This window comes from Pseudomonas sp. OV226 (assembly GCF_003148705.1).
Taxonomy (GTDB): domain Bacteria; phylum Pseudomonadota; class Gammaproteobacteria; order Pseudomonadales; family Pseudomonadaceae; genus Aquipseudomonas.
The window spans coordinates 55,623-111,291 of the sequence record NZ_QGGS01000017.1; the positions used below are offsets into that span (position 1 = coordinate 55,623).

Here is a 55,669-nt window from a genome sequence, read left to right on the forward strand (position 1 = left end):
GACAACCCGGCAACCGAGGCGCCCGCGCTGGAGCAACGACTCGCACTGCTCAAGCCCTTTAGCCAGTCGCTCAAAAGCAATCCCAACCTGGCCTCGCTGTACCTGGGATACAGCAATGGCGACTTTTTCATGGTACGCCCCCTGCGAACCCCGGCCCTGAGAACACTCACTAATGCCCCGGACTCGGCGGCCTATCAAGTCTGGAGCATTGAGCGTCCGGCTAGCGGTGAGAAAGCGCGGTCCCTGTCACTGTTTTTTGATCAGAAGCTGGCCCTCATCAACCGCCAGGATAACCCCGACGAAACCTACGATCCGCGCACTCGCGCCTGGTTTACCAGCGCGCGCCGCGATGAAGGCCAGATCACGACCGAACCTTATGTGTTTTTCTCCACCCACAATGTCGGCACCACCCTCGCCCTGCGCAGTGGCGAGAACGCGGTAATGGGCGCCGACCTTACCCTCGCCGAACTCTCCGCGACGCTGGCCAAGCATGTGGTGACGCCGCATACCGAGATCGTCCTCTTCGATAGCAAGGGCAATGCCGTTGCCTACCCCGATAGCAGCAGGCTGATCGTCGACGACCAGACTGCACGCTTGATCAAGGCGACCGATTTGAACCCGGCACTCGCTGCCTTGCTCACCCATCCACCCGAAGGTAATCGCCTGGATGCGGCCGGTCGCCAATGGATCGTGGCCCGCAGCAGCATGCAGGAAGGCGGGCCTGAAGGATTGCAGCTGGCGCTGTTGGTGCCGGAAGATGAATTGCTCGTCGATGCCTACCGCATGCGCTGGCAAGGGGCGCTGGTGACGTTGGCCACGTTGCTGTTGTGCCTGCCGCTGGGTTGGCTTACCTCGAGGATTCTGGTCAAGCCCCTGCGCGCACTGGTGCAGGAAGCCGATGCGATCCGCAGTTTCGATTTCAACTTTCCCGTCAGCCGGCGCTCGCCAGTACTTGAAGTTGACCAATTGAGCGTGTCGATGGCGCGCATGAAGGACACCCTGGCGAGCTTTTTCCAGATCACTGACAGCTTGAGCGCCGAGACCCGTTTCGCCCCACTGCTGCAACGAGTGTTGTTCGAAACCGTGAAAATCGGGCAGGCCCAGGCGGGTCTGATCTACCTGCGCGAACAGGATGGCGATCGCATGGAGCCTCATGGTCTGGTGATCAACGATACCTCCCAGGCGTTGCAGGCGTTCGGCATTGAAGGCCACAAACTTCATGACCCACAGAGCCCTCAGTGGATGCAGCAGTTGTCGAGCGCCGACAACGTCGTCACTAGCCTGGGCTACGAAAATGCCGCCGACCTGCAAAAAGTGATGCTCGTACTGGAATGCCCACGGGTTCATCTGATCGGCATCCGGTTGCACAATCGGCATAACGAAACCGTAGGCCTGCTGATCTTCCTGTTGGCCGACAGCGGCACACAAAGCGACCTGGAAAAGCTTCGTCCTGACCGCATCGCGTTTCTCCAGGCAGTGTCCGGCGCAGCGGCGGTGAGTATTGAAAGCCAGCGCCTGCAGGCCAGACAAAAACAGCTGCTGGACTCCTTTATTCAACTGCTGGCTGGCGCCATCGATGCCAAGAGTCCTTACACCGGTGGGCATTGTCAGCGGGTGCCCGCGTTGACGCTGATGCTCGCTCAGGCTGCCGCCGCCAGTCAGGAGCCGGCCTTCAGTGGCTATCAGCCCACGGAAGATGAATGGGAAGCCCTGCACATTGCCGCCTGGCTACACGATTGCGGCAAGGTCACGACCCCTGAGTACGTGGTCGACAAAGCCACCAAACTTGAAACCCTGAACGACCGCATCCACGAAATCCGCACGCGTTTCGAAGTGCTCAAGCGCGATGCCTGGGTCAACTACTGGCAGGCCATCGCCCAGGGCGGCGACGAACGCCAGCTTAGCGAATTGCGCGATACTCGCCTGGCAGAACTGGATGATGATTTTGCCTTCATCGCCCACTGCAATCTGGGCGGCGAGGCCATGGCTGAATCCGACCTGCAACGTTTGCGCAGCATTGCTGAACGCACCTGGACCCGAACCCTGGATGATCGGCTCGGGGTTTCATGGGAGGAGAATCGCCGCCAGTCACGTACTCCGGCGCCGACGCTACCGGTCAGCGAGCCATTGCTGGCGGACAAACCCGAGCACGTGTTCGAACGCGCCGAAAGCGAGCTGATCCCGGCTGATAACCCATGGGGTTTCAAACTCGATGTACCGCACTACAAGTACAACCGCGGCGAACTCTACAACCTGAGCATTACCCGAGGCACGCTGACGCGCGAGGAGCGTTACATCATCAATCATCACATGGTGCAAACGATCCTGATGCTCAGCCACCTGCCCTTCCCCGCGCACCTCAACAACGTCGCGGAAATCGCCGGCGGCCATCACGAGAAAATGGACGGCACCGGTTATCCAAAACAATTGAAACGAGAAGAAATGAGCCTGCCGGCGCGGATGATGGCGATTGCCGATATTTTCGAAGCGCTGACCGCTGCCGACCGCCCCTACAAGAAGGCCAAAACCCTGAGCGAAGCGCTGGGCATCATGGCCTTCATGTGCCGTGACGCCCACATTGACCCAGAGCTGTTCGGGCTATTCATCAACTCACAAATCTATTTGCAGTACGCGAAACGATTTCTCGATCCGGCGCAGATTGACGCCGTCGACTCGTCAAGCCTGCTGGCCAAGGCAGGCCTGCCAGCGTGATCAGCAATCGGTCAGGCGCAGGAATATCGCTGCCAACCGTTCGATACCGGCCTGATCTTCAGCGGTAAAACGCGCAAGCTTCGGGCTGTCGAGGTCCAGCACACCGATCAATCGACCGTCCTTGACCAAGGGCACCACCAACTCGCTGTTCGACGCACTGTCACAAGCGATGTGACCGGGAAATGCGTGCACATCTTCAACAAGCTGGGTCTGCAATGTTGCCGCTGCTGTGCCGCACACCCCCCTGCCGAATGGAATGCGTACACAAGCGATCTGGCCCTGGAACGGACCGAGCACCAGTTCTTCATTGCGATTGAGGTAGAAACCGGCCCAGTTCAAGTCATCGAGCTGGTTGAACAGGAATGCCGAGAACTGTGCCGCATTGGCAATGAAATCACGCTCATCGGCCAGCAATGATTCCAGCTGCGCCCACAACATGCCGTAACCATCCAGCCCTTGGCCGCTCTTCTGTAAATCAATCATGCTTTGTGCTCCAACAGCTTGAGCCCGACCCAATAGCGGGCAAATTGATAAGCGCAACGTCCATTGCGATTGCCTCGGCCGCCGGCCCAACGCACCGCGAGGATGTCCAGTGCTTCGTCACGCTGCCACTCAAGGCCGGCCTTGCCGGCCAGTTGACCGATCCAGTGTTCAACGACGTTGAGGAAATGTTCCTGAGTAAATGGATAAAACGACAACCACAAGCCGAAGCGGTCCGACAACGCGATCTTGTCTTCCACTGCCTCGCTGGGGTGCAGTTCGCCGTCGACGCGCTTCCAGTTTTCGTTATCACTTTCCTTCTCCGGTACCAAATGGCGACGGTTGGAAGTGGCGTACAGCAAAACGTTGTCCGGCGCTTGCTCGAGGGAACCGTCGAGTACACTCTTGAGCACGCGATAGTCGCCCTCACCCGACTCAAACGACAGGTCATCGCAGAACAGCACAAAGCGCTGCGGCAACTTGGCGATCTGCTCGACCACTCGCGGCAAGTCGGCCAAGTGATCGCGCTCGATCTCGATCAGGCGCAGGCCGGCGTTGGCGTGCTCGGCCAGCAAGGCACGCACCAGCGACGATTTACCGGTGCCGCGCGAGCCCCAGAGCAAGGCGTGGTTGGCCGGCATGCCGTCGAGGAACTGTTGGGTATTTCGACCCAACTGCTCCAATTGACGATCCACGCCGATCAGGTCGGACAGGCGCATGTCGAGGCTGACGTGCAGCGGCAACAGAAAACCGCTGCGCCCCTCTCGTTGCCAGCGCGCCGCCAGGCACTGATTCCAGTCGATGGCTTGCCGGTGGGCCGGCAACAGCGGTTCGATACGGGCCAGGACGGCATCGGCGCGTTCAAGAAAAGCATTCAATCGGGCGTCCACGTCTTCTCCTCGGGCACGTTCACAGTAATGATGGCGATACAGCGACGACTACACAGCGTTCGGTGCCCGGTTCATCCCAGGCTCAGGGGTTCGCGAGAACATCGGAATCCATGCATGATCGACTATGCTTGAGCAGCGAAAGGAAACGGAAGTGGTTCAACACCCCATGGATATCAAATTCACCCACCGGCTGTCATACAAGCAAGCCCGGCTGACTGTGCTGGTCGGTTTCATTCTGGGCACGCTGCTCAGCCTGCTGCAAATAGGCATCGATTATGCCAGCGAAGACGCCTCCATCAACCGCGAAATATTGTCTTTGCTGGAAATCAGCCACAACCCAGCCTCACGCATCGCCTACAACATCGACGCCGAACTCGCCCAGGAACTAGCCATGGGCCTGATGCGCTCGCCGGCAATCATCGGCGCGAAACTGACCGACAACAACAATGTCGTGCTCGCCAGCGTCAAGCGCCCGGGTCTGCAAAGCGGTTATCGAGTGATCAGCGACTTCCTGTTTGGGGCCAACCGGCAGTTCGAAGACCGCCTCTTTCTCGATCATCTGCCTGACGAATCCCTTGGGACCTTGCAACTTGAAGTCGATACCTATGCCTTCGGCAGCCGCTTCCTGCGTCGGGCCGAGGTGACGCTACTCAACGGTTTTGCGCGAAGCCTGATCCTGACAGGCATTCTTCTGGCGCTGTTCTACGTGATGCTGACCAAGCCCTTGGTGCGGGTCATTCGCGAACTCAGTGGCCGCGATCCGCGTAGCGCGCAGCCGACCTGGCTGGAATACCCGGCGGGGCATGAACACGACGAAATCGGTGTGTTGGTCAAAGTCGCCAACCAACAATTCGAAAACATCGCCACCGAAATCCAGCAACGACGCAACGCCGAAAACCGCCTGACCGACTACCTCAGTCAACTCGAAAACATCGTCTCGGCACGCACAGCGGAACTCAAGGCGATCAATGCCCGGCTCAGCCAATCCAATCAGGAACTGGAAACCGCTCGCACCACCGCCATCGAGATGGCAGAAGCACGCTCGGTATTTCTGGCCAACATGAGCCATGAAATTCGCACCCCCCTTAACGGCCTGTTGGGGATGATCGCGTTGTCGCTGGACGGTCCACTTACGGCCGAGCAACAGCAACAACTGTCGATTGCCCATGACTCGGGCAAAGTGCTGGTGGAACTGCTCAACGATATTCTCGACCTGTCCAAGTTCGATGCCGGTCAGCTGGAACTCGAACACATTCCGTTCGACCTTGGCGCGCTGGTCGAAGACACCGCCAACCTGCTGTCTCAAAATGCGGCGCCCAGTGTAGAGCTGACATGCCTGATCGAGCCGCAATTTCCGGCGCTGGTATTGGGGGACCCGACTCGCGTGCGGCAGATCGTCAGCAATCTGTTGTCCAACGCGCTCAAGTTCACCCGCTTCGGTCGGGTCGATTTACGCCTGTCCACGTTCGAAGACGGCGTCAGAATCGAAGTCTGCGACACCGGTATCGGGATCGCCCACGATGCCCAGGTCAAGATCTTCCAGCCGTTTACCCAGGCAGGCGCAGGTATTACCCGACAGTTCGGCGGTACGGGACTGGGCCTGGCCCTCACCTATAACCTCTGCGAAGCCATGCAGGGACGTCTGACCATCAGCTCGGAAGCCGGTTTCGGTAGCCAGTTCTGCGCCGACCTGCCGCTGCCCGTCCACACCCGCGCCGTATCTCCGGCACCGCTGCCCGGGAAGGTCATTGCGATCACCGCCGCCAGCAGCGGTCTGGCTGAACTGCTGAAAGCCCTGTTACCCGCCTGGGGGCTCGACTATCAACAGCGCTCCATTGATGACTCGTTACTAGGGCTTGAGCCTGATGTACTGATCACCGACTGCCCCGAATGCCTGTTTGGCCTGCGCCCTACCCTTGCCGCGCCGATTCTGCTGGTGACCGCTTATGGCAACTTCATGCCCAGCGAACAGGTGAGCGCCCTCGCGCCGCTGCAGCAACAGGCACGTCCGCTGGCGCGCAATGCGCTATACCAGGCCTTGCAACGGGTTTTGTTTGCGCAAACCACGACAATCAACGGAGCGCGCACCGAAGCCCTTCCCCATCAGCGGCGCGGGCGCGTGTTGCTGGTCGAGGACAACCCGGTCAATCAATTAGTGGCCAAGGGCATGCTCGGAAAACTCGGCTGCGAGGTCATCGTCGCCGCTCACGGCGCCGAAGCGCTGGATCAGCTTGAATACAGCGATTTCGATCTGGTGTTGATGGACTGCAACATGCCGGTGATGGATGGCTACGAAGCCAGCCGGCAAATTCGCCACAGCGGACGCTGGCCACAATTGCCCATCGTCGCGCTGACCGCCAACGCCATGTCCGAAGAACGCGAACGCTGCCGTGCGGCGGGCATGAGCGACTACCTGGCCAAACCCTTCCGCCGCGAAGAGCTGGCCGCCCTGCTCGATTTGTGGATTCCCACTACGACAGCGCTTTGATCTGCCCCAGCAAATGGTCAAGCCCCTCGCGCAGATCATTCAGGCGGTCCAGATCCACTCCGCTGTCACACAGCAGGCTCGCCTTGAGTGGGCCGACTTGATCACGCAATGCCTTGCCAGAAGGCGACAGACTCAGGTGCACCTCTCGCTCATCGCGGGCCGAACGTTGACGCTGCACCAGTTGCAGTTGCTCAAGACGTTTGAGTAACGGCGTCAAGGTGCCGGAATCCAGCGCCAGACGCTCGCCCAGCGCCTTGACCGTCGGTTGCTCGGGGGCGGCCTCCTGCCATTCCCACAACACCAGCATGGCCAGGTATTGCGGGTAAGTCAGGCCGAGCTGATCGAGCATCGGCTTGTAGGCCCGGATCACCGCCCGGGACGCGGCGTACAGCTTGAAGCAGAGCTGGCTGTCCAGCTTCAACGAATCAACTGACACGCTGTTCATTTGAGCAGAGCTTCAATCTCGCGGCTCAAGTCCTGCGGTTTGGTCGCCGGAGCAAAGCGCTTGACCAACTGACCGTCCTTGCCGATCAGGAACTTGGTGAAGTTCCACTTGATGCCCTGCGAACCCAGCACCCCCGGAGCACGTTTTTTCAGTTGAACGAACAACGGATGGGCGCCTGCACCGTTGACTTCAATCTTCTTGAACAGCGGGAAGCTGACACCAAAGTTCAACTCACAAAATTCGGAAATCGCCTCTTCGTTGCCTGGCTCCTGTTTACGGAACTGGTTGCACGGAAAACCAAGGACGACCAGCCCCTGGTCCTTGTAGGTTTGCCATAACTCTTCCAGCCCTTTGTATTGCGGAGTGAAGCCGCACTTGCTCGCCGTATTGACCACCAGCACTGCTTTACCGGCGAAATCAGCCAGGGTCTTTTGTTCACCCTTGATGGTGGTGCAAGGGATGTTCAGCAGGTTGTCGCTCATGGTTTCTGACTCTGTATGGGATAGATTGAGACAAACATAGCGAGCAATTGAATTGTGTGCAATTTAATAAATCAATGGGAGCACGAAAACCCTGTAGGAGCACGGCTTGCCGGCGATGGCGTCCTTGAGATTGCCATCGCCGGCAAGCCGTGCTCCTACAGGGCTCACATTATTCGCGCGGCACCAGGTCCAGGCACACCGAGTTGATGCAATAACGCAGGCCGGTCGGCGGCGGGCCATCCGGGAATACGTGCCCCAAGTGCGCATCGCATTTGGCGCAGACCACCTCGGTGCGGATCATGCCGTGGCTGACATCGCGGATTTCGGTCATCGCGCTGTCGCCAATCGGCGCGTAGAAGCTCGGCCAGCCGCAGCCAGAGTCAAACTTGGTCCTGGAGTCGAACAGCGGCTCGTTACAGCAGATGCAGTGGTAGACACCGTCAGTTTTGGTTGCGTTGTATTTGCCCGAGAACGGTCGCTCGGTGCCTTTGAGACGGCACACGTTGTACTGCTCTGGATCGAGCATTGCTCTCCATTCTTCCAGGGTTTTTTCCAACTTTTCCATCATCACACCTCAGCAGCTGAAAAAGCCCGATCTGTACCTTTTCCACGGATCGGGCGGCACGTATGATTGCGCCTCGTCAAACGCCAGTCTGGCAGCCAGACCACGCGCATTCAAACGGATTTATGAGTGCCGCCACTGAAGGCGTCAGGCCTGTGTGAATACGCAGGATTCCCAGCACGGTTGTTCATACGCCGCCTGGATCGTTCATTTTCGGGAACACATCGCCATGCAGGTCAGCAAATCGAACAAGCTCGCCAACGTCTGCTACGACATTCGCGGCCCAGTGCTCAAGCACGCCAAACGCCTGGAGGAGGAAGGTCATCGCATCCTCAAGCTGAACATCGGCAACCCGGCACCGTTTGGTTTCGAAGCGCCGGATGAAATCCTTCAGGACGTAATCCGCAATCTGCCGACGGCCCAGGGCTACAGCGACTCCAAGGGCCTGTTCAGTGCGCGCAAGGCCGTGATGCAGTACTACCAGCAAAAGCAGGTGGAAGGCGTCGGCATCGAAGACATCTACCTGGGCAACGGCGTTTCCGAACTGATCGTGATGTCGATGCAGGCCCTGCTCAACAATGGCGACGAAGTACTGGTGCCGGCCCCGGACTATCCGCTGTGGACGGCCGCGGTCAGCCTGTCGGGTGGCAACCCGGTGCATTACCTGTGCGACGAGCAAGCCAACTGGTGGCCGGACCTGGCCGACATCAAGGCCAAGATCACGCCGAACACCAAGGCCCTGGTGATCATCAACCCGAACAACCCGACCGGCGCCGTCTATTCCAAGGAAGTCCTGCTGGGCATGCTGGAACTGGCCCGCCAGCACAACCTGGTGGTGTTCTCCGACGAAATCTACGACAAGATCCTGTACGACGATGCCGTGCACATTTGCACCGCCTCCCTGGCTCCGGACCTGCTGTGCCTGACGTTCAATGGTCTGTCCAAGTCCTATCGCGTGGCGGGCTTCCGTTCCGGCTGGATCGCCATCTCCGGCCCGAAACACCACGCCCAAAGCTACATCGAAGGCATCGACATGCTGGCGAACATGCGCCTGTGTGCCAACGTGCCGAGCCAGCACGCGATCCAGACCGCATTGGGCGGCTACCAGAGCATCAATGATCTGGTACTGCCACAGGGCCGCTTGCTGGAACAGCGAAATCGCACCTGGGAACTGCTCAACGACATTCCGGGCGTGAGCTGCGTCAAGCCGATGGGCGCGCTGTATGCGTTCCCGCGGATCGACCCGAAAGTCTGCCCGATCCACAACGATGAGAAGTTCGTCCTCGACCTGCTGCTCTCCGAGAAGCTGTTGATTGTTCAGGGCACGGCCTTCAATTGGCCTTGGCCGGACCACTTCCGTGTGGTGACCCTGCCGCGAGTGGATGAGCTGGAGATGGCCATCGGACGTATCGGCGGCTTCCTCAAGACCTATCGCCAGTAAGCGGCGGGTCTACGTGCGACTTTGGGTTAAAGTCGCACGTTGATTGATTCAGCAACATATCTGCTGTCCCGGCCGGCTTTCACCACTCGAACCGACGGCTGATGACACACCTCCCGCTCTCGCCTAACAATGGCGGGGGTAGCGACTGCATTAGGCCTACAAAAATCTCCTGCAAAAAAGTCGGAAAAGCCCTGCAACTGACTAAAGTGTTGATGTAGGACACAGTTTGAAATAGTCACCCGGTTGAATAGCCCGGTGCATCACCTTATATACCCCGCAGTACGCTACATCTTTAGCACGAGGAGACTTCTACAACCATGATGCGCATCCTGCTGTTTTTGGCCACTAACCTGGCGGTCGTGCTGATTGCCAGCATCACCCTGAGCCTTTTTGGCTTCAACGGGTTCATGGCGGCCAACGGGGTTGATCTGAACCTCAATCAGCTGCTGATTTTCTGTGCGGTCTTTGGTTTTGCCGGTTCGCTGTTCTCGCTGTTCATCTCCAAGTGGATGGCGAAGATGAGCACCAGCACCCAGATCATCACCCAGCCGCGCACCCGTCACGAGCAATGGCTGCTGCAAACCGTCGAGCAATTGTCCCGGGAAGCCGGGATCAAGATGCCTGAAGTCGGGATTTTCCCGGCCTATGAGGCGAACGCTTTCGCCACGGGCTGGAACAAGAACGACGCACTGGTCGCGGTCAGCCAGGGGTTACTGGAGCGTTTCTCGCCCGATGAAGTGAAAGCCGTTCTGGCCCACGAAATTGGCCACGTGGCCAACGGCGACATGGTCACCCTGGCGTTGATTCAGGGCGTGGTGAACACCTTCGTAATGTTCTTCGCACGGATCATCGGCAACTTTGTCGACAAGGTGATCTTCAAGAACGAAGAAGGCCAAGGCATTGCCTACTACGTGGCAACCATCTTCGCCGAACTGGTCCTGGGCATTCTGGCCAGCTCCATCGTCATGTGGTTCTCGCGCAAGCGTGAATTCCGTGCAGACGAAGCCGGTGCACGCCTGGCCGGTACTGCCGCGATGATCGGCGCCCTGCAACGCCTGCGCGCCGAACAGGGTCTGCCGGTGCACATGCCGGACACCCTGAACGCCTTCGGCATCAACGGTGGCATCAAACAAGGGTTCGCCCGGATGTTCATGAGCCACCCACCGCTGGAAGAACGTATCAACGCCCTGCATCGTCTTCAGCGCTGATCGTTCAGCAATAAAACAAGGCCCGTAGAAATGCGGGCCTTTTTTTGTCTATTTTATTCCTCGACTGGACACTCGATACACCCGCTCTTCAAGTCGAGTGACGCCTGCGTCGAGAAACTTCCCGCTCTCACTCAACACGTCCTGATCTTCCAGAATCTTCAGTTTCCACGATCCGCCCAATAAGCGCTGCACTTCGTCATCCAGCACAGCAAACGGGGGGCCGTCCATTTGCGCCTGGTCGTAATCCAGGGTGATCAACAACCCCTGAGACTCCTTCGGCAAAATCCGGTTCAGGTGAGCGGCATACTGCTCGCGCATTGCCGGCGGCAGTGCAATCAACGCGGCACGATCATACAACGCGCTGCAGTCAGCAACGTCGCCGGCGGTCAATGCGAAGAAATCACCGCACCAGACCTCGATCGAACCAGCCCGATAGACAGTGAAGGGGCCTTGATCGCTGACGTCCGGATCTAATTGATGCTCGCGAAAAAAGTCTTCCACCGCCTTTTCGGACAACTCAATGCCCAACACCTCGTGACCGCATCCTCCCAGCCACAACAGATCCAGACTTTTCCCACACAGTGGCACCAATACGCGCACGCCCTCTTCCAGGCCCAATTGCGGCCAGTGCCGCTGCAGATAAGGATTCACTTCCGGCAGATGAAAGCCGATCTGATTCGTCGTCCACCGCTTGTGCCAAAACTCCGGCTGCATAATTAATCCCAAAAATTCGATCAAAAGACGCTAAAACTTATATTAGATTTAGATCAATGATCTGACTGAAGATGGAGCCATCTTACTCTCAGGAGCTGATTCATGTTCCCCAGCCTGTACATTTCCCACGGCTCCCCCATGCTGGCCCTGAAACCCGGCGCCAGCGGGCCAGCCCTTGCGCGCCTGGCCGCAGAATTGCCGAAACCCAAGGCTATCGTTATTGTTTCCGCGCACTGGGAAAGCCACGAACTGCTGGTGAGCGGCCATCCACAACCGGAAACCTGGCACGACTTCGGTGGCTTCCCACAAGCGCTGTTCGACGTTCAATACCCGGCCCCCGGAAATCCTCAATTGGCAGCGGACGTCGTCGAATTGCTGAAGGCCGCCGACCTGCCGGCGCGCATCGATACCAAGCGCCCCTTCGACCACGGAGCGTGGGTGCCTTTGACCTTGATGTACCCGCAAGCCGATATCCCGGTGGTGCAAGTCTCATTGCCCACCCGTGGCGGCCCTGCCCTGCAAACCCGTGTTGGCCACGCGCTGGCCAGCCTGCGTGAACACGGCGTGCTGCTGATCGGCTCCGGAAGCATCACCCATAACCTGCGCGAACTGGATTGGCAGGCCGGCCCGGAAAGCGTCGAGCCCTGGGCCAAGGCATTTCGCGACTGGATCGTAGAGAAACTGGCCGCCAACGACGAAACGGCCCTGCACGATTATCGCCAGCAAGCGCCAAACGCAGTGCGCAACCACCCTAGCGACGAGCATTTACTGCCACTGTATTTCGCCCGCAGTGCCGGGGGCGAGTTCAGCGTTGCTCACCAGGGTTTCACCATGGGGGCGCTGGGCATGGACATTTATCGCTTCGGCTGATCACGCAGGCAAAAAAAATCCCCGAACCAGTCGGGGATTTTTTATGTGCGATCAATCAGCTCAAGAGCGGATTAATCTTCGCGATAGCGACGCAGCTTCAACTGCTTACCGGCAACGCGAGTGTCCTTCAGTTTGGTCAGGAGCTTCTCCAGACCATCTTCCGGCAACTCGACGAGGCTGAAGCTGTCGCGCACCTGGATGCGACCGATCGCTTCACGAGCCAGGCCACCTTCGTTCAGGATGGCGCCCAGCAGGTTCTTGGCAGCGATACCGTCACGCGCACCCAGCGCGGTACGGCAACGAGCACGACCTTCAGCCAATGGAACCGGAGCACGACGCTCACGATCACCACGGTCCGGACGATCACCAGTACGCTCTGGACGATCACCGCGCGGAGCGTTGTTCGGCACCAATGGACGTTCTTTCTCGATCGCGGCCAGGGTCAGCGCCTGAGCGTTGGTTGCCTTGCGCAGCAGAGCAGCGGCCAGTGCACGCGGAGTGCAACCGATGTCGGCAGTCAGGCGATCCAGCAGATCACCGTGAGTCGATTCGGCATCGCCAACCAGCGGCGACAGGCTGTTGGTCAGTTTCTTGATGCGGGCATCGAGAACGGCCTGAGCGTCCGGCAGGCGAACTTCAGCAACCTTTTGACCCGTTACACGCTCGATCACTTGCAGCATGCGGCGCTCACGTGGAGTCACCAGCAGCAGTGCACGACCTTCGCGACCGGCACGACCGGTACGGCCGATACGGTGAACGTAGGATTCCGGATCGTACGGCATGTCAACGTTGAACACGTGAGTGATGCGCGGAACGTCCAGGCCACGAGCAGCAACGTCGGTCGCCACAACGATGTCCAGACGGCCATCCTTGAGGGAGTCGATCACGCGCTCACGCTGGTTCTGGGCAATGTCACCGTTCAGCGCAGCGGCTTTGTAGCCTTTGGCTTCCAGGGCGCTGGCCAGGTCCAGGGTCGCTTGCTTGGTGCGCACGAACATGATCAGGGCGTCGAAATCTTCCACTTCCAGCAGGCTCAATACAGCCGAGGTCTTCTGGTCAGCGTGAACCAACAGGTGAGCCTGTTCGATCGCGGTAACGGTCTGAGTCTTGGTCTGGATCTTCACGTGTTGCGGATCGCGCAGATGGCGTTCGGCAATGGCACGGATCGACTGCGGCAGGGTGGCCGAGAACAATACGGTCTGACGGGTTGCAGGCAAGGCCTTGAAGATAACTTCGAGGTCGTCCATGAAACCCAGTTTGAGCATTTCGTCAGCTTCGTCGAGGACCAGGTGATTCACGGTCGACAGGACTTTTTCGTCACGACGCAGGTGGTCGCACAGACGGCCCGGAGTGGCGACAACGATCTGTGCGCCATTACGGATTGCTTTCAGTTGTGGACCCATAGGGGCGCCGCCGTAAACGGCCACAACGGTAACGCCCGGCATTTGCTTGGCATAGGTTTCGAAAGCGGTTGCTACTTGCAGCGCCAACTCACGGGTTGGCGCCAGGATCAGGGCTTGCGGCTCGCGCTTGGCAGGATCGATGCAATGCAGGATAGGCAAAGCGAACGCGGCGGTTTTACCCGTACCGGTTTGCGCCTGACCAATCATGTCCTGGCCGGCCATGATGATCGGGATCGATTGCTGCTGAATAGCCGAAGGCTCTTCGTAGCCAGTCGCAATGACGGCTGCAAGAATATTCGGATTAAGATTAAAAGCGGCGAAGCCGCCGGTTTCCTGGGTCATGGGTCTGCCTCTAAGTGCATCCGCAAAGACCCATGCTCCAAAGCTGCGCATGCCGTGTAAGACTCAAGAGTCGCCCTGGCTGCTTTGTCGGCGGGGATTTGCGAAAACGAATGAATGAAAAAGATTCGTCAAGGAAGAGTCCGCTGTGCGGACGTGCAGCCGAAGCTGACTTCGGGGAATTGCGCTACCTAAACGCGGCCCGGTTAAAGGCCGGCGCGCACTATACCGGAATTCGCCCAAAAAGGGAGCATTATTTGTCGGAAAACTGACGGATACACCGTTGTGTCACAGGCTTTGCGGATAATCGTGCAGCAGTCTATTTTTCAAAGGCCCGGCCCTGCTGGCGATGGCGCTAAAACGGTTCACTGTTATCACGCAGACCTGAGGTCTGACACACCCTTCCCTCCCGAGGAAATGCAGCATGAATCAGCCCTGCTCCAGTCGTGTAACCCGTGAACGACGTGACCATGTGCTGCTGATCGGCCTGGATCGGGTCGCCAAACGCAACGCCTTTGATCTCGACCTGCTCAACGAGCTGAGCCTGGCCTATGGCGAGTTCGAAGCGGACAACGAGGCGCGGGTGGCCGTGGTGTTTGGCCATGGGGAACACTTCACCGCCGGGCTCGATCTGGTCAACGCCAGCGCGGCATTGGCCGAAGGCTGGCAAGCACCGGCAGGAGGCTGCGATCCGTGGGGTGTTTTTGCTGGCCCCCGCGTCAGCAAACCGGTGATAGTGGCCGCTCAGGGTTATTGCCTGACCATCGGCATCGAGTTGATGCTGGCCGCCGACATCAACCTGTGCGCCAGCAACACCCGCTTCGCCCAAATGGAAGTCCAGCGCGGAATCTTCCCGTTCGGCGGCGCCACTTTGCGCATGCATCAATTGGCTGGCTGGGGCAATGCCATGCGCTGGTTGCTGACCGGGGATGAGTTCGATGCGCATGACGCCTTGCGTCTGGGGCTGGTGCAGGAAGTCATGGCCAGCGAGGACTTACTGCCAAGGGCGATTGAATTGGCCGAGCGGATTGCCCGACAGGCACCGCTCGGGGTACAGGCGACGCTGATGTCTGCCCGGCAGGCGCGCTATGAAGGAGAAACCGCTGCGGCACAGGGCTTGCCGGCGATGGTGAAGAAGTTGTTGAACAGTGAGGATGCCAAGGAAGGTGTGCGGTCGATGATTGAGAAGCGACCCGGGATCTTCAAAGGCGTCTGAGATTTGTGTTGATGCGGATAATGCCATCACGGGCAAGCCATGCTCCTACAGGTTGCGCGTCCCCCTGTGGGAGCAAGGCTTGCCCGCGATGAGGCCATTGCAGACAACACATTATGTCGCCGGACGAATCGCCTTGATCAACGACTGCAACGAATAACCCAATTGCGGCGCCAATCCTTCCGCCCGGGCCATCAAGCCGTCCATGTCCAGCACCTGATCCAGCTCCGAAGGCACGATCAAAATCACATTGCCCTCCTTCACCGGCAGCTCCCAGTAGTGCCGGTGATAAAGCCCGCGCAGCAACGCCGCACCCAACGGTTTGCCGTCGTCGGTGGCCCACTGATTGATCACCAGCCAGCCACCCGGATTCAGGCGCTTCTGACAGTTCTCCAGGAAGCTCCAGGCCAGATGCCCGACACCAGGCCCGACATCGGTATAAAGGTCGACGAAAATCAAGTCCGCCGACTCAGCGGTATCGAGCAGTTCCAGGGCATCGCCGACGCGGATATACAGGCGCGGATCATCATCCAGCCCAAGGTATTCGATTGCCAGGCGCGGGACGTCGGGGCGCAATTCGATCGCCTCGACATCTTCCAGCGGCAGGAACTTGAGGCAGGCCTGAGTCAACGTGCCCGCACCAAGGCCCAGAAACAGCGCGCTTTCCGGTTGTTCGTGGCACAACGCGCCAATCAGCATCGCCCGGGTGTAGTCGTACTCGAGCCAGCTCGGATCAGCGGTAAACACGCAGCTCTGTTCAATGGCGTCACCGAACTCGAGAAAGCGGTAATCGGCCACTTCCAGCACGCGTATCACGCCGAACTCATCCTGTACCTCGGCGAGCAAATGCTCGACGCGCTCCTCAGTCATTTCGTCTCCTGAATCGTTACCGGGCCTGCATGCAATAAACAGCAGCGCACTTAAACCGCGAGGCGCGCGGCAAAGGCGCGATTGTCCGCGAAGCGACGGGAACAGGTCACGCACTAATTGCTGATAACATGACCGTCCGAGCGTAAAACACTAGAGAACGTGATGAGCCAACCCTGGAGCCCTGACAGCTGGCGCGCCTTGCCGATCCAGCAACAACCCCTCTACCCTGACGCTGCGCATTTGCAGCAGGTAGAGCAAACCCTGGCCAGCTATCCGCCACTGGTGTTTGCCGGTGAAGCCCGGGAGTTGCGCCGTCAGTTTGCCGAGGTCACCCAAGGCCGCGCGTTCCTGTTGCAAGGTGGCGATTGCGCCGAAAGTTTCGCCGAGTTCTCGGCCGCGAAAATTCGCGACACCTTTAAAGTCTTGCTGCAAATGGCGATCGTCATGACCTTTGCCGCCGGTTGCCCGGTGGTCAAAGTCGGGCGCATGGCCGGGCAATTTGCCAAACCGCGCTCCGCCAATGACGAAACCATCGACGGCGTGACGCTGCCTGCTTACCGTGGCGACATCGTCAACGGCATCGGTTTCGACGAGAAAAGCCGCGTGCCGGACCCGGAGCGCCTGCTCCAGTCCTACCACCAGTCCACCGCCACCCTGAACCTGTTGCGCGCTTTCGCTCAAGGCGGGTTTGCCGACCTGCATCAGGTGCACAAGTGGAACCTGGACTTCATCGCCAACTCGGCGCTGGCCGAGAAGTACAGCCACCTGGCCAATCGCATCGATGAAACCCTGGCGTTCATGCGCGCCTGCGGCATGGACACTTCACCGCAGCTGCGCGAAACCAGTTTCTTCACCGCCCACGAAGCGTTGCTGCTGAACTACGAAGAAGCCTTCGTGCGTCGCGACAGCCTGACCAACGATTACTACGATTGCTCGGCGCACATGCTGTGGATCGGCGATCGCACCCGTCAGCTCGATGGTGCGCACGTTGAGTTCCTGCGCGGGGTGAATAACCCGATCGGGGTCAAGGTCGGCCCGAGCATGAACCCTGAAGACTTGGTTCGCCTGATCGATGTGCTGAACCCGGACAACGATCCGGGCCGCCTGAACCTGATTGCGCGGATGGGTGCCAACAAGGTCGGCGATCACCTGCCGCAGCTGATTCGCGCCGTGCAGCGCGAAGGCAAGCAGGTGCTGTGGAGCTCCGACCCGATGCACGGCAACACCATCAAGGCGAGCAGCGGCTACAAGACCCGCGACTTCGCGCAGATCCTGGGCGAGGTGAAGCAGTTCTTCCAGGTGCACGAAGCTGAAGGCAGTTATGCCGGTGGTATTCACATCGAGATGACCGGGCAGAACGTCACCGAATGCATTGGCGGCGCTCGGCCGATTACCGAGGACGGGCTGTCGGATCGGTATCACACCCATTGCGATCCGCGGATGAACGCTGATCAGTCGCTGGAATTGGCGTTTTTGATTGCCGAGACGCTGAAGCAGGTTCGGCGCTAAACCGCGTTGAGCCCATCGCGGGCAAGCCTTGCTCCTACAGGTTTTGAGTTGACCTCAACCTGTAGGAGCAAAGCTTGCTCGCGATTGCGCCATCTCAAACACCACTGAATTGAGCCAATGCCACTCTTAACCTGCTGGCACTCACCCGCTGACAATTCAACTGCACCTGCGCAAGCCCCAACCAATCCGCCATCTGCCGCAGATTGATAGCCAAAGCGTGCATCCCTTCGTCATCCAGCCCCGGCTCTTCTTCATGCACGGCGTGCACCGCCAGCCGCCCCAACGCCCGCTCAGCCCGCAGATCCACGCGTGCGGCAATCCGTTCGTTGTGCAAGAACGGCAGCACGTAATACCCGTAAACACGCTTGTCTTGCGGCGTGTAAATTTCCAGCCGATAACGAAAGTCGAACAGCCGCTCGGTGCGACTGCGTTCCCAGACCAGCGAGTCAAACGGTGAAAGCAACGCACTGGCCTCGACCTTGCGCGGTACTTTCGGCTCAGGCAGGCAATAAGCCGGTTGCCGCCAGCCTTGCACCTGGCAGGTCAGCAACGCCCCGGCCTCGACCAGTTCCGCCAGACGCGGACGGCTGTCGGTCGGGCTCAAACGAAAATAGTCGCGCAGGTCCTTTTCCGTTCCGACGCCCAATGCCGTTGCTGCGTGCAATAACAACCCACGCTGAGCCTCGGCTTCGCTGAGCAATGGCTGCTGCAGAATCGCCGAAGGAATCACTCGCTCGGGCAAATCATAAAGTCGTTCGAAACCACGGCGGCCGGCAACCGTCACTTCTCCGGCGGCAAACAACCATTCCAGGGCATGCTTTTCAGCGCTCCAGTCCCACCACGGCCCTGCCCGTTCCTGACGGGTCGACAAGCTTCCCGCACCCAACGCCCCCAGTTGTTCAACCGAGGCCAATACCCGGCGGATCGTGTCCTGCTGCTCGCGCCCGAAACTCGCCAGTTGCTGATAGATATCTTCACCACGCGTTGCGCGCTGCATGCGCCAACGCATCAGCGGATACAGTGATAACGGCAGCAACGAGGCTTCATGTCCCCAATATTCAAACAGCGTGCGACGTCGACCCTGACTCCAGGCGGCCTGGTCTAGCAAATCGGAGGAGTAGTTACCGAGGCGGGAAAACAAGGGAAGGTAGTGCGAACGCACCAACGCATTGACCGAATCGATCTGCAGGATGCCCAACCGCTCGATCAGTCGGTTGAGTTGCACCGGTTTGATCGTCGCTGGCGGCTGGCACCCGTTAAACCCTTGGGCAGCCAGTGCCAGACGTCGAGCCTGTTGGTTGGAAAAGGACAGCGTTGCGGGCATGAATACCTCCGTGTCTGCTCGCAACCTACCTCACCAGAGAGGGGTTTGTGTAGCAATGGCCTCATCATTTATGCATCGGATCATCCCAGAACGGCCTGACCGATTCATGTTCCACATCCGCACGACTCATACCGATGTCCTTCAGTGCTTCATCGCTCAAACTCGCCAGCAGCTCGCGTTCACGATGAAGTTCGTACCAGCGACTAAACTTGTGCAGCAGATCAGATACCACATGGGTTGAGAATTTTTGTTCCGTTACAACCTCGTTATGACCTTTCATCTCGTTGTCCTCCGTTGGGGATGGCCCAAGTCTCGCGCCAGCGTTAAGATCAATCCAACGAATGTTTCTGATGGTAACCATCTCGGAGATTGATGGATGTCGGCGTACCCCAGTATCGATACCGATGTGCTGCGCACCTTTGTCGCGATCGCCGACCAGGGCGGATTTACCCGCGCCGGTGAAATGGTCAATCGCACGCAGTCGGCGGTGAGCATGCAAATGAAGCGTCTGGAAGAGGACGTCTTGCAGCGCCAGTTGTTCGAACGCGATGGGCGTCAGGTCAAGCTGACCGCCGAAGGACAGGTTTTGCTGGGGTATGCGCGGCGCATCCTCAAACTTCACAGCGAAGTCTTCAATACGCTGCGCGAACCGCACATGATTGGCACCGTGCGCATTGGTACGCCGGACGATTACGTGATGCGCTTTCTGCCGGGCATTTTGTCGCGCTTCGCCAAGAGCTATCCGCTGATCCAGATCGAGGTTCACTGCGAATCATCAAAACAATTGCTGCAACGTCAGGATCTGGACCTGTCCATCGTGACCCGCGAGCCCGGCACCGAAATTGGCCAGTTGCTGCGCAAGGAGCGCTTCGTCTGGGCCGAGGCGCAATGTTTCAACGCCCATGAGCAGACGCCCCTGCCCCTGGCGATGTTCAACAGTGATTGTTTCTGCCGCTTGTGGGCGTGTAATGCGCTGGATGCCATGGGCCGCGAATACCGCATTGCCTACAACAGTTCGAGCCTGTCAGCGTTGATGGCCGTGGTCAGTGCCGGCCTGGCCGTGACCGCGCAACTTGAAAGCCTGATCACGCCGGACATGCGCATTCTCGGTGCCGCCGAAGACCTGCCGCTGTTGCCGGAAGCCTGCATCATGCTCGTGCGCAACCTGCACAACCCGTCACCGATCACCGAGTGTCTGGCCGAACACATCGTCGATGGCTTCAAACTTTAAACGCGAGCATCACCGCACAGCCCACCAGAAAACCGCAGAATAACCCGCGCAGCAGTCGCTCCGGCAGGGCGTGGGCGATTTTCACGCCCCAACTGATGCTCATCAAACCGCCGACGGCCAAGGGCACACCGATCAGCCAGTCCACCTGATGGTGCGCCGCGTAGGTCACCAGGGTGACGCCGGTACTGGGTAAGGCCAGCGCCAGCGACAAGCCTTGTGCCACCACCTGGCTGGTGCCAAACACACTGGTCAGCACCGGCGTCGCCACCACCGCCCCACCCACTCCAAACAAGCCGCCCATGGTCCCGGAGGCTGCGCCAAGCACGCCCAGCCATGGCCATGCGAAATGCATTTGCGCCGAGGCCGGCGTGCTGGCAGCGAACATTCGCACCAGGTTGTAGGCCGACAAGACCACCAGGAACGCGACAAAACCGATCCGCATGGTGTGCGCATCGATGCCGACCGCCCAGATCGAACCGATCCAGGCAAAACAGAACCCCATCGACGCCAAAGGCAAGGCGTGACGCAATTCGATGCGATTGCGTTGGTGATAGCGCCACAGCGCCAGCATCACATTGGGCACCACCATCACCAGCGCCGTGCCTTGGGCGATCTGTTGATCGAGACCGAACAGCACACCCAACAATGGAATGGCGATCAAGCCGCCACCAATGCCGAACAACCCGCCGAGGGTGCCCAACGCCGCGCCAAACACCAGATACATCACGAACTCGATCACAAGCGATTTCCCTTTTGTCAGGGTGTTCATCCTACGCAGTCGGCGATAGCGCGGAAACGCACAGCAACGCACAATGGCTGTGCCAACTTCGCACAAGCGCGGACACCCCATGAACCCCAATCAATTGACCGAACAGCTCGGGCTTTTTCTGGATGTGCTGGAATCCGGGAGTTTTTCTGCTGCCTCGCGCCGACATCCGCTGACCCCTTCGGCCGTGGCGCGGCGCATCGACAGCCTGGAAAAGGCCGTCGGTAGCCAGCTGTTCATTCGCAGTACACATGCCGTCATGGCGACCCCGGCAGGCCTGGCCTTTGCCGAGCGCGCGCGGCGAATTGTCGCCGAGCTTCGGCTGGCCCGGGCCGAAGCGGTGTCCCTGAGCAGTGCGCCGGAAGGCTTGATCAGAGTGGATGCGCCCGCGGCGTTCGGACGCCGGCATTTGGCACCGGTAATTGCCGACTTCCTGATGCTTTACCCCGGCCTCGATGTGCAACTGCACCTGATCGACAGCTTTGTCGACATGCAAGGCTTGAACCTGGGCAAGGTCGATCTGGTGCTGCGCGCCGGGCAAATGGCCGACACCCGCCTGGTCGCCACACCGCTGGCAAGCATGGTGCGTATTGCCTGCGCCAGCCCGGACTATTTACAACGCCGCGGAGTGCCGACCGAGCCTGCGCAGTTAGTCGATCACGACGGCCTCGATTGGGACGGCTTGGCCCCGCCCTTCGCCTGGCGCTTCGAACGCGATGGGCAGATGCATCTGCACCGCCCGGCGCGGATCCGCATGAGCGCCAACAATGCCGAGGCGCTGGTCTGCGGCGCATTGGCCGGACTGGGTATTGCCCACCTGCCGACCTGGCTGGCAAGCGAATACTTGCTGCGGGGTGAACTGCTGCCGCTGTTCTGCGAAAAGGGCCTGCCCAAACCTGAGTCCGCCGGCATCTATGCGCTGCGGCTGGCGCAACAGCCCAACTCACGCAGCCGTTTGCTGCTGGAATACTTGAAGACGCGCTTCAGCCCGATTCCACCGTGGGACCTGGCGCTGCAAAGCACGCTGGACCGCCACTAGTCGAAAATTATCTGGCGCATTAAAGATTCGCCCGCTAGATTCATGAAGATTACCGATCAAGGCTTTTGAGATGACCACCGAACGCGACACCCTGGATAACTGCGACCACCTGCTGCTGGATAATCAGGCGTGTTTCGCCCTGCACTCGACTTCGTTGCTGATGACCAAGGTCTACAAGCCGCTGTTGCAAGCGCTGGGCCTGACCTATCCGCAATACCTGGCGATGATGGTGTTGTGGGAACGCGATGGTCTGACCGTAGGTGAAATCAGCACGCGCCTGCTGACCGATCCCGGCTCCCTGACGCCACTGCTCAAACGCCTGGAAGTCGAAGGTTTACTCAGCCGCACCCGCAGTCGCGAAGACGAACGGGTGGTGATCGTCGAACTCACCGAACAGGGCCGCGCCTTGCGGGAAAAAGCGCGCAGCATTCCTCAGTGCATCCTCGGCGCCAGCGGGATGACGCTGGAGCGACTGCAAAAGCTGCAGGCGGAACTGCAAGTGCTGCGCAGCAATCTGCAAGACAGCCTCTGATATTCAAATCAACCTGGATCCCCTGTGGGAGCGAGCTTGCTCGCGATAGCGGTCTGACATTCGGCATTGATGTTGACTGATACACCGCTATCGCGAACAAGCTCGCTTGTATGTTTAGACTTGAAGGGGTGGGCGGGACTAAAAGCTCGATTCCGACTCTAGCCAGTACGGACCGTGGGAGACTTCTCGTCCCGCCCCTTCTACCCGAAGCGCCGATAAGGAATTCATCGGTAAAACCGACGATAGAGGCAAGCCAGCGCAAGGGTAAACCCCGACAAGCCCTTAAACCCTAGCTCCGAGGATTCGTCATGACAATCCTTACCTCGCCAACGGTAATCGGTATCGATGTAGCCAAGGCCGAAATCGTCGCTTACCGCGAAGACATGCAAACCACTCAACACATCAACAACGACCGAGAGACTCTTGGGCGTTGGCTCAAAGCTCTGCCTGCGCAAAGCTCAATTGCTTTGGAAGCCACCAGCATTTACCACTTGGACACGGTCGAACTGGCCCATGAAATGGGACACCGGGTTTACGTTGTGGATGCTTATCGTCTGAGCCACTACCGCGAAAGCATTGGCCAACGGGCGAAAACCGACCCTTGTGATGCGCGCCTGCTCGCGCGTTACCTGTCTAGCGAGCAGGATCGACTGCGCCTCTGGAGTCCACCTCCGCAGGCCTACAAGGTGTTGAAAAGTCTGCTTCATAGACGCGCAGAGCTTATCAATGTGCGTGTGGGCATGACGCTGAGTTGGTCAGGTGAACCGCTTCTGAAGGATGAATTGGCCCGGCAATTGAAGTCCTTCAAACAAGCGGAGCAAGCCATCCAGAAATTACTGCACAAAGTCAGTAAAAAGGCAGGCATCACCGAAAACATCAAGCGCTGCAAAGCCATTGAGGGGATCGGTGAGCTTACGGCTATGGGCTTGGCGACCGCATTCATGCGCGGTCACTTCGCCAACGGCGATGCATTCATTGCTTTTTTGGGGATGGACTTGCGAGCAAAGGATTCAGGCAAGAAGAACAGCCCTCGCCACCTGTCCAAAAAAGGCGATACGGAGCTGCGGCGCCTGGCTCACAACGCGGCGATGGCGGCTTGTCGGTCTGCCACCTGGAAACCGTACTATGAGTCCTATCTCGTCAGAGGCTTGGCAAAAACCCAAGCCCTGGTGATCCTCGCCCGCAAGCTATGCCGGGTGGCATTCGCTCTCATGAAAAACCAGAGCGAATACCAGCCAAATTTAAGGCTGCAGGGTTCCCCTGCAACATAGAATCTCCCACATTGGTTTTGTGGCGACCCTTCCAGCCACGTTCGCCCCCCTCCCAGAAAAAATTTTCACCCCTGAAAATCCCGCCTCAACCGCTCTAGCTCGGCCCTTCACATCACCCGCCAAAATTTCGAATACAACTTTTTCAAAATTTTATCTTGCGCACTAAATACTTGCGCGGTACATTCATTTCGCACTTACTTAGCGCGCAAACATTTAGCGCAAAACGCCCAAACCAAAATGAGGCTCACACCATGCAAACTCTCTACACCGCAATCGCAACTTCCACCGGTGGCCGTGATGGTCGTGCTGTTTCCAGCGACAACATCCTCGACGTCAAACTTGCCACCCCGAAAGAACTCGGTGGTGCCGGCGGCGCAGCGACTAACCCTGAACAACTGTTCGCAGCCGGCTACTCCGCCTGCTTCATCGGCGCACTGAAGTTCGTCGCCAGCCAGACCAAACGCAGCATCCCGAACGACGCCTCGATCACTGCCCATGTCGGCATCGGCCAAATCCCTGGCGGTTTCGGCCTGGACATCGACCTGCACATCAGCCTGCCAGGCCTGGAACAAGCCGATGCGCAAGCCCTGGTCGACGCCGCCCACCAGGTCTGCCCGTACTCCAACGCCACCCGTGGCAACGTCGATGTGCGCCTGCACGTCACCGTCTAACCGTTGATCCCAAGGCCCGTACAGGAAACGAACATGAACACTTTCAGCAAAGTCTTGACCGGCACCCTTCTCGCCCTGTCCATCGGTAACGCGTTCGCGGGCGAGGGTGTTGAACACAACACCCAGGCATTCCTCGACGCTCTGAATGCCGGCACCGGCAAACCGATGGAACAGCTCACCCCCAAAGACGCGCGCGCCATACTGGTGGGTGCGCAATCCGGGGTAAAACTGACGCTGCCAAGAGCCGATGTCAGCGAGAAGACCATTCAAGTCGACGGCCAACCGCTGCGCCTGACCATCGTCCGGCCGGCCGGAGTCAAGGGCGAGTTGCCAGTGTTCATGTTCTTCCACGGCGGTGGCTGGGTATTGGGGGACTTCCCGACTCACGAACGACTGGTCCGTGATCTGGTAGTCGGCTCAGGGGCTGCGGCGGTGTTCGTCAATTACACCCCGTCCCCGGAAGCGCACTACCCGGTGGCGATCAATCAGGCTTATGCGGCGACCCAATGGGTGGCCGAGCACGGTAAAGAGATCAACGTCGACGGCAAACGCCTGGCCGTGGCCGGCAACAGTGTCGGTGGCAACATGGCGGCAGTCGTTGCGCTGATGGCCAAAGACAAGGGCTCGCCGGCTATCAAATACCAGGTGTTGTTGTGGCCGGTGACGGATGCGAGCTTCGAGACGGCGTCTTACAACCAGTTCGCCGAGGGGCACTTCCTCACCAAAAACATGATGAAGTGGTTCTGGGACAACTACACCACCGACGCCAAGCAGCGTAATGAGATTTACGCCTCGCCGTTGCGGGCTACCACCGCACAACTGAAGGGCTTGCCACCTGCGCTGGTGCAGACAGCGGGCGCCGACGTTCTGCGCGATGAAGGTGAAGCTTACGCCCGTAAACTCGATGAGGCCGGGGTGCCGGTCACGTCGGTTCGCTACAACGGCATGATCCACGACTACGGTTTGCTTAACGTGGTGAGTCAGGTGCCAGCGGTGCGCTCCGCGATGCTGCAGGCGTCGCAAGAACTCAAGCAACATTTGAAATGAAGTAAAGCATCGCAGCCTCGCTTCGCTCGACAGCTCCTACATGGGTTTTGCATTTACTTGTAGGAGCTGTCGAGTGAAACGAGGCTGCGAATCTTATGATCTTCACCTTTCAGGCATAAAAAAACCCGGCTCAATGGCCGGGCTTTTTCATTCCTGAAGCAGTGCTTATTTAGCACGGCCTTTGTAGGAACCGCCTTCGCGGGTATCGATCTCGATCATGTCGCCGATTTCGATGAAGTCAGCAACCGACAGTTCGGTACCGTTCTTCAGTTTGGCAGGCTTCATCACCTTGCCGGACGTGTCACCGCGAGCGGAACCTTCGGTGTAGTCAACCTGACGCACGATAGTGGTCGGCAGTTCTACGGAAACCAGACGCTCTTCGAAGAAGATCGCTTCGCAAACATCGGTCATGCCTTCTTCAACGAAAGGCAGAACGGCTTCGATGTCTTCAGCGTTCAGCTCGTACATGGTGTAGTCAGTGGTGTCCATGAACGTGTAGGCGTCGCCGCTGATGAAGGACAGGGTCGCTTCTTTACGGTCGAGGATTACGTCGTCCAGTTTGTCGTCGGCGCTGTAAACGATTTCAGTCTTGTAACCGGTCAGCAGGTTTTTCAGCTTGGTCTTCATGATCGCGCTGTTACGACCCGACTTGGTGAATTCAGCTTTCTGAACCAGCCAAGGATCGTTTTCGAGACGGATCACCATCCCGGGTTTCAGTTCTTTACCAGTTTTCATTACGAATATCCGAATTTGGATGGGATTTACAAAAATCTAGGCCGCGTATCATATCCAATTTACATAAAACTGTACCAGCGCTGCGGCAAGATCAGCCTGCAAGGCTTGTTCCAGACACCACGCCTCGGCGTGTTTTTGCAGCTCTGGCCAGTGTTTGCGGGCCATGCGCCAGTGGCCGGACATATCATGCCCCGCATTCCACGCGCGCCAAAGACCGCTGATCGCCTCGCTGGCAGGGGCGGACAGGCCTTTTGTGTACACCTCGAGAAAGGCTTCAAGCTTGTCCAGGTGGATGTCTTCCTCCTGCTGATAGATGTGCCAGAGCATTGGCCGGCCCGCCCACTGAGCGCGGACGAATGAATCTTCACCACGCACAGCGTTGAAATCGCAGCACCAGAGCAAATGATCGTATTGATCCTGTCGGACGAACGGCAGCACCTGAACGGTCAATCCGTCGCGGACATGCAGAGCGCCTGCTGCCAACCCTTCAATACCGAGCCAGCGTTCGACATCGCCGAGAATGCGCCCTTCGGGCACCAGCAAATGCGTAGGTAACGGATCAGCCGCCATCACGTCCAGCCAACTCGACAGCCCGGTATTTTCATAGGCAAACAGCGAAATCAGTTGGGCATTCGGGGCCGGATCTATCCCCAGGCCTTGAAGGAATTCTCGTTGCGCCTCGCGACTTTGCTGAAACTGCCGTCGACGCTCAAGCAATCCTTTTTCACGCAACAAACCACCGGTGCCCTTGTGGAATCCCGGGAAGAAGAAGTACTTCTGCACCGTTTTGTATTTCACCGACGGTAAACCGTGGCAACCGCTCACCCAATCCTCGGCGCTCAGATAGTCGAGATTCATCCACAGCGGCGGTTTTTCCCGTGCGGCCATGGCGTCCATGTAGGCACTTGGCAACTGGCAGGCGAACGCGGCGATGACCACATCCGCCGCCTCGGTGGCCAACCACGCTGCCGGCCATTGGCGCACGTCGACACCGGCCTGCGATTGCTGCGCCGCATGGATATCGATCTGGGGGCACAGGCGTTCGAAGGCGCGCAGGTCATCGACCCACAAACGCACGTCGACCGGGTACTCGGCCACCAGTTGTCGTGCCAGGCGCCAGGTCACGCCGATGTCGCCAAAGTTGTCGACCACGGTGCAAAAAATATCCCAGCGGGTTTTCAGTTCAGGCATTGCGGATTCCCGTTGGCAAAGGCACCAATTGTCCGCATAAATTACCTCGCGCAGAAGAGCCGACGGCGATTAATCTTCGTGCGACAATCGCCACTATCCCGCGACCATCCGCCAGGAGGCAGCCATGCCCTTTCGTCCCACTCCGCGCCGCACGTTGCAGATCCAGCCTAATGCCTTGCAACTGATCGGCAGCATTGCCCTCGGATTGTGGCTGGGATTTCTCGCCATCGCGCTGACCTGCTGGCTCGTCTCTCGCCTGTTTTTCAGCGAGCAACTGGCGCCAGTGGCCGCCGCCGTGGAGCAATTGGCCAAACCGCCCGTGGTGCAACCGGTACCGGACATTCCGCCGCAGAGCCCGCTGTTCGAACAATATGAAGAGAACCTGCGCAAGAACGAGCAGCAGGTACGCATGGATCAGGCCCGCAGCAGCAGCCGCAATCTGTCCAATCCAAAATGCCAGTTCTGGCTGCAACAGGACCATACCGCGCCGAGCGAAAAAAGCCGCGCCAATGTCCTGCAGTTTTGCGATTGACCATGAACAAACAGACCGTCCACCAATTGATTCTCGACAAGCTGCGGGTTGATCTCGACATCGCCGAACGTGCCGCGCAAACCGCGTACGAAACCGCGACCCACGAAGAGAACATCGCCGAAAACAAGTACGACACCCTGGGCCTGGAAGCCTCCTATCTGGCGGCCGGACAGGCCAGACGGGTGGAAGAAATCAGGCAGTCACTGACGCTGTGCCAGAACCTGACATTGCGCCCCTATGACGATCAGCGCGGCATCGAGGTCGGCGCATTGCTTGGCCTGGAAGACGAAAAAGGTCGCGAGCAATGGCTATTTCTGGCCCCCGATGCCGCTGGTCTGAAGGTCGATCTGGTGGGGCAATGGATTACCGTCATCACCCCCCGTTCGCCGCTGGGCAAAAGCCTGCTGGGCAAATACGAAGGGGATGACGTGGAGATTCTGGTGGCGGGTGCCCGGCAACAGTTTTCTGTTACAGAGGTGGTCTAGTGAACCGGTAGTTCGACGCCGTCGAACAGCTCTTCCAGTTCTTGCTTGTTGTGGCACGCAATGGCTTTAGCCATGACTTCGCGAGTCAGGTGCGGGGCAAATTTCTCGATGAAGTCGCACATGAAGCCACGCAGGAAAGTGCCGCGACGGAAGCCGATCTTGGTGATGCTGGATTCGAACAGCTCACTGGCATCGAGCACCACCAGATCGCTGTCGAGTTTGGCATCGACCGCCATTTTCGCCACGATACCCACGCCCAGGCCCAGGCGCACATACGTCTTGATGACGTCAGCGTCGGCGGCGGTGAATACCACTTTGGGTGTCAGGCCGCGATGGCTGAACGCTTCGTCGAGTTTCGAGCGGCCGGTAAAACCGAACACGTAAGTCACGATCGGGTATTCGGCGAGCGCTTCGAGGGTCAGCTTCGACAGCTTGGTCAACGGGTGGCCTTGGGGCACTACGACGCAGCGGTTCCAGCGATAGCACGGCATCATCACCAGGTCGCCGAACAACTCCAGTGCTTCGGTGGCGATGGCGAAATCCACAGTGCCGTCAGCGGCCATTTCAGCGATCTGCATCGGCGAACCCTGGTGCATGTGCAGGGCAACGTCCGGATACTGCTTGATGAAACTGCTGATCACCGGCGGCAACGCATAACGCGCCTGGGTATGCGTGGTGGCGATCGACAGGGTGCCCTTCTTCTCGTTGGAGAATTCCTGGGCGATCTGCTTGATGCTTTCAACCTTGCGCAAAATCTCGCCAGCGGTCGTGATGATGCGTTCGCCGGCCGGGGTGACACGGGTCAGGTGCTTGCCGCTGCGAGCGAAAACCTCAACCCCCAATTCGTCTTCCAGCAGACGGATCTGCTTGCTGATACCCGGTTGCGAGGTGTAAAGGCTTTGGGCGGTAGCGGAAACGTTGAGGTCGTGGTGCGCCACTTCCCAGATGTAGCGCAATTGTTGAAGCTTCATATGAATCCCTCAAAGCAGGTAGACGCCACGGGCATCAGCGACGGTATATAACTATATTAATGGCGTGAAGAATAAATCTAGAACTTTTTTGTCAAATTGCCACTATTCGTGTTCTAGCGATCACCTTGGCGGCGACGCTCCACCAGCGGCACCAGATAAACCGGCACTCTCGCCAGCTGCAACACGCGTGCGGCGGTCCTGCCCAAAGGCGTTTCCGCGCCGGCACCATGGCTGTGACTACCTACGATCAGTAAATCCACCGAGAGTTTCTGCGCCTGGTCGAGAATCACTTGCGACGGATCCCCCTGTAGCACCCGCACGGCTTGAATCCGCGCCAGGTCCTGCTCCCCTTCGTCCCCCAACTCTTCGCGAAAACTGTCGAGCACCCGCTGCTCGATACTGGCAATCACCGTGCTCAGTCCCTGGCTGTGAAATTCGTTCAACGCCTGCTCATCGAGGTAACTCTGAAGCACCGACTCGGCAAACAGGCCCATAGGTTCAACCGCATGCACCACATACAAATCGGCATTGAATGTCCGCGCCAGCGCCAAGGCGTGCTGCATTACAAACGGTGCGTACAGGCCGAGGTCAGTGGCATACAGCATCGACCGAATCATATGACCTCCTCGCGAGCCAACATGGTGGAGATTGATTCAGCTTAGCAGTGCCTTGGCGAGTGCGATGCTCTGCGTAACGCGTTGAACGATGGGCTTAAATCTTTTGCTCGTTGCTTATGCCATGCGGGACATGACCGGTGGCGACGACTTCGCGGGCCAATTCGCAGTGACCGGCCTGATCGTCGAAAAACACGTCGGCGGCAAAGGCTTCGAGAAAGGCCGATTTGGTCAGGCCACCCAGAAACAGCGACTCGTCCAGCCGGATGTCCCATTCGCGCAACGTGCGAATGACTCGCTCATGGGCCGGCGCCGAACGCGCGGTGACCAACGCCGTGCGAATCGGGCAGTCGTCGTCGGGAAACTCGCGCTGCAACAGATTGAGAGCTGCCAGGAAGCCTTTGAACGGCCCTCCGCGCAACGGCTCACGGGCGGCTTCGCGCTCGCTGGCCTGAAACGCTTCCAGGCCACCAGACTGGTAGACACGCTCCGACTCGTCGGAAAACAGCACCGCATCACCGTCGAAGGCAATCCGCAATTCATCGCTGGCCGCGCGGCTGGCACCGCCCGACAAAATGGTTGCTGCCGCGAAACCGGCGTCCAGCGCACTGCGCACGTCTTCGGCATGCGTCGACAGAAACAGGTCGCAGCCAAAGGCTTTGAGATACGGATAAGGACTGCGCCCGCCGACAAACGCCGCACGAGAAATCGCCAGCCCATAATGGTGAATCGAGTTAAACACCCGCAAACCGGTGTCGGCGCTGTTGCGCGACACCAGGATCACCTCGACCCGTGAGCGGCCGAGATGGGTATTGAGGTTCAGGAGTTTTTGCACCAGAGGGAAGGCATCACCGGGCTCGAGGATTTCGTCTTCGTGTTCAATCTGATATTGCCGGTAAGCCTCGACGCCACTCGACAGGTAAACCTTGTGGCTCTCGCTCAGGTCGAACAGTGCTCGCGAAGAAATCGCCAGCACCAGTTTGTCGTCTATGCCCTTTACCATGCCCTTCCCCCCGGATTGATCGACTCAGGTGTTACGTCGATCGATAAAACTCAAACTGCGATACAACGCCTCGATAAGCGGTAACTCGCACCCCGCCGCTTTGGCCGCCGCCAGGGGCCGTGCGTAAATCGCGGCCAGCTCCAGCGGTCGTTTGTGCAGAAAATCGTGGTACATGCTCGGCCAGTAATCCGGCATTTTCTCGGTCACCATGAACAGATGGTCGGCGTAACCGGCCGGCACGTCGTGTCCACAGGCGGTTGCCCCCAGAACCACTTCGGCCATCAAGGCCTTGATCAGTTCCCGGCTGTCGGCATCGGCCATCAAAGGCGTGGTGCTGGCTCCCAGCAACACCGACAGGCCGTTGTAAGGGATATTCCAGACCAGTTTTTGCCAGCGCGCCTGGTGCAGGTTAGCCATGGCCTGGGAATCGATGCCGGCCGTACGGAACAGGCCAACACCCTCCTCGACAATTGCGGTGCGCGTTAACTCATCGGCCGCGAGGCCGCTGTGGTAACCGACATGCACCGCGCCAAGGGCTTGATGGGTAATGACACCCGGGCCCTCGCGATGTACGCAGATATAACAGAGCCCACCGAGCACATGCAGCGAATCGGGAAGCCTCTCACGCAGACTGTCTTCAACGTCCAGGCCATTTTGCAACACCAACACCTTGGCGTTGGGTGCTGCGGCTTGAAGGATCGCCGGTGCCAGGTCCGCGTTGCTGGTGGTTTTTGCGCCCACCAGCAACCAGTCGCAGGGCGGCATGTCTTCGGCCGACGAATAGGCCTGCACCGGGTTCAATGTCAGCGCGCCATGAACCGCGCTGTCGAGTTGCAGCCCACGCTCGGCCACCACTGAAAACTCACTGCGCAGCAAGAAGTGCACATCGAAACCGGCACGCGCCAGCATCATCCCGTAGAACCCGCCGATTGCACCGGTTCCGATTACACCGATTGTCGGCTTGGTGACTGCCCCCATCATGGCAACTCCTCTGCTGTTTTCATCAGCGCCCGCCCGACCGCTTCATTGAGTTCGGTACCGGTCAGGCGCGATTTTAGTGCCCCGAAAAACTCGCCGTCGCGCACGACAAACAGCGCTGGCAAATGAAAAACCTGATAACGCTCGACCACCCCGCCATTGTTCCCGGCATCGATCCAGCACAGTCGATCAACGTTTAGATCGAGCCCTGGCAGTTGCTCACGGGCAAATCGGCAACTGGCGCAACCGACGCTGGTGAAAATCACCAGGGATACGCCGCTCATCGCCAGCAGCCGTTGGTCGGCATCGAAATCGGTCAGTTCCAATTCGACCACTATACTGGGGGAAACAATGTCAGATGGCCGACACAGGGAGTCCGTGTTCATGGGACGTTTTATTCCTCATCCTGACGATGTGCCCGTCGAATTAACGTTACTGACGCATGAGTGCATCTCGCGACAGCGCTTGCACACTATCAGCCTCGGGGGCATGGCTTGCAATTATCACCGGGCCTGGCGCCACGGCACGGCGCTGGAAGTGCGCATGCCCACCTTGAACCCCGACATGCGTTATCTGGGCTATGTAGCCTGGTGCCTGCGACGCAAACGCGGCTATCTGGTGGGCATTGCCTTCGTCGATGAACAGATGCTGTTCAGCGCCCGGATGGGCGAGCAGGTGTGCCAGATCGAACGCTATTGCCGCCTGCATGACGCGCATGACGACTTGCAGGGTATTCAGGCGCTGGCCCTCGAATGGGTCCAGCAGCATGCCGACGAGTTCTCTCACGACACCGTACGCAAGGCATTTGCGCAGCCAATGCTGGATTAAACCCATTGTCGAGCAGGCGGATAACGCGCTAAGGTTCGGCTCCCCGACGCGCTTAATTTGCTGTGCTCCGCCGCGCGGGTTCGCTGGCGGCCGGCACCCGTGACCTGACGAGTAAACGATGGCTGATTTACCGATCAACGACCTAAACGTCGCCTCCAACGAGACTCTGATCACTCCTGATCAGCTCAAGCGCGATATCCCCCTGAGCGACGCTGCCCTGCGCACCGTCACCAAGGGCCGCGAAGTCATTCGCAACATTCTGGATGGCACCGACCACCGCCTGTTCGTCGTCATCGGGCCTTGCTCGATCCACGACATCAAGGCCGCCCACGAATACGCCGAGCGCCTGAAAGTGCTCGCCGCCGAAGTGTCCGATACCCTGTATCTGGTCATGCGCGTGTATTTCGAGAAGCCACGCACCACCGTCGGCTGGAAAGGCTTGATCAACGACCCCTACCTGGACGACTCGTTCAAGATCCAGGACGGCTTGCACATCGGTCGCCAGTTGTTGCTGGACCTGGCCGAAAAAGGCCTGCCGACCGCCACCGAAGCCCTCGACCCGATCTCCCCGCAATACTTGCAGGACCTGATCAGCTGGTCGGCCATCGGCGCACGCACCACCGAATCCCAGACCCACCGCGAAATGGCTTCCGGCCTGTCTTCGGCGGTCGGCTTCAAGAACGGCACCGACGGCGGCCTGACAGTGGCGATCAACGCCCTGCAATCGGTATCCAGCCCGCACCGCTTCCTGGGTATCAACCAGGAGGGTGGCGTGTCGATCGTCACCACCAAGGGCAACGCTTACGGCCATGTGGTCTTGCGCGGCGGCAACGGCAAGCCGAACTATGACTCGGTCAGCGTCGCGCTCTGCGAGCAAGCGCTGAACAAGGCGAAGATCAAGCCAAACATCATGGTTGATTGCAGCCACGCCAACTCCAACAAGGACCCGGCCCTGCAACCACTGGTGATGGAGAACGTCGCCAACCAGATTCTGGAAGGCAACAAGTCGATCATCGGCTTGATGGTCGAGAGTCACCTGAACTGGGGCTGCCAGGCCATCCCGAAAGACCTCGCCGACCTGCAATACGGCGTATCGATCACCGACGCCTGCATCGACTGGTCCGCCACCGAAAACACCTTGCGCAGCATGCATGCCAAGCTCAAGGACGTGCTGCCAAAACGTGACCGCAACTGATCAACGTTTAGCGCACACAAAAACGCCAGGCTTAAACCTGGCGTTTTTTTATGCGTTCGTTTTGATCACAGCTTGGCAGCGTGCCGTTGGTGACGCTCCATGTAGCGCTCAACGTAGGAGCACGATGGAATGACGGTGTAACCCATTTCGTCTGCGTACTCCAACGCCTTCTCGGTCAAGGCTGCTGCAATGCCGCGTCCCCGCAATGCGTTGGGCACGAATGTGCGATAGATATCCAGGGTCTGTTTCCCCAGATCCATATAGGTCAGGTAGGCACGATGACCGTCCACACTGGTCTCGAACTGATGACCAGCCTGGTCATGGTGGATGGACAACGCCTCGCTCATCACTACTCCTCGCGGGTCTTGAATTCTGACCCCTACCTTACCGATGTTTTTCCGGCGAAGGAACATCTACGCCACCCCGTGCCAATGGACACCGAGAAGAACTGCACCGATCTCGCGCAACCGAGCACGTATCAAATAGTAGGCACCATTGGCAAAAATGCTCAAGGTACGCTCGTCATCATGCTCAACTGGCGGGTGCTGCTTCAGGGAACGCAGGGACGGCTCGACCGGCGGTCTTTGCGGGTCGAAAGCCTGAACATTGCCGGATGTTGAGACTTAAGACGAACCCGCGATTTTAAAGTCACCTCTACATGGATAAAGATTATGAGGGCCGCTGCGCAAAATTCGAACGAAAGTATGGACGAGTTCATCTAGCCAGACTTTAGCCAAGACTGAAAAAAAACGCCGTGAGTGCCGGGAACTTTTCCTCACCGCTTCGCTCAGGCTCGGGCCTCGTAGCTGGATATTTTTTAAACAATGCAGTTAAAAGTTGCTCGAAAAAGAATCAACGCCTACAATTTTTTTTGCTTCTTGCGTTACGTCAGTTTACTTACGAGTAGTAATGAGTAGTATGTACGCCGGCTATTTCCTCACTCTGAGGAGACAGCTACTTAATTGAAAGTCCTTGAAGGGGAACACGATGAACAACGTTCTGAAATTCTCTGCTCTGGCTCTGGCCGCAGTTCTGGCTACCGGTTGCAGCAGCGCATCGAAAGAAACAGAAGCACGTCTGACCGCTACTGAAGACGCAGCAGCTCGCTCCCAAGCTCGTGCAGACGAAGCTTACCGTAAAGCTGATGAAGCTCTGGCTGCTGCTCAAAAAGCACAACAGACTGCTGACGAAGCTAACGAGCGTGCTCTGCGCATGCTGGACAAAGCTAGCCGCAAGTAATAATCCCTCGGGATTGTTATCAAGCCGACCCATTTTATGGGTCGGCTTTTTTGTTGCCGGGTGTTTTCTTCCGGCAATAAAAAACCCGCCGACGCAACCTGCGTCGGCGGGTTTCTTTCAAGCCTTACTGCAATGGATCGAGCGGTGCACTCGACATCATTGGCGCAGCCCCGTTCGGCACAGCGATTTCCACCGGCAGGCCATCTTCAGCGGCGACCACGTCGCGCACCACATCCCAATTCATACGTAGGTTGTTAGTGATGTCTTCACGCTTGAGCATCGCGTTGATAACCGCAGTGTGCTTGTCGACCACCGAAGGGTTGCCCTTGTCATCCAGTGGCGTGTGCGCTTCCAGATAAACCTTGCCGGCACTCACACCGAACTTGTACGGGTCGTTGATGATCCGCACCGACGTACCGACCGGCACCATGCCAGCCATTTCCAGCACGTTGTTGTTGAACATGCGGAAGCAGCCATGACTGGTACGCATGCCGATGCCAAACTTCTTGTTAGAGCCGTGGATCAGGTAGCCCGGTGTACCCAGAGTGAACTTGAACGGCCCCAGAGGGTTGTCTGGGCCTGCCGGCACCACATTAGGCAGCGGATCTCCGTCGGCGGCGTGCTCGGCCTTGATCGACGCTGGAGGCGTCCAGGTCGGGTTCGGCGTCTTCGCGGTGATGCTGGTGTGGGCAATCGGCGAACCCCAGCCCTCACGACCGATACCCAACGGGAACGTGTACACCACGTTCTTGCCTTTCGGGTAGTAGTAGAGGCGGTACTCGGCCAGGTTGATCACGATGCCTTCACGCGGTCCCGGTGGCAGGATGAAACGTGTTGGCAGAATGATTTCGGTGCCGGCGCCCGGCAACCATGCATCAACTCCAGGGTTGGCCGCGACCATTTCCGTGTAGCCCAGGTCGTAGGCGGTACCAAGGTCGGCGAAGGTATCTTCGTATTTGGCCTTGATCACTTGCACCTGACCGATGATGTCTTCACCGGGCGGTGGCAGGGGAAACTCCAATGCTGCAACTGGACCGGCCGCAAACAACGCAGCAAGAGTCAGGCAGCGGGTAACGGCAGGAAAACGCGGCAACATCCGGAAAGTCCTTCGCAGGTCGACTAGGGTAAAAGCGCGATTGTACACCGCCGCCCGTAAATTCGGGGAGTTGGTCGATAGCAAGCTATCCTTGACGCCTTAGAGCTCGAATCGCAGCTCTGGCCAGATGGGCGAAGTGCCGCGCTTTTGCGATTCCAGAATGGCTCGGCACAGCGAGCACAGTCGCTGGTCCTGAAACACACGACGGTCGACGCTCGACCAGCGTGGCTGTGCCGGCAACAGGCTGCCGCACAAGGTTCGGTCCGCCGAGCCGCCCAGTTCCAGCTGACGCGTCACCAGATGCACCCGCACTTCCTGGCAGGCGAACAGATCCAGCTGTTCGTCAGGCTCGATCAGTTGGTAGGCAAAAAGTGACCAGGCGGGACGCGGCATCGGGGGCTCCAAATCGGGGGCGCCACCTTAGCCGAAAGCCTGCTTCTAGAAAAGTCTCATAACAGCGGTTTTAGCGTAGGCCAGACATTTTCCAGCAACTTGTCCTGAGCCCCGGCCGCCGGGTGTATGCCGTCGGCCTGCATCAGGTCTGGATGACCGCCCACACCGTCGAGAAAAAACGGCACCAGCGGGATTTTCTTCTCATTGGCCAGGTTGCTGTAGACCTTGGCAAAGGCCTCGGTGTAACGAACGCCGTAATTGGGTGGCAATTGCATGCCCAACAGCAACACCTTGGCACCGCTGTCCTGAGAGCTGTCGATCATCGCCGCAAGGTTTTGTTGCAATTGCGTCGGAAGCAATCCACGCAGACCGTCATTGCCGCCCAACTCAAGGATGACCAACTCAGGCTTATGCTCTGCAAGCAGCGCGGGCAGGCGTGCCTGGCCTCCGGCACTGGTGTCGCCGCTGATGGACGCATTGATCACTTTGTCGTCGAAACCTTCGCGCTTGAGCCGTTGTTCAAGCAGTGAGACCCACCCCAACCGGGTATCCAGCCCGAAACCGGCGCTGATACTATCGCCAACGATCAGGACAGTACCCGCCGCTGCGTTCTGGGCCATGCACATCAAGGCCAGGCCAGCACTCAAAAACCACACACGCATCGGATTCTCCATGGGCGCAAGCATTCTCACCGCGAAGAACCTCAGCAAAGTGGTCCCCAGCGCGGAAGGTGAACTGACTATCCTGCACGAACTCAGCCTGGAACTGAACAAGGGCGACAGCCTGGCCATCGTCGGCGCCTCCGGTTCCGGCAAATCCACCCTCCTCGGCCTGCTGGCCGGCCTCGACCTGCCCAGCAGCGGCGAAGTCACGCTGGCCGGGCAAGGGCTGAGCGCACTCGACGAGGATCAACGTGCTCGCATCCGGGCCGAGCATGTCGGTTTTGTTTTCCAGTCCTTTCAGTTGCTCGACAGCCTCAACGCGTTGGAAAACGTCATGTTGCCGCTGGAACTCGATGGCCGCAAAGACGCCCGCGAGCGGGCCACCGAATTGCTGCAACGGGTCGGTCTGGGCCAGCGCCTGACGCACTCGCCGCGCCAGCTCTCGGGAGGTGAACAGCAACGTGTGGCGATTGCCCGGGCGTTTGCCGCCGAACCCGACGTGCTGTTTGCCGATGAACCCACCGGCAACCTCGACAGCCACACCGGCGAGCGCATCAGCGATCTGCTGTTCGAACTCAATCAGGAACGCGGCACGACGCTGGTGCTCGTGACGCACGACGAACGCCTGGCACATCGCTGCCGGCGTCTGATCCGCCTTGAAGCCGGCCTGCTGGTCGCCCCTCTGGAGCCTTGATGGCACGCCTGCCGCTGTTGCGCCTGTTCAGTCTTGCCATCCGCCAACTGCTGCGCGACGCCCGCGCCGGTGAATTGCGGGTGTTGTTCTTCGCCTTGCTGGTGGCCGTAGCGGCGAGCACCGCCATCGGTTACTTCGGCGCCCGCCTGAACGGCGCCATGATGTTGCGCGCCACCGAGTTTCTCGGTGCCGACCTGCTGCTCGAAGGCAGCTCACCGGCGCGTCCCGAACAGATCAACAGTGGCCTGGAATTGGGGCTCGAACACGCTCAAGTGGTGGAGTTCTCCAGCGTCATCGCCACCGACAATGGCATTCAACTGTCCAGCATCAAGGCGGCCGACGCGGTCTACCCACTGCGCGGCGAACTGAAAAGCGCCCCGACACCCTTCGCCCCGGAAGAACCCGGTGGCGGACCGAAACCCGGTGAAGCCTGGGTCGAAGCGCGCTTGCTGACAGCACTGGACCTGAAGATCGGCGACAGCATCGACGTCGGCCTGAAAACCCTGAAGCTGGCACGCGTGCTGACCTACGAACCCGACCGGGCGGGCAACTTCTACAGCCTGACACCACGCGTGCTGATCAACCTCGACGACCTAACCGCCACCGGTGTGGTGCAACCGGGTAGCCGGGTCAGCTACCGTGAACTCTGGCGCGGCAAAGCCGAGGCGCTGGAAACCTATCGTCAATTGATCAAGCCAGGACTGGCCGCCAACCAGCGACTGCAGGATGCCCGCGACGGCAACCGACAAATTGGCGGCGCATTGGGCAAGGCCGAGCGCTACCTCAACATGGCGAGCCTGGTGGCCGTTCTTTTGTCCGGCGTGGCAGTCGCGCTGTCGGCAACACGCTTCGCTACCCGCCGATTCGATGCCAGTGCCTTGCTGCGCTGCCTGGGCCTGTCGCGCCGGGAAACCATGGTGCTGTTCAGTTTGCAGTTGACGGTACTGGGACTGCTCGCCAGCCTCAGTGGCGCTCTCCTGGGCTGGCTGGCACAGCTTGGGCTGTTTGCACTGCTGCATGACTTGTTACCGACCGATGTGCCACCGGGAGGTCTGCTGCCGGCCATCGCCGGGATCGGTACAGGGCTGGTGGCGCTGGCCGGTTTCGCCTTGCCGCCGCTCGCCGCACTCGGTCGCGTGCCACCGCTGCGGGTGCTGCGTCGGGACATGCTGCCGATCCCCTCCAGCACCTGGATGGTTTATGGCGCTGCGTTGGGTGCCCTAGGCCTGATCATGTGGCGCCTGAGCCTCGACCTGGTGCTGACCTTCGCTCTGCTCGGCGGTGGCGTGATCGCCGCGCTGGTGCTCGGCGGCTTGCTCCTGCTGCTGCTGAAAAGCCTACGGCGGCTGCTGGCCCGTGCTTCGCTACCCTGGCGCCTAGGGCTCGGCCAACTGCTGCGTCATCCATTGGCGGCCGCGGGACAAGCCTTGGCTTTCGGCCTGATTCTACTGTCCATGGCGCTGATCGCGTTGCTGCGGGGCGAACTGCTGGATACCTGGCAAAATCAACTGCCAAAAAATGCGCCGAACTATTTTGCGCTGAACATTCTGCCGGCGGACAAACAGGCCTTTACTGATCGCCTGATCGAACTGTCGGCGCAGTCCGCGCCGCTCTATCCCGTGGTGCCAGGGAGACTGATCAGCATCAATGACGTGCCCGTGCAAGACATCGTCAGCAAGGATTCGGCGGGTGATCGAGCGATTCAGCGCGACCTGAGCCTGACCTGGGCGGCCGACTTGCCGGCAGGTAACAAACTGACGGCGGGCAACTGGTGGAGCGAACAGGCACCCGAAGCAGTACCTGGCGTTTCTGTTGAAGGCAAAGTCGCCGAAAGCCTAAAACTCAAGCTCGGCGATCATATGGTGTTTACCGTGGGCGGGGTCAACCGTGAAGCGAAAGTCACCAGCCTGCGAGACATCAACTGGGACAACTTCCAGCCAAATTTTTTCATGATCTTCCAGCCCGGCACTCTGAAGGATTTGCCAGCGACCTACCTGACCAGTTTCTATCTGGCGGCCGGGCATGACCAGCAGATTGTCGACCTGTCGCGCAGCTTCCCGGCGGTCACCATTCTGCAAGTCGAAGCCTTGCTGCAGCAGCTACGCAGCATCCTCGCCCAAGTCACGCTGGCGGTGGAATATGTGTTGCTGTTTGTACTGGCGGCGGGGATGGCGGTGTTGTTTTCCGGCTTGCAGGCAACACTCGATGAACGCATTCGCCAAGGCGCCCTGTTACGAGCACTGGGGGCCGAACGGCAATTGCTGGTGAAAGCCCGACGGATCGAGTTCGGATTACTCGGCGCAGTCAGCGGGCTATTGGCAGCACTGGGGTCGGAACTGGTGAGCCTGGTGCTCTACCGCTATGCCTTCGACCTGCCGTGGCATCCGCATCCGTGGTTGTTGGTGCTGCCATTGATCGGCGCAGTGCTGATTGGCGGCGCCGGTGTGTTCGGTACGCGTCGAGCCTTGAACGCCAGCCCACTGACAGTGTTGCGCGAGGGTTGATAGACTCAAGGCTTCTCCATCACAAGAAGTTGTCATGAGCCGCTATCGCCCTCCCCGCACCGCTGGCACCGCGCTGATCACCCCCGAAGGGGAGGCGCGGATGCGGGCCGAGTTTCACGAACTTTGGCATGTACGGCGACCGCAAGTAACGCAGTCTGTGAGCGAGGCCGCAGCTCAGGGTGATCGCTCCGAGAACGCGGAATACACCTACGGCAAAAAAATGCTGCGCGAAATAGACAGCCGTGTGCGCTTCCTCACCAAACGGCTGGAAGCGCTCAAAGTGGTTAGCGAGAAACCCAGCGACCCGAACAAAGTCTATTTTGGCGCCTGGGTCACCATCGAAGACGAGGACGGCAAAGAGTCGCGCTACCGCATCGTCGGCCCGGACGAGCTAGACCTGAAACTGGGGCTGATCAGCATCGACTCACCGCTCGCTCGCGCGCTGATCGGCAAGGCGCTGGACGCCGAAGTTCGCGTCCAGACACCTACCGGTGAGCAATGCGTGTATATCGTGGCGATTGAGTACCTTTGAACCTTAGCGTCGGGTAATCAAACCTTGCCGGGCAACGCGGGTCAGTTGCCTGATCACTTCAGGGGCGTCTTCAAGACTCGGCGATTGAATCACTGCCAGATCAAAGCTGTCGTTGGCAAATCGAGCCAGCGATTCACCGTCTTCGACAAACTGGATCAGAAATGCCGCAGGGCCGCCGGTACGGCGTGGCCAGCCATCGAGATAACGCAGAAGTGTCGGCTGATGTTGACCGCCAAGCAGGATTTTTGGATTGCGCTGGGTGAGATGTGCCGTGATCGGCGCGGGACGTACAACGGGGCTAAGTGCGTTCATCGAATCGTGTCTCTGCCTCAAAAGTCTGCATGGCAGGTGAGAGGCAACACCGAACCAGCGCTTTAGCGGTATTTCGAAGCCTGTTTCAAGCTTCTGTCGGCAACTGAATGAGTCACCTGGCGCCCCGCAAGTAGCTGTTTAAATCGGCGCATGAGCAGCATCCTAGAGAAGCCGACACAGCAGTGTCAAGAATCACGCGCAACAAAAAAGGCCCGCGCAGTGCGGGCCTTTTAGTTGAGCCAGAGCGGTCAGTCGGTGATGGCACCGTCCAGCGACAGCTTGCCGGCACCTTCGATCAATACCGCGATACTGCCACCGAGCAGGGCCAGGGCGAATTCATAGCCGTTGTTGGCCATGAACAAGCCGTTGTGGATATGCACGGAGAAAATCGCAACCAGCGAGAGGATGGTCAGCCCCAGCGCCGCAGGACGTGTCAGCAGACCGATAATCAGGGCCAGACCGCCAAAGAACTCCGTCCCCCCGGCCAGAATCGCCATCAGATGACCCGGTGCAAGGCCCACGCTTTCCATGTATTGCGCGGTGCCGGCGATGCCGTAGCCACCAAACATGCCGAAGAGTTTCTGTGCGCCATGAGCCGCAAAAATGATCCCGACAACGATCCGTATGGCGGTCAGGCCGAAACCGGCGCGGGTAAACAGTACCTTGTTGATCAGTGAGCTCATGCTGTGTCATCCATTGTCAGTGTGTGTTCGTTGGGCGCCATATTAATCGATAAAACGAATGCTAAAAGCGCAATAATTGCACCATAACAATCAGCTTAGTCGATCATTTACGAGAAACAACTTTTTGCCCCTGCGGCTCCAGCGATTCCCTCTCACGATCGAATGCCAAGTAGTACTTGTTGACGCTATTAACGTAGCTGACGGGTCCCATTCCCACCTGCTCCATGGCAATGCGCTCGACCTGGAAAAACCATTGATTAGGGTTAAGTCCACGCCGCCGGGCTTCGGCGCGCATTCCCTGAACCCGCTCCGGGCCAATGTTGTAGGCCGCCAGTACAAACGCCATGCGCTCACGTTCGTTGAGTTTGGGGCTGGCGAAGAACTTGCGACGGATCATGGCCAGGTACTTGGCACCGGCCTGGACATTGGCGTCGAGCTCCTGAATGTTGTTGACCCCGACCCGCTGGGCGGCGGACGGGGTGATTTGCATCAGGCCGGTGGGACCGCCACTGCCGCGGGCATTGGGCTGCAAGGCTGACTCCTTGAACGCCAGCGCCGCCAGGTTCAACCAGTCCATGCCTTGGGCATCGGCGTGTTTCTGCAGCACCGGCCGCAGTTTTTCCAGGCGTTGGCGATCGGCCTTGGCCAGTGGATAGTGCACTTGGTACAGACGCCGATAGATCCGCAGAAACGCCACGTCCTGGTCTGAAGGCTTCTTGTACGTCGTCAAAAACCGATCGATGCTTGCCCGCAACATTGCCGCATCGCGGCGCACAAACCAGAACTCTTCGCCCGGGTCGCTGATCAGCACCTGTTTGTCGAAGCGCAATTTGGGCAGGATCTTGCCCCAGCGCTCGGCAATCGGTTGCTCGACGATGGTCAGGTGAAAGATCCCGCCTTGAACCATCTCCAGCACATCTTCGACGGCAAGACTGGGATCGACCCACTCGATCGTTATCGGTGCCAGCTTGTGCAGTGCGAGTTTGGAATTGATCTGGCTCACCGCATCCCCGGCCGCACTGCCCGTGGGCAACGCCAGGGTTTTGCCGGAGAGTTGTTCGACCTTGGTGTAGCGACGCTCGCCTTTAATCCCCACCAGCACCAACGGGATGTTGCTGGCGATCGGCTCACTGCTGCTGACTGCGTGGCCCGGCTGTAAATCAAGCAACTCCCCCGGTGCGACCAGATCCCCCTCTCCACGCTGCAGGGCACCGAGCAATTGATCCTTGGCTTTGGGGATGATCTTGAGGGTGACTTCCTGACCGTCACGGGCATGGCCGTTGAGGTATTGCTCGAAGGCGCGCAAGCGGTGGTATTCGACACCGATGGCCTGGCCCTGGACTTCGCCGGAGCTGTTGCGGCTCTGGTTGACCAGCACCCGCAATATGCGGCTGCTGCGTATTTCTGCCAGGTCGCGCACCTGCGCCGCCGGCACGGCTTGCAGCGGCCCGGCCAGACGCGCAACCGCCGGCATCGGCAGCAGCAACGAACAGCACAGCAATAGCAATATCGAGGGACGTATCATCCACTCTCCGGAAAGAATACTGGGCCGACTCCTCAAGTTTCATGGAATCGAACGACAGAAACAGAGCGCCATGAGCGCTGGCAAAGTGCGAAAGACTGGCACAGTGATGGCACCTTGACCACCCTGACCTGTCTCGCGGCATCAAGAGACAGCTTCAACTCGTTGTAGTTCTTGGCTTTTCTTATAAATCTACAGCTCTGATATGCTTTCCGGCCTTTGGTCCGAGGTAGCACCATGCAACTCATCGATATCGGCGTCAACCTGACCAACCCCAGTTTTGCCGACAAACACCAGGCCGTACTCGACCGCGCGTATGCCGCGGGGGTCTGCCAATTGGTACTGACCGGCACCAATGTCGAGGGCAGTGAACAAGCCCTGGAGCTGTGCCAACAACTGGACGAAACAGCTCAACGGCTGTTCGCCACTGCTGGCATTCACCCCCATGCGGCGACTGACTGGAATGCTGACAGCGCGCAGCGTCTGCGCAGTTTGCTCAAGGAGCCGAACGTGGTGGCCGTGGGTGAATGCGGGCTGGATTTCAATCGTGATTTCTCGCCCCGCCCACAGCAGGAAAAAGTCCTGGAAGAACACCTGGCGATGGCAGTCGAGTTGCAGTTGCCGGTGTTCCTGCATGAGCGCGACGCCAGTCAGCGACTGCTGGAAATCCTGCGTGATTACCGTGACCAATTGCCGGCCGCCGTGGTGCATTGCTTCACCGGCGAAAAGAAAGCCTTGTTCAGCTACCTCGATCTGGATTTGCACATCGGTATCACCGGCTGGATCTGCGATGAACGCCGCGGCACGCACCTGCATCCGTTGGTGAAGGAGATCAAGCGCGGACGCTTGATGCTGGAGAGCGATGCTCCGTATCTGCTGCCACGCAGCCTGCGGCCCAAGCCAAAAAATGGACGTAATGAACCGGCGTATTTGACTGAAGTTTTACGGGAAGTGGCGTTGCATCGCGGGGAAAGCGAAGAAGATCTCGCCGCCCACAGCACCGCCTGTGCACGAGCATTCTTCGGTCTGCCCACCATCGCCCAGTAACCACCACTCCTACAGGGGACGGTGAGGGTTGTTGATCCATATCAAATGCAGAACCCCTCGATAGCGACACAATGCTGGCACCTTGCCAATGCTGTTTCCGCTATCAGAGAAGACCTCCATGGGTGCCTGGCTTAGCAACATCTCGCTGAAATACAAATTTTGGGCGGTCAACGCGGTTGCCTTCTTCACGACCCTGTTGCTGGTGCTGTACGCCGTGCAGCTCGAACAACAGGCGCGCAGTCATGCCGCTCAGGCGAGCGCTCAGGCGCAAGTGCGATTGCTCAGCGCCTGGCCATCCGGGCAACCGCTGCCCAAGGCCGACAACCTGTTGACCTTCGGGCACGGGCAGGCGCCGCTGCTGAACGGTCAGCCGCTGCTGGAACTGACGGATAGCCATGGCTGGGTCGAGATCAACTCAATGCCGCTGTTCGGTGATAACCCGTTGATGGGCGCCGAAGTGTTCGCTCGTCCCGATGGCCAGCAGGTGGCGCTGCTCGCTTTTGGCCCGAGCCTGAACCAGGTATTCAGCGAGCGATTCACCCACTACGCAGTCGCCGTTTTTATCCTGATGCTGGCAATGCTGGGTGCATCGCAACTGCTCATCCGCTTCCTGCTGAGTCAGCTCAACACTCTGAAAGATGTGATGCTTCACGTCGAGAAAACCGGCGACCTGTCAGCCCGTGTGCCACTGGCTAGCAAGGACGAAGTCGGGCAGATGGCGCATGCCTTCAACGCGATGCAGGCCGGTTACCAACGGGTGGTAACCACCGTCGCCAGCACGGCTCGGCAATTGGATATCGGCGCCGCACGCCTGGCCTCAAGCATGAACGACGTGCGCCACGGCATGCTCGGCCAGCAAAGCGAAACCGATCAGGCCGCCACGGCGATCAACGAAATGACCGCGACGGTCCACCACATCGCCCAACATGCCGGCGCGACCCGCGACCTCTCGCAAACCGCCGACACCCTGGCCGGCAGCGGGCAGGAAGTGGTCATCAGGGTACAGAAGTCGATTGCCGGGCTGTCCAGCGGCGTGCAGCAGACGGCCGAGATGATTCAACGTCTGGCCGAGGACAGCCAGAAAATCAACGGTGTGGTCAGCGTGATTCACAGCATCGCCGAGCAAACAAACCTGCTGGCCCTGAATGCGGCCATCGAGGCGGCACGGGCCGGTGAAATGGGCCGGGGCTTTGCCGTCGTCGCCGATGAGGTGCGCAACCTGGCCAAAAGCGTCCAGACCTCCACCGACGAGATCACCTTGATGGTGTCCGCCTTGCAGGCCGGGACCCGGGACGCGGTGGACTTCATGCAGGAAAGCTCCTTCAAGGCCGACGACTGCGTGCAGCAGGCTCAAGAGGCCGGCGCCGCGCTGGCGGAGATCACCGGCGCCGTGGCGCAGATGCGTGAAAGCAACACGCAGATTGCGGTGGCAGCCGAACAGCAGAGCCATGTGGCGGAAGAGATGAACCGGGCGGTGGTGAGTATTCGGGATGTGACGGAGAACACCGTGCAGCAGACCATAACCTCAGCCACCACCAGTCATGAACTCGCGGCGTTGGCCGGGGAATTGAGTAAGGCGATCGGACAGCTCAAATTGTAAGGGCCCCATCGCGGGCACGCCCGCTCCCACATGTGATTTCAGTGACCACTCGTTAGGTGACAACACACATACACTGTGGGAGCGGGCTTGGTCCGGGCGGCGATCCGACGATAGCGTCAGCCGGGGCACATCAAACCTGGCCATGCCCACCTATTAACCCTATAGCCAACCTCGATTCGCCGACCGTCCTCCCCCCGCCTATTCTTCAATCATATGGTCAACACGGATTGAGGAGTTCCAACATGGGCAAACGTCACCCCAACCTACCCGCCTGGCAATGGCGAGCGTACCCCAACAATCATCAGCACCCGACCAACCTGGTGCTGCACCTGATTGCCGTGCCGCTGTTCATTGTGGCGTTTCTATTGATTGTTTCCGGTGTGTTCAACCTGAGCCTGGCAAACATCGCCATCGGTGTGGTCGGCCTGTTCGCGGCCCTGGCCCTGCAACGTCACGGTCACCGTCTGGAGGCGCAAGCCTCCGAGCCGTTCAGTGATCGCAAAGACGCGGTCTCACGCTTGCTGGTCGAGCAGTTCCTGACGTTCCCACGGTTTTTTCTGAGCGGCGGCTGGTGGCGCGCCTGGCGTGAGCGCCACCGTCGGCACTGATCAGGCGAAAATCGTGACCGTCTGCCGGCTCATGGCGATCAACTGACCGTCCGCGCTCCAGAGTTTTGCAGCCGCATGGCCGTAGCCGTCTGCGCCGTGCTCGGTTTCCACCCGGTATTTACACCAGTCCAGTGTGCTCAATGGCAGCAATGGCTGGACGAATTCGATGGTCCAGGTCAGCGTGCTGCCCATTGCCGGCTTTTTCAAATGAGGCAACAAGGACGGCGGCCAGGCATCCACCAGCGCGAGAATATGTGACTCAGTGACAGCCTCCTCCTTCACGTCCCCACGCAAACGCACCCAGCCGCCCATTTCGCGAGAGTCGTTGCCGGTGAACGGCATGCCACCTACCGCCCAGCGCATCGCCAGATGCTGCATGAACTCTGGAATCACGCCGGGAATGAAGGGCAACTCCTGGCATTCGTCCCAGTGCTTCATGTCGGGTGCCGGTTTTGCCGCGATCGCCACTTCGGAAGGCCGCGAGGCACCAAAGCTGCCCTGAATCAACGTCACCACTTGCCCCTTCTGCATCGCCCGGCCGAGCACCTGGCTGACAGCCTTACCTTCGCGCAATACATCGACTTCAAAGCTGACAGGCACTTCAGGCTCAACGGGGCCGACAAAGGTGATCGCCAGCGAACGCACCGGCCGGTCTGCCGGGACTTTTGCGCGCATGGCTTCGTATTGCAACGCCGCCACCAGGCCACCGAAACTGGCACGCCCCTGCGCCCATCCGGCTGGAATAGACAGCTCCAGCGGTTGCCGGCGGACGGCGTCGAGCAGATCGCAAAAGCGCATGAAAACCTCAGAGACGGAAAAAAGTAGAGAGGGATCTTAACCAGCCAGCGACGTGGATACAGCACTTATTCCGGCCAAAAGCACTGACAGAAGGGCCGTGACTGGTGCGAACACGGATTGCACACCCGACACAAAACAAATGTGGGAGCGGGCTTGCCCGCGATAGCGGTCTGACAGTCACTATTAAGGTGTCTGTGCTGCCGCCATCGCGGGCAAGCCCGCTCCCACATTTTTGATCGGTTGTGCTTTCAGGATTTGAAACAGCGGGCGCTTAGTTTGTCGAGAACGCGATCGGCGCGGCTTTCGGCCTCGGCCAAGGTGGTTTTCCAGACGGCGACACACGGCTGCAAATCAGCTTCCTCTTGCGCCCTGGCCAGCCATTGCCAGCTGTCGTGCCAATCACCCAAGGCACTCTGCGCCGACTTCAATCGGGACAACGCGGACTTCGGCAAACGGTCGAGCTCGGGATAGGCTTCGATGCCATAGCGCACACGCTTGATCAACAGGCGCAAACGGTGTCGGTCATGGGCTGGATCGTGCAACGCCACGTCCAGTTTCTTCCACTGTTTGCCCAAGCGTTTTTCGATGCGCTTACGCAAACCCTTGAGCAAACCCTGACGCTGGGACGCGCGTAAAAAACGCGGAAAGGCGTCGAAGATCATCAGCAGCTGCGCCAGCTCGGGGCTGACCGCCACCGCCGGATAAGCCTCGACCATTTGCGCCAACCGCCAATGTGCGGCTTCGGACTGACCGTGTTCAAGCAAATAGGCCGCCAGTACTTCACGATCGCGCAACGGCGTGGTCAGTTCGCCGACCCGCGCCGCCGCTGCCTCTACCTGCTCGACGCCGGGCAGCCCACGCAAGGGTCGCAACAGGCTGCGCAAATGGCGAACCGTGGTGCGCAGGTCGTGTAACGCTTCAGGGTCAGTGCGAGCACTCAAGCGTGCCTGACAGGCCAACAAGCGGACTTCAAGGCCCAGGACATGAGCCACCAACCGATCAACCAAATCAGACATCGCTTGCTCCCTGAGTCGAACTTCCCCTCTTGCCTACGTCATGCCTTCAACGGCCGGCACGAGACTCACGAATATAGAACCGTGCTTTCTGGGCCTTGCTGGCACAGCCTTCGTAAGCTTCGAATTGTTGCTGGGTCTTGGCACCGGTCAGCAACGACAGAGCCTTGGAGTAGCTGACGGTCCCGGCGAAACCTTCGGCCTTGGCCAAGTCTAGCTCATGCCACGCCGCATCGATCTGGCTTCCACAGCTTTCGCGGTAAGCCGTTTTACCGGCACAACCGGCGAGCGCCAATGCAATCAAAGGTACGCAAATCCAGGCTTTCATCAATACCACCTCAAGATAGGTCAACAGTCGTGCAGGTATGACGGTCCGGCACGTGAAAAGTGCCTTGGCCACACAAGGCAAACAAAACTATAGCGTGCGAAGAATAGCCATGTGCCGCCACGGAGTGTCGAAAAAACGACGCGCCCGGCCCATCGAGCGACCTTGGCGATTGAAGCCCGCCCTTCAATGGGTGCATTGTTGAACCTTGTCAGACGAGGGCGATTCATGAAAAAGCGTATCGCACTGGTACTGGGCTCAGGTGGAGCCCGAGGCTATGCCCATATCGGTGTCATTGAAGAGATCGAACGGCGTGGCTACGACATCGCCTGCATCGCCGGTTGTTCCATGGGCGCGGTGGTCGGCGGGATTTATGCCGCTGGCAAACTTGACGAGTATCGCAACTGGATCGAAAGCCTGGATTACCTCGATGTGTTGCGCCTGGTGGACGTCAGCTTTCGGCTTGGCGCGATTCGCGGTGAGAAGGTCTTCGGGCAGATCCGCAAGATCGTCGGCGAGATCAATATCGAAGACCTGCGCATTCCTTACACGGCCGTGGCCACGGACCTGACCAACCAGCAGGAAATCTGGTTCCAGGAAGGCTGCCTGCACCAGGCCATGCGCGCCTCGGCGGCGATCCCCAGCCTCTTCACCCCGGTGATGCAGGGCAACCGGATGCTCGTCGACGGCGGCATTCTCAACCCTTTACCGATCGTGCCGGTGGTGTCGAGTCATTGCGACCTGATCATCGCGGTCAATCTCAACTCCACCAACCAGCGCCATTATCAACTGCCGGTCATTCAGCGCCCGGCGGCGTTCAAGACCCGCTTCGACAGCCTGATCAATTCGCTGGGTTCAAAATTGCCCTTCCGCCGCAAACAGGCCGAACAATTGCTGCTGCTGGAGAAGGAAGCTCTGATGGCAGAAGCGGCCGAGATCAACCCTTGGGTCGAATCTGCCGAGCCCGCAGCGCAGCAACCGGCCGCGGCCCCTGAACGCGACGGTGCGCCGAAATCGGCCACCGGCTCATTCATCATCGACAACGTCGGCCCCGCCTCGCTGCTTGACCTGATCAACCAGAGTTTCGAGGTGATGCAAACGTCGCTGGCGCAGTACAAGATCGCCGGTTACCCGCCGGATATTCTGATCAACGTGCCGAAGCGGGTCTGCCGGTTTTTCGAGTTCTACAAGGCGCCGGAGCTGATCGCGCTGGGACGGGAGATTGCGCGGGATACGCTGGACCGCTATGAGAATGAGCGCGAGCCCTGAGATTCTGAGGATTGTTCTCACGCGCTGCGTGGGAACGATCAGCGATCAGGTATCAAGCAACCGATACCCAACCCCCGCCTCGGTCACGATAAACCGCGGTTGTGTTGGATCATCCGCCAGCTTCTGCCGTAAATGCCCCACCACAATCCGCAGGTAATGACTGTCCTCGGTATGGGTCGGCCCCCAGATATCCTTGAGTAACTGCTGCTGCGTAATCACCCGCCCCGGATGTCGCGCCAGCTGCGCCAGCACTGCGTACTCCTTGCGGGTCAACGCGACTTCGCTGCCATCGAGCAGCACCCGTCGATAGGCCAGGTCAACGGTCAACGGACCGAACGTCAACGCCGCTTGCTGAGCCTCCCCGACCGGTGCCTGACGCAACAAGGCGCGCACCCGTGCCAGAAACTCTTGAATACCAAACGGCTTGGTCACGTAGTCATTGGCACCGCCATCCAGTGCCTCGACTTTCTGCCCTTCACTGGCGCGTACCGACAGCACCAGCACCGGCACTGTCGACCATTCGCGAAACTCGCGCAGCACTTGCTGGCCGTCCATGTCGGGCAGACCGAGGTCGAGTACCAGCAAGTCCGGTTTGTTCAGCGCGGCTTGCGCCAGGCCTTCGGTGCCGGTGCCGGCTTCCAGCACTTTATAGCCTTGGGAGACCAGGCTGATACGCAGGAATTTACGGATTTGCGGTTCATCGTCGATGACCAAAATGGTCGCGGTCTGGCTCATGGTTTCTGATCGCGGCGTGAAGATGTCCAAAGGGTATCAGGCTTCACTTTCATCGCTCACCCTCAAATGCAGGCTGTTCCTGCAACGGCAAGTGAAGGGTGATGCAGGTCCCACGCCCATCGATGCCATCGCCGACGCTGATGCGCCCACCATGCGCTCCCACCATCCCCTGACAAATCGCCAGCCCCAGCCCGGTGCCCTGCCCGCCCCGATCACCGCGCGCGGCGGTGTAGAACATGTCGAAAATCTTCGCCCGCTCTTCCTGCGGAATCCCCGGCCCTTCATCACTCACCGAGAAAAACAGCTCACTGTCGTCGGCCCCGGCGCGCAACTGCAAACGCCCATGCGCCGGTGAAAATCGTGCAGCGTTTTCCAATACGTTGACCAGTGCCTGTTCGATCAACGCCGCGTGGACGAACAGCAATGGCAACTCTGCCGGCACTTCAGTGCTGACCTGCAATGGCGTCAGCACTGCGCGCAGTCGATTGAGCGAACTGCCGACAATGTCGGCCGGTGACACCCAATCGCGCGCCAGTTTCAGCGCGCCGTGACCGAGGCGGGTCATGTCCAGCAAGTTCTGGATATAGCGATCCAGGCGCTCGGCTTCGTCGCGGGTGCCTTCGAGCAATTCCTGGCGATCCTCCAGTGGAATGGCTTCACCGAGGGCCAACAGGCTGTCGATGCTACCGCGCATGGACGTCAGCGGTGTGCGCAAATCGTGGGACACCGAGGCCAACAGAGCACTGCGCAGTTGCTCGGTTTCGCCATGCAGTCGCGCCGCTTCGAGGTCCTCGGCCAGTTGCGCACGGGCCAGCGCCTGCGCCAGCGGCTGGCTCAACGCGGTCAACAAACGCCGACGTTGGCCACTTAAAGTCTGGCCTTCTTTGGCGCACACGCCGAGCAACGCCAACGGCCCGTCTTCCACCGACAACGGCCACCACCACCAACGCCCCATTGGCAATGTTCCGGTGCCTGCACCGGCGGGTTGATCGTGCTGCCAGGCCCAATCGGCGGCCGCGCGCTCGGCTTCGGAAAACTCCAGCGGGCCGCCGGTTTCAACTTTCCAGCCACCCTGCCCGTCTTGATTGAGCAGGCACAATTGCAGATCACTCCAGCCATTGAGGTGTTGTGCGGCGGCACTGACCACGGCTTGACGGTCAGTGGCGGCGGTCAGTTTGCGCGACAGGTCGAGCAGTTCGGTGGTCTCTTCCTGAGTGTCACGCAGCGCCTGCAATTGCCGTCGTTGCCGGGCCGCGAGGTTGCCGGTAAGCGCCGCCATCAGCAGGAAGAACAGCAAGGTCAGCACGTCTTCTTCGCGCTGGATGGCGAAGGAAAAATTCGGTGGGATGAACAGGAAGTCGTAGGTCAGAAACGACAGCGCCGCACAGGCCAACGCCGGGCCGAGGCTGCTGCGCACCGCCACCAACAGCACCGCGGCGAGGAACACCAGCGAGATGTTGGGCAGCGGCAAAACACTCGCCACACCCCAGGCCAAGGCGCTGGCCAACACCGTCGCCACCATCGCCAGCGCGTAGTCGAACCACACCAGCGTCTGCGCCGACCGCTGGCGCGGCTGATGCGGTGTGTGATTACTGTCGAGGACGTTGATTTCCAGCCCGCGCGCATCGCGCAGCAGGCGTGACGCCAAGCCGCCGCCGAACAACCGTCGACGTAAACGCTGCCGGGACTGGCCAACCAACACCAGGCTGGCGCGGCGTTCGGCGGCGTGCTGGATCAGCGTTTTTGCGACCTCGCCTGCCCGCAGCAACACCACCTCGCCCCCGAGGCGTTCGGCCAATTGCTGGGCGCTTTGCAGACGCAGGCGCGATTGCTCGTCGCGCACGCTACCGTTGTCGACATGCACCAGGCTCCACGGCAAATGCCGGCGCTGGGCAACGCGGCTGGCGTGGCGCACCAGGCGCTCGGCCTGTGCATCGCCATCGACGCCGACCAATAATCGCCCACGCACCGCTGGCGCCGCCTGACCGAGTTGGCGATAACCCTGGGCCAGGTCGTTGTCGACCTGGGCGGCAGCGGTTTGCATCGCCATTTCGCGCAGGGCGGTCAGGTTGGTCTGGGTGAAAAACGCATCGATGGCCGCTCGCGCCTGCTCCGGCACGTAGACCTTGCCGTCACGCAAGCGCTCAAGCAGCTCGCGCGGAGGCAGGTCGATCAGCAGCAGTTCGTAGGCCTCTTGCAGCACCCAGTCCGGCAGGGTTTCACGAACCTGTACGCCGGTGATACCACGGACCTGGTCATTCAGGCTTTCGAGGTGCTGGACGTTGACCGTGGTGAAGACATCGATGCCGGCGGCGAGCAACTCCTGGATGTCTTGCCAGCGTTTGGTATGGCGGCTGCCGGGGGCGTTGCTGTGGGCCAGCTCATCGACCAGCACCAGTTTCGGTTTGGCTGCGAGCAAACCATCGAGGTCCATTTCTTCAAGCATTACGCCACGGTATTCCGAACGCACCAACGGCTGCTGCGGCAAACCGCCGAGCAGCGCTTCGGTTTCGGCGCGGCCATGGGTTTCGACCACACCGGCCATGACCTTCACACCCTGGCGCAATTGAGTGTGCGCCGCTTGCAACATGGCGTAGGTTTTGCCGACCCCGGGCGCGGCGCCGAGGAAGACCTTGAGCCGGCCTCGACCATCGCGGGGCAGGTCTGCTAACAGCGCGTCGGCGCGGCCGGAGTCACTCATGCTTACTCTCTTTATTCAGGTGTTGATGGGGTGACCTTTCTACCGTCATCGCGGGCAAGCCCGCTCCCACAAAGGGTATACATTCCAATGTGGGAGCGGGCTTGCCCGCGATTGACAGCGCCACCGATTTACAACTTTTCCAGCGCAATATTCAGCGCCAACACATTCACCACCGACGGCCCCACCAACGGCTGTTCAATGTGCGCGTCCAACAATTGTTGCAGCGTAGACACCGGCAGATTACGCGCTGCGGCAACTCGCGCCAGTTGATAGGCAATCGCGGCCGGTGGCAAGTGCGGATCGAGACCGCTGCCCGAGGTGGTCAACAAGGCCAACGGTACGGGTCCCTGCCCTGGCACCAGAAGCTTGTTGGCCTCGTCGATCACCCGAGTGGCCAGCGCCGGATTGCTCGGCGACAGGTTGCTGGCGCCGCTCGACACCGTGGCAAAGGCACCGGCCGATGGACGCGGGTGGAACCAGGCGTCACCGACAAAGTCCTGGGCAATCAGCGACGAACCCCGGACCTTGCCGTCGGCATCGCGCACCAGGCTGCCATTGGCTTGATCAGGGAACGCGACCTGCGCGACGCCGGTGACAACCAATGGGTAGGCAACGCCGGTAATCAGGGTCATCAGCACCAGCAGGCTCAAGGCCGGACGTATCATTGTGGTCATTTCAAAATCCTCGTAATCAGTGAACAAGTCAGCGTTTATTCAGCTGCGCCGTGGTGCATTCATCGCGAGCAAGCTTTGCTCCTACGGGTTGGCGTCGCAGGTGCAAGGCTTGCCCGCGATCGAGCGCGAAGCGCTCGCCACGGTCAAACCAGATGCAACGCCGTCAGCAGCATGTCGATCGTCTTGATGCCCACGAACGGCACCACGATCCCGCCCAATCCATAGATCAACAGATTGCGTCGCAGCAACGCCGCCGCACTCGCCGCTTGCACCCGCACGCCACGCAATGCCAGAGGAATCAGCACCACGATGATCAGGGCGTTGAATACGATGGCCGACAGAATCGCGCTCTGCGGACTGGTCAGGTGCATGACGTTCAGCACACCCAGTTGCGGATAGATCGAGGCAAACAGCGCCGGCAAAATCGCGAAGTATTTGGCCACGTCGTTGGCAATGGAAAACGTCGTCAGCGCACCGCGCGTCACCAGCAATTCCTTGCCGATCTGCACCACGTCCAGCAGCTTGGTCGGGTCGCTGTCGAGGTCGACCATATTCGCCGCTTCGCGCGCCGCTTGTGTGCCGTCGTTCATCGCCATACCAACGTCCGCCTGGGCCAGGGCAGGGGCGTCGTTGGCACCGTCGCCGCACATGGCGACCAGGCGACCGTCGTTTTGCTCGTGACGAATGCGCGCGAGTTTTTTCTCCGGTGTGGCTTCGGCCAACACGTCATCGACGCCCGCTTCGGCGGCAATCGCGGCGGCGGTCAGCGGGTTGTCGCCGGTCACCATGACCGTGCGAATCCCCAGTTTGCGCAGCTCGGCGAAACGCTCACGGATGCCGGGTTTAACCACGTCCTTGAGGTGAATCACGCCGAGCAATTTACCGTCGGCGCAGACCAGCAACGGGGTGCCGCCGCTCTGCGCGATTTTGTCGATTTCCCGGGACAGCGGCGCGGCCAGGTCGGCGCGCTTCAGGTCGAGAAACGCCAGCAGCGAATCCACCGCGCCCTTGCGATACACGCGGCCCTGATAGTCGACACCGGACAAGCGGGTTTCAGCGCTGAACGGTACGGCCGTCAGCAATTCGGTGGCGGGTTCAGGTTGAGGCTGAGTGCCGCGCAGGTACTCGACGATGGATTTACCTTCCGCCGTGTCATCGGCCAGCGAAGCGAACAACGCGCCCTCGGCCAGTTCCCTGGCGTTGACACCCGGTGCCGGATGCAC

At 59.4% G+C, this 55,669-nt stretch carries 57 protein-coding genes (2 of these 57 only partly in view); 25 read left to right on the forward strand and 32 right to left on the reverse strand.

From position 1 onward, the window contains the following. Positions 1-2,712, forward strand: the 3' portion of a protein-coding gene (locus C7534_RS22750; RefSeq protein ID WP_109787120.1) for an HD domain-containing phosphohydrolase. 237 nt of this gene lie to the left of the window's left edge; 2,712 of the gene's 2,949 nt are visible here — the last part of the coding sequence; the start codon falls outside the window, past its left edge; its stop codon occupies positions 2,710-2,712. Here the strand turns inward: C7534_RS22750 and C7534_RS22755 are convergent, their stop codons facing one another. Continuing rightward, entirely contained in the window at positions 2,713-3,195 is a 483-nt protein-coding gene (locus tag C7534_RS22755) for a GAF domain-containing protein (RefSeq protein WP_046032399.1), read from the reverse strand. Continuing rightward, on the reverse strand, positions 3,192-4,082 hold the full coding sequence (locus C7534_RS22760; RefSeq protein WP_046032400.1) for an ATP-binding protein: 891 nt from the start codon (positions 4,080-4,082) through the stop codon (positions 3,192-3,194). The genes C7534_RS22755 and C7534_RS22760 overlap by 4 nt, the downstream gene beginning before the upstream one ends. Positions 4,083-4,248: 166 nt before the next feature. Here C7534_RS22760 and C7534_RS22765 point away from each other — a divergent pair, with 166 nt between their 5' ends. After that, a complete protein-coding gene (locus tag C7534_RS22765) occupies positions 4,249-6,570 on the forward strand; it encodes a hybrid sensor histidine kinase/response regulator (RefSeq protein ID WP_109787121.1) in 2,322 nt (773 codons plus the stop codon). Here C7534_RS22765 and C7534_RS22770 read toward each other — a convergent pair. The 3 genes from C7534_RS22770 to msrB form a co-directional block, all read right to left on the reverse strand. Beyond that, positions 6,554-7,015 (reverse strand): MarR family winged helix-turn-helix transcriptional regulator, encoded by a 462-nt coding sequence (locus C7534_RS22770; RefSeq protein ID WP_046032402.1) that lies wholly within the window; start codon positions 7,013-7,015, stop codon positions 6,554-6,556. The two genes, C7534_RS22765 and C7534_RS22770, sit on opposite strands and share 17 nt — an antisense overlap. Further along, positions 7,012-7,497, reverse strand: coding sequence for a glutathione peroxidase (locus tag C7534_RS22775; protein ID WP_046032403.1), 486 nt, complete (start codon positions 7,495-7,497; stop codon positions 7,012-7,014). The genes C7534_RS22770 and C7534_RS22775 overlap by 4 nt, the downstream gene beginning before the upstream one ends. 169 nt (positions 7,498-7,666) lie before the next feature. After that, a complete protein-coding gene (gene msrB, locus C7534_RS22780) occupies positions 7,667-8,062 on the reverse strand; it encodes a peptide-methionine (R)-S-oxide reductase MsrB (protein ID WP_077432199.1) in 396 nt (131 codons plus the stop codon). A gap of 226 nt (positions 8,063-8,288) precedes the next feature. Here msrB and C7534_RS22785 point away from each other — a divergent pair, with 226 nt between their 5' ends. Together C7534_RS22785 and htpX are read left to right on the forward strand one after the other, a co-directional pair. Further along, on the forward strand, positions 8,289-9,500 hold the full coding sequence (locus tag C7534_RS22785; RefSeq protein ID WP_109787122.1) for a pyridoxal phosphate-dependent aminotransferase: 1,212 nt from the start codon (positions 8,289-8,291) through the stop codon (positions 9,498-9,500). Between the two features lie 317 nt (positions 9,501-9,817). Next, complete coding sequence (htpX, locus tag C7534_RS22790; RefSeq protein ID WP_027925729.1) at positions 9,818-10,708, forward strand: protease HtpX; 891 nt, start codon at positions 9,818-9,820, stop codon at positions 10,706-10,708. A gap of 48 nt (positions 10,709-10,756) precedes the next feature. Here the strand turns inward: htpX and C7534_RS22795 are convergent, their stop codons facing one another. Then, the gene (locus C7534_RS22795; protein WP_109787123.1) at positions 10,757-11,422 is read right to left on the reverse strand and encodes a thiopurine S-methyltransferase; all 666 of its coding nucleotides are present in this window, start codon (positions 11,420-11,422) and stop codon (positions 10,757-10,759) included. A 102-nt stretch (positions 11,423-11,524) separates the two neighbouring features. Between C7534_RS22795 and C7534_RS22800 the strand changes: the two genes are divergently transcribed. Then, positions 11,525-12,292 carry a DODA-type extradiol aromatic ring-opening family dioxygenase gene (locus tag C7534_RS22800; protein WP_046032407.1) on the forward strand — a complete coding sequence of 256 codons (768 nt, stop codon included), beginning with the start codon at positions 11,525-11,527 and terminating at the stop codon, positions 12,290-12,292. A gap of 71 nt (positions 12,293-12,363) precedes the next feature. On the opposite strand, the gene C7534_RS22805 is transcribed toward C7534_RS22800, so the two are convergent. Continuing rightward, positions 12,364-14,037 (reverse strand): DEAD/DEAH box helicase, encoded by a 1,674-nt coding sequence (locus tag C7534_RS22805; protein ID WP_046032408.1) that lies wholly within the window; start codon positions 14,035-14,037, stop codon positions 12,364-12,366. Between the two features lie 421 nt (positions 14,038-14,458). Here C7534_RS22805 and C7534_RS22815 point away from each other — a divergent pair, with 421 nt between their 5' ends. Beyond that, complete coding sequence (locus tag C7534_RS22815; RefSeq protein ID WP_046032409.1) at positions 14,459-15,250, forward strand: crotonase/enoyl-CoA hydratase family protein; 792 nt, start codon at positions 14,459-14,461, stop codon at positions 15,248-15,250. Positions 15,251-15,361: 111 nt separating this feature from the next. On the opposite strand, the gene C7534_RS22820 is transcribed toward C7534_RS22815, so the two are convergent. Then, positions 15,362-16,117, reverse strand: coding sequence for a spermidine synthase (locus C7534_RS22820; RefSeq protein ID WP_046032410.1), 756 nt, complete (start codon positions 16,115-16,117; stop codon positions 15,362-15,364). A 162-nt stretch (positions 16,118-16,279) separates the two neighbouring features. On the opposite strand from C7534_RS22820, the gene C7534_RS22825 reads away from it, so the two are divergent. Continuing rightward, complete coding sequence (locus C7534_RS22825; protein ID WP_109787124.1) at positions 16,280-17,626, forward strand: class II 3-deoxy-7-phosphoheptulonate synthase; 1,347 nt, start codon at positions 16,280-16,282, stop codon at positions 17,624-17,626. Positions 17,627-17,720: 94 nt separating this feature from the next. On the opposite strand, the gene C7534_RS22830 is transcribed toward C7534_RS22825, so the two are convergent. Further along, positions 17,721-18,950: a winged helix-turn-helix domain-containing protein gene (locus C7534_RS22830; protein ID WP_109787125.1), complete on the reverse strand. Its 1,230-nt coding sequence runs from the start codon at positions 18,948-18,950 to the stop codon at positions 17,721-17,723. A 64-nt stretch (positions 18,951-19,014) separates the two neighbouring features. Next, positions 19,015-19,230, reverse strand: a complete 216-nt coding sequence (locus tag C7534_RS22835) for a DUF1127 domain-containing protein (protein ID WP_046032413.1) — start codon at positions 19,228-19,230, stop codon at positions 19,015-19,017. 96 nt (positions 19,231-19,326) lie between these two features. On the opposite strand from C7534_RS22835, the gene C7534_RS22840 reads away from it, so the two are divergent. Next, on the forward strand, positions 19,327-20,181 hold the full coding sequence (locus C7534_RS22840) for a LysR substrate-binding domain-containing protein (protein WP_046032414.1): 855 nt from the start codon (positions 19,327-19,329) through the stop codon (positions 20,179-20,181). Here C7534_RS22840 and C7534_RS22845 read toward each other — a convergent pair. Beyond that, positions 20,171-20,920 carry a sulfite exporter TauE/SafE family protein gene (locus C7534_RS22845; protein WP_109787126.1) on the reverse strand — a complete coding sequence of 250 codons (750 nt, stop codon included), beginning with the start codon at positions 20,918-20,920 and terminating at the stop codon, positions 20,171-20,173. The genes C7534_RS22840 and C7534_RS22845 overlap by 11 nt on opposite strands. A 109-nt stretch (positions 20,921-21,029) precedes the next feature. On the opposite strand from C7534_RS22845, the gene C7534_RS22850 reads away from it, so the two are divergent. The 5 genes from C7534_RS22850 (at position 21,030) to C7534_RS22870 (ending at position 25,507) form a co-directional block, all read left to right on the forward strand. Beyond that, a complete protein-coding gene (locus C7534_RS22850) occupies positions 21,030-21,986 on the forward strand; it encodes a LysR family transcriptional regulator (protein ID WP_109787127.1) in 957 nt (318 codons plus the stop codon). A gap of 70 nt (positions 21,987-22,056) precedes the next feature. Continuing rightward, positions 22,057-22,518, forward strand: coding sequence for a MarR family winged helix-turn-helix transcriptional regulator (locus C7534_RS22855; RefSeq protein ID WP_046032417.1), 462 nt, complete (start codon positions 22,057-22,059; stop codon positions 22,516-22,518). A 308-nt stretch (positions 22,519-22,826) separates the two neighbouring features. Then, a complete protein-coding gene (locus C7534_RS22860) occupies positions 22,827-23,789 on the forward strand; it encodes an IS110 family transposase (RefSeq protein ID WP_046031124.1) in 963 nt (320 codons plus the stop codon). A 251-nt stretch (positions 23,790-24,040) separates the two neighbouring features. Continuing rightward, a complete protein-coding gene (locus tag C7534_RS22865) occupies positions 24,041-24,460 on the forward strand; it encodes an organic hydroperoxide resistance protein (protein WP_046031808.1) in 420 nt (139 codons plus the stop codon). Between the two features lie 33 nt (positions 24,461-24,493). After that, positions 24,494-25,507, forward strand: a complete 1,014-nt coding sequence (locus tag C7534_RS22870; RefSeq protein ID WP_109787128.1) for an alpha/beta hydrolase — start codon at positions 24,494-24,496, stop codon at positions 25,505-25,507. A gap of 165 nt (positions 25,508-25,672) precedes the next feature. Here the strand turns inward: C7534_RS22870 and C7534_RS22875 are convergent, their stop codons facing one another. Both C7534_RS22875 and earP read right to left on the reverse strand, forming a co-directional pair. Then, positions 25,673-26,242: an elongation factor P gene (locus tag C7534_RS22875; protein WP_046031806.1), complete on the reverse strand. Its 570-nt coding sequence runs from the start codon at positions 26,240-26,242 to the stop codon at positions 25,673-25,675. Between the two features lie 48 nt (positions 26,243-26,290). Further along, the gene (earP, locus tag C7534_RS22880; RefSeq protein WP_109787129.1) at positions 26,291-27,433 is read right to left on the reverse strand and encodes an elongation factor P maturation arginine rhamnosyltransferase EarP; all 1,143 of its coding nucleotides are present in this window, start codon (positions 27,431-27,433) and stop codon (positions 26,291-26,293) included. Positions 27,434-27,557: 124 nt separating this feature from the next. Between earP and C7534_RS22885 the strand changes: the two genes are divergently transcribed. Together C7534_RS22885 and C7534_RS22890 are read left to right on the forward strand one after the other, a co-directional pair. Next, a complete protein-coding gene (locus tag C7534_RS22885; RefSeq protein ID WP_077431598.1) occupies positions 27,558-27,965 on the forward strand; it encodes a hypothetical protein in 408 nt (135 codons plus the stop codon). Between the two features lie 2 nt (positions 27,966-27,967). After that, complete coding sequence (locus C7534_RS22890) at positions 27,968-28,450, forward strand: GreA/GreB family elongation factor (protein ID WP_109787130.1); 483 nt, start codon at positions 27,968-27,970, stop codon at positions 28,448-28,450. Here the strand turns inward: C7534_RS22890 and cysB are convergent. From cysB to C7534_RS22915, 5 genes are all read right to left on the reverse strand, one after another. Beyond that, positions 28,447-29,421: an HTH-type transcriptional regulator CysB gene (gene cysB / locus C7534_RS22895; RefSeq protein WP_046031804.1), complete on the reverse strand. Its 975-nt coding sequence runs from the start codon at positions 29,419-29,421 to the stop codon at positions 28,447-28,449. The genes C7534_RS22890 and cysB overlap by 4 nt on opposite strands. 113 nt (positions 29,422-29,534) lie before the next feature. After that, on the reverse strand, positions 29,535-30,038 hold the full coding sequence (locus C7534_RS22900) for a universal stress protein (protein WP_109787131.1): 504 nt from the start codon (positions 30,036-30,038) through the stop codon (positions 29,535-29,537). Positions 30,039-30,132: 94 nt separating this feature from the next. Further along, positions 30,133-31,038 carry a 5'-nucleotidase gene (locus tag C7534_RS22905; RefSeq protein ID WP_109787132.1) on the reverse strand — a complete coding sequence of 302 codons (906 nt, stop codon included), beginning with the start codon at positions 31,036-31,038 and terminating at the stop codon, positions 30,133-30,135. Between the two features lie 24 nt (positions 31,039-31,062). Further along, the gene (locus C7534_RS22910) at positions 31,063-32,019 is read right to left on the reverse strand and encodes a putative 2-dehydropantoate 2-reductase (RefSeq protein ID WP_109787133.1); all 957 of its coding nucleotides are present in this window, start codon (positions 32,017-32,019) and stop codon (positions 31,063-31,065) included. Beyond that, on the reverse strand, positions 32,016-32,402 hold the full coding sequence (locus C7534_RS22915; RefSeq protein WP_046031800.1) for a thioredoxin family protein: 387 nt from the start codon (positions 32,400-32,402) through the stop codon (positions 32,016-32,018). The genes C7534_RS22910 and C7534_RS22915 overlap by 4 nt, the downstream gene beginning before the upstream one ends. Here C7534_RS22915 and C7534_RS22920 point away from each other — a divergent pair. Together C7534_RS22920 and C7534_RS22925 are read left to right on the forward strand one after the other, a co-directional pair. Beyond that, the gene (locus C7534_RS22920; RefSeq protein WP_046031799.1) at positions 32,401-32,844 is read left to right on the forward strand and encodes a PilZ domain-containing protein; all 444 of its coding nucleotides are present in this window, start codon (positions 32,401-32,403) and stop codon (positions 32,842-32,844) included. The genes C7534_RS22915 and C7534_RS22920 overlap by 2 nt on opposite strands. A gap of 118 nt (positions 32,845-32,962) precedes the next feature. Next, positions 32,963-34,039 (forward strand): 3-deoxy-7-phosphoheptulonate synthase, encoded by a 1,077-nt coding sequence (locus tag C7534_RS22925; RefSeq protein ID WP_046031798.1) that lies wholly within the window; start codon positions 32,963-32,965, stop codon positions 34,037-34,039. A 65-nt stretch (positions 34,040-34,104) separates the two neighbouring features. Here the strand turns inward: C7534_RS22925 and C7534_RS22930 are convergent, their stop codons facing one another. Continuing rightward, positions 34,105-34,386 (reverse strand): GNAT family N-acetyltransferase, encoded by a 282-nt coding sequence (locus C7534_RS22930; RefSeq protein ID WP_046031797.1) that lies wholly within the window; start codon positions 34,384-34,386, stop codon positions 34,105-34,107. Positions 34,387-35,026: 640 nt separating this feature from the next. Between C7534_RS22930 and oprI the strand changes: the two genes are divergently transcribed. Continuing rightward, the gene (gene oprI / locus C7534_RS22940; protein WP_003199355.1) at positions 35,027-35,278 is read left to right on the forward strand and encodes an outer membrane lipoprotei OprI; all 252 of its coding nucleotides are present in this window, start codon (positions 35,027-35,029) and stop codon (positions 35,276-35,278) included. A gap of 124 nt (positions 35,279-35,402) precedes the next feature. On the opposite strand, the gene C7534_RS22945 is transcribed toward oprI, so the two are convergent. The 3 genes from C7534_RS22945 to C7534_RS22955 all read right to left on the reverse strand — a co-directional run bounded on the left by C7534_RS22945 (position 35,403) and on the right by C7534_RS22955 (position 37,429). Beyond that, on the reverse strand, positions 35,403-36,374 hold the full coding sequence (locus C7534_RS22945) for a L,D-transpeptidase family protein (protein WP_046031795.1): 972 nt from the start codon (positions 36,372-36,374) through the stop codon (positions 35,403-35,405). 99 nt (positions 36,375-36,473) lie between these two features. Continuing rightward, positions 36,474-36,767, reverse strand: a complete 294-nt coding sequence (locus C7534_RS22950) for a hypothetical protein (protein ID WP_003226812.1) — start codon at positions 36,765-36,767, stop codon at positions 36,474-36,476. Positions 36,768-36,823: 56 nt separating this feature from the next. Beyond that, positions 36,824-37,429 carry an arylesterase gene (locus C7534_RS22955; protein ID WP_046031794.1) on the reverse strand — a complete coding sequence of 202 codons (606 nt, stop codon included), beginning with the start codon at positions 37,427-37,429 and terminating at the stop codon, positions 36,824-36,826. 10 nt (positions 37,430-37,439) lie between these two features. Between C7534_RS22955 and C7534_RS22960 the strand changes: the two genes are divergently transcribed. Genes C7534_RS22960 through greB form a run of 3 tightly spaced genes read left to right on the forward strand, consistent with a single transcriptional unit; the run spans position 37,440 to position 41,159 of the window. Beyond that, entirely contained in the window at positions 37,440-38,123 is a 684-nt protein-coding gene (locus C7534_RS22960; protein ID WP_046031793.1) for an ABC transporter ATP-binding protein, read from the forward strand. Beyond that, positions 38,123-40,627 carry an ABC transporter permease gene (locus C7534_RS22965; protein ID WP_109787134.1) on the forward strand — a complete coding sequence of 835 codons (2,505 nt, stop codon included), beginning with the start codon at positions 38,123-38,125 and terminating at the stop codon, positions 40,625-40,627. The genes C7534_RS22960 and C7534_RS22965 overlap by 1 nt, the downstream gene beginning before the upstream one ends. Before the next feature lie 34 nt (positions 40,628-40,661). Then, positions 40,662-41,159 (forward strand): transcription elongation factor GreB, encoded by a 498-nt coding sequence (greB, locus tag C7534_RS22970; RefSeq protein ID WP_033057207.1) that lies wholly within the window; start codon positions 40,662-40,664, stop codon positions 41,157-41,159. Between the two features lie 3 nt (positions 41,160-41,162). On the opposite strand, the gene C7534_RS22975 is transcribed toward greB, so the two are convergent. The 3 genes from C7534_RS22975 to C7534_RS22985 form a co-directional block, all read right to left on the reverse strand. Continuing rightward, entirely contained in the window at positions 41,163-41,471 is a 309-nt protein-coding gene (locus C7534_RS22975; RefSeq protein WP_046031791.1) for a hypothetical protein, read from the reverse strand. Positions 41,472-41,719: 248 nt separating this feature from the next. Further along, positions 41,720-42,154 (reverse strand): DoxX family protein, encoded by a 435-nt coding sequence (locus C7534_RS22980; protein WP_109787135.1) that lies wholly within the window; start codon positions 42,152-42,154, stop codon positions 41,720-41,722. A 103-nt stretch (positions 42,155-42,257) separates the two neighbouring features. Next, positions 42,258-43,679, reverse strand: a complete 1,422-nt coding sequence (locus C7534_RS22985; protein ID WP_046031789.1) for a transglycosylase SLT domain-containing protein — start codon at positions 43,677-43,679, stop codon at positions 42,258-42,260. A 234-nt stretch (positions 43,680-43,913) separates the two neighbouring features. On the opposite strand from C7534_RS22985, the gene C7534_RS22990 reads away from it, so the two are divergent. From C7534_RS22990 to C7534_RS23000, 3 genes are all read left to right on the forward strand, one after another. Then, complete coding sequence (locus C7534_RS22990) at positions 43,914-44,723, forward strand: TatD family hydrolase (RefSeq protein ID WP_046031788.1); 810 nt, start codon at positions 43,914-43,916, stop codon at positions 44,721-44,723. A 118-nt stretch (positions 44,724-44,841) separates the two neighbouring features. After that, positions 44,842-46,323: a methyl-accepting chemotaxis protein gene (locus C7534_RS22995; RefSeq protein WP_109787136.1), complete on the forward strand. Its 1,482-nt coding sequence runs from the start codon at positions 44,842-44,844 to the stop codon at positions 46,321-46,323. A gap of 242 nt (positions 46,324-46,565) precedes the next feature. Then, a complete protein-coding gene (locus tag C7534_RS23000) occupies positions 46,566-46,931 on the forward strand; it encodes an Mpo1-like protein (RefSeq protein ID WP_046031786.1) in 366 nt (121 codons plus the stop codon). Here the strand turns inward: C7534_RS23000 and C7534_RS23005 are convergent, their stop codons facing one another. The 3 genes from C7534_RS23005 to C7534_RS23015 form a co-directional block, all read right to left on the reverse strand. Continuing rightward, positions 46,932-47,729: an acyl-CoA thioesterase gene (locus C7534_RS23005; protein WP_077431592.1), complete on the reverse strand. Its 798-nt coding sequence runs from the start codon at positions 47,727-47,729 to the stop codon at positions 46,932-46,934. 248 nt (positions 47,730-47,977) lie between these two features. Continuing rightward, entirely contained in the window at positions 47,978-48,745 is a 768-nt protein-coding gene (locus C7534_RS23010) for a CHAD domain-containing protein (RefSeq protein ID WP_046031784.1), read from the reverse strand. A gap of 46 nt (positions 48,746-48,791) precedes the next feature. After that, positions 48,792-49,070, reverse strand: coding sequence for a hypothetical protein (locus C7534_RS23015; protein WP_046031783.1), 279 nt, complete (start codon positions 49,068-49,070; stop codon positions 48,792-48,794). Between the two features lie 225 nt (positions 49,071-49,295). Here C7534_RS23015 and C7534_RS23020 point away from each other — a divergent pair, with 225 nt between their 5' ends. Continuing rightward, on the forward strand, positions 49,296-50,336 hold the full coding sequence (locus C7534_RS23020) for a patatin-like phospholipase family protein (RefSeq protein WP_046031782.1): 1,041 nt from the start codon (positions 49,296-49,298) through the stop codon (positions 50,334-50,336). A 45-nt stretch (positions 50,337-50,381) separates the two neighbouring features. On the opposite strand, the gene C7534_RS23025 is transcribed toward C7534_RS23020, so the two are convergent. From C7534_RS23025 to kdpB, 4 genes are all read right to left on the reverse strand, one after another. Beyond that, the gene (locus tag C7534_RS23025) at positions 50,382-51,071 is read right to left on the reverse strand and encodes a response regulator (RefSeq protein WP_046031781.1); all 690 of its coding nucleotides are present in this window, start codon (positions 51,069-51,071) and stop codon (positions 50,382-50,384) included. Positions 51,072-51,120: 49 nt separating this feature from the next. Beyond that, positions 51,121-53,772 (reverse strand): sensor histidine kinase, encoded by a 2,652-nt coding sequence (locus C7534_RS23030; RefSeq protein ID WP_109787137.1) that lies wholly within the window; start codon positions 53,770-53,772, stop codon positions 51,121-51,123. Positions 53,773-53,900: 128 nt separating this feature from the next. Next, the gene (gene kdpC / locus C7534_RS23035; protein ID WP_109787138.1) at positions 53,901-54,446 is read right to left on the reverse strand and encodes a potassium-transporting ATPase subunit KdpC; all 546 of its coding nucleotides are present in this window, start codon (positions 54,444-54,446) and stop codon (positions 53,901-53,903) included. Positions 54,447-54,589: 143 nt separating this feature from the next. Then, on the reverse strand, positions 54,590-55,669 hold the 3' portion of the coding sequence (kdpB, locus tag C7534_RS23040; protein WP_109787139.1) for a potassium-transporting ATPase subunit KdpB. It continues 978 nt past the right edge of the window; only the last 1,080 of its 2,058 coding nucleotides appear in the window; the start codon falls outside the window, past its right edge; it ends in the stop codon at positions 54,590-54,592.

Bases quoted from the DNA above. Each gene is read 5' to 3' on its own strand.
- C7534_RS22755 (WP_046032399.1), bottom strand. From the start codon at position 3,195: ATGATTGATTTACAGAAGAGCGGCCAAGGGCTGGATGGTTACGGCATG.
- C7534_RS22820 (WP_046032410.1), bottom strand. From the start codon at position 16,117: ATGACTGAGGAGCGCGTCGAGCATTTGCTCGCCGAGGTACAGGATGAG.
- C7534_RS22765 (WP_109787121.1), top strand. From the start codon at position 4,249: ATGGATATCAAATTCACCCACCGGCTGTCATACAAGCAAGCCCGGCTG.
- C7534_RS22905 (WP_109787132.1), bottom strand. From the start codon at position 31,038: ATGGTAAAGGGCATAGACGACAAACTGGTGCTGGCGATTTCTTCGCGA.
- C7534_RS22910 (WP_109787133.1), bottom strand. From the start codon at position 32,019: ATGATGGGGGCAGTCACCAAGCCGACAATCGGTGTAATCGGAACCGGT.
- C7534_RS22815 (WP_046032409.1), top strand. From the start codon at position 14,459: ATGAATCAGCCCTGCTCCAGTCGTGTAACCCGTGAACGACGTGACCAT.
- C7534_RS22800 (WP_046032407.1), top strand. From the start codon at position 11,525: ATGTTCCCCAGCCTGTACATTTCCCACGGCTCCCCCATGCTGGCCCTG.
- kdpC (WP_109787138.1), bottom strand. From the start codon at position 54,446: ATGACCACAATGATACGTCCGGCCTTGAGCCTGCTGGTGCTGATGACC.
- C7534_RS22890 (WP_109787130.1), top strand. From the start codon at position 27,968: ATGAACAAACAGACCGTCCACCAATTGATTCTCGACAAGCTGCGGGTT.
- htpX (WP_027925729.1), top strand. From the start codon at position 9,818: ATGATGCGCATCCTGCTGTTTTTGGCCACTAACCTGGCGGTCGTGCTG.
- C7534_RS22835 (WP_046032413.1), bottom strand. From the start codon at position 19,230: ATGAAAGGTCATAACGAGGTTGTAACGGAACAAAAATTCTCAACCCAT.
- C7534_RS22840 (WP_046032414.1), top strand. From the start codon at position 19,327: ATGTCGGCGTACCCCAGTATCGATACCGATGTGCTGCGCACCTTTGTC.
- C7534_RS22775 (WP_046032403.1), bottom strand. From the start codon at position 7,497: ATGAGCGACAACCTGCTGAACATCCCTTGCACCACCATCAAGGGTGAA.
- C7534_RS22870 (WP_109787128.1), top strand. From the start codon at position 24,494: ATGAACACTTTCAGCAAAGTCTTGACCGGCACCCTTCTCGCCCTGTCC.
- C7534_RS22945 (WP_046031795.1), bottom strand. From the start codon at position 36,374: ATGTTGCCGCGTTTTCCTGCCGTTACCCGCTGCCTGACTCTTGCTGCG.
- C7534_RS22850 (WP_109787127.1), top strand. From the start codon at position 21,030: ATGAACCCCAATCAATTGACCGAACAGCTCGGGCTTTTTCTGGATGTG.
- C7534_RS22950 (WP_003226812.1), bottom strand. From the start codon at position 36,767: ATGCCGCGTCCCGCCTGGTCACTTTTTGCCTACCAACTGATCGAGCCT.
- C7534_RS23030 (WP_109787137.1), bottom strand. From the start codon at position 53,772: ATGAGTGACTCCGGCCGCGCCGACGCGCTGTTAGCAGACCTGCCCCGC.
- C7534_RS22920 (WP_046031799.1), top strand. From the start codon at position 32,401: ATGGGACGTTTTATTCCTCATCCTGACGATGTGCCCGTCGAATTAACG.
- greB (WP_033057207.1), top strand. From the start codon at position 40,662: ATGAGCCGCTATCGCCCTCCCCGCACCGCTGGCACCGCGCTGATCACC.
- earP (WP_109787129.1), bottom strand. From the start codon at position 27,433: ATGCCTGAACTGAAAACCCGCTGGGATATTTTTTGCACCGTGGTCGAC.
- C7534_RS22830 (WP_109787125.1), bottom strand. From the start codon at position 18,950: ATGCCCGCAACGCTGTCCTTTTCCAACCAACAGGCTCGACGTCTGGCA.
- C7534_RS22770 (WP_046032402.1), bottom strand. From the start codon at position 7,015: ATGAACAGCGTGTCAGTTGATTCGTTGAAGCTGGACAGCCAGCTCTGC.
- C7534_RS22995 (WP_109787136.1), top strand. From the start codon at position 44,842: ATGGGTGCCTGGCTTAGCAACATCTCGCTGAAATACAAATTTTGGGCG.
- C7534_RS22930 (WP_046031797.1), bottom strand. From the start codon at position 34,386: ATGAGCGAGGCGTTGTCCATCCACCATGACCAGGCTGGTCATCAGTTC.
- C7534_RS22975 (WP_046031791.1), bottom strand. From the start codon at position 41,471: ATGAACGCACTTAGCCCCGTTGTACGTCCCGCGCCGATCACGGCACAT.
- C7534_RS22875 (WP_046031806.1), bottom strand. From the start codon at position 26,242: ATGAAAACTGGTAAAGAACTGAAACCCGGGATGGTGATCCGTCTCGAA.
- C7534_RS23025 (WP_046031781.1), bottom strand. From the start codon at position 51,071: ATGAGCCAGACCGCGACCATTTTGGTCATCGACGATGAACCGCAAATC.
- oprI (WP_003199355.1), top strand. From the start codon at position 35,027: ATGAACAACGTTCTGAAATTCTCTGCTCTGGCTCTGGCCGCAGTTCTG.
- C7534_RS22925 (WP_046031798.1), top strand. From the start codon at position 32,963: ATGGCTGATTTACCGATCAACGACCTAAACGTCGCCTCCAACGAGACT.
- C7534_RS22885 (WP_077431598.1), top strand. From the start codon at position 27,558: ATGCCCTTTCGTCCCACTCCGCGCCGCACGTTGCAGATCCAGCCTAAT.
- C7534_RS22860 (WP_046031124.1), top strand. From the start codon at position 22,827: ATGACAATCCTTACCTCGCCAACGGTAATCGGTATCGATGTAGCCAAG.
- C7534_RS22965 (WP_109787134.1), top strand. From the start codon at position 38,123: ATGGCACGCCTGCCGCTGTTGCGCCTGTTCAGTCTTGCCATCCGCCAA.
- C7534_RS22960 (WP_046031793.1), top strand. From the start codon at position 37,440: ATGGGCGCAAGCATTCTCACCGCGAAGAACCTCAGCAAAGTGGTCCCC.
- C7534_RS23015 (WP_046031783.1), bottom strand. From the start codon at position 49,070: ATGAAAGCCTGGATTTGCGTACCTTTGATTGCATTGGCGCTCGCCGGT.
- C7534_RS23000 (WP_046031786.1), top strand. From the start codon at position 46,566: ATGGGCAAACGTCACCCCAACCTACCCGCCTGGCAATGGCGAGCGTAC.
- C7534_RS23005 (WP_077431592.1), bottom strand. From the start codon at position 47,729: ATGCGCTTTTGCGATCTGCTCGACGCCGTCCGCCGGCAACCGCTGGAG.
- C7534_RS22915 (WP_046031800.1), bottom strand. From the start codon at position 32,402: ATGAACACGGACTCCCTGTGTCGGCCATCTGACATTGTTTCCCCCAGT.
- C7534_RS22805 (WP_046032408.1), bottom strand. From the start codon at position 14,037: ATGACCCAGGAAACCGGCGGCTTCGCCGCTTTTAATCTTAATCCGAAT.
- C7534_RS22900 (WP_109787131.1), bottom strand. From the start codon at position 30,038: ATGATTCGGTCGATGCTGTATGCCACTGACCTCGGCCTGTACGCACCG.
- C7534_RS22955 (WP_046031794.1), bottom strand. From the start codon at position 37,429: ATGCGTGTGTGGTTTTTGAGTGCTGGCCTGGCCTTGATGTGCATGGCC.
- C7534_RS22985 (WP_046031789.1), bottom strand. From the start codon at position 43,679: ATGATACGTCCCTCGATATTGCTATTGCTGTGCTGTTCGTTGCTGCTG.
- C7534_RS22865 (WP_046031808.1), top strand. From the start codon at position 24,041: ATGCAAACTCTCTACACCGCAATCGCAACTTCCACCGGTGGCCGTGAT.
- C7534_RS22825 (WP_109787124.1), top strand. From the start codon at position 16,280: ATGAGCCAACCCTGGAGCCCTGACAGCTGGCGCGCCTTGCCGATCCAG.
- C7534_RS23020 (WP_046031782.1), top strand. From the start codon at position 49,296: ATGAAAAAGCGTATCGCACTGGTACTGGGCTCAGGTGGAGCCCGAGGC.
- msrB (WP_077432199.1), bottom strand. From the start codon at position 8,062: ATGGAAAAGTTGGAAAAAACCCTGGAAGAATGGAGAGCAATGCTCGAT.
- C7534_RS23010 (WP_046031784.1), bottom strand. From the start codon at position 48,745: ATGTCTGATTTGGTTGATCGGTTGGTGGCTCATGTCCTGGGCCTTGAA.
- C7534_RS22980 (WP_109787135.1), bottom strand. From the start codon at position 42,154: ATGAGCTCACTGATCAACAAGGTACTGTTTACCCGCGCCGGTTTCGGC.
- C7534_RS22795 (WP_109787123.1), bottom strand. From the start codon at position 11,422: ATGCAGCCGGAGTTTTGGCACAAGCGGTGGACGACGAATCAGATCGGC.
- C7534_RS22785 (WP_109787122.1), top strand. From the start codon at position 8,289: ATGCAGGTCAGCAAATCGAACAAGCTCGCCAACGTCTGCTACGACATT.
- C7534_RS22855 (WP_046032417.1), top strand. From the start codon at position 22,057: ATGACCACCGAACGCGACACCCTGGATAACTGCGACCACCTGCTGCTG.
- cysB (WP_046031804.1), bottom strand. From the start codon at position 29,421: ATGAAGCTTCAACAATTGCGCTACATCTGGGAAGTGGCGCACCACGAC.
- C7534_RS22990 (WP_046031788.1), top strand. From the start codon at position 43,914: ATGCAACTCATCGATATCGGCGTCAACCTGACCAACCCCAGTTTTGCC.